Origin of the sequence: Shewanella mytili (assembly GCF_046765975.1) — a bacterium.
Lineage (GTDB): Bacteria > Pseudomonadota > Gammaproteobacteria > Enterobacterales > Shewanellaceae > Shewanella > Shewanella mytili.
On record NZ_JBKOUD010000019.1, the window covers coordinates 1 to 46,594 of the forward strand.

41 protein-coding genes, 1 rRNA gene and 1 pseudogene are annotated in these 46,594 nt (G+C 53.9%); 12 read left to right on the plus strand and 31 right to left on the minus strand.

Features of this window, described 5'->3' with window-relative positions:
- The 3 genes from ACIDEJ_RS14085 to ACIDEJ_RS14095 all read right to left on the minus strand — a co-directional run.
- Positions 1-150 (minus strand): 16S ribosomal RNA (locus ACIDEJ_RS14085); the annotation flags it as partial.
- A gap of 577 nt (positions 151-727) precedes the next feature.
- On the minus strand, positions 728-3,451 hold the full coding sequence (secA, locus tag ACIDEJ_RS14090; RefSeq protein WP_411988705.1) for a preprotein translocase subunit SecA: 2,724 nt from the start codon (positions 3,449-3,451) through the stop codon (positions 728-730).
- 57 nt (positions 3,452-3,508) lie between these two features.
- Positions 3,509-4,408, minus strand: coding sequence for a M23 family metallopeptidase (locus ACIDEJ_RS14095; protein ID WP_411988706.1), 900 nt, complete (start codon positions 4,406-4,408; stop codon positions 3,509-3,511).
- Positions 4,409-4,436: 28 nt separating this feature from the next.
- On the opposite strand from ACIDEJ_RS14095, the gene ACIDEJ_RS14100 reads away from it, so the two are divergent.
- Positions 4,437-4,892: a DUF721 domain-containing protein gene (locus ACIDEJ_RS14100; RefSeq protein WP_411988707.1), complete on the plus strand. Its 456-nt coding sequence runs from the start codon at positions 4,437-4,439 to the stop codon at positions 4,890-4,892.
- On the opposite strand, the gene lpxC is transcribed toward ACIDEJ_RS14100, so the two are convergent.
- The 15 genes from lpxC to mraZ all read right to left on the minus strand — a co-directional run bounded on the left by lpxC (position 4,893) and on the right by mraZ (position 21,813).
- The gene (gene lpxC, locus ACIDEJ_RS14105) at positions 4,893-5,813 is read right to left on the minus strand and encodes a UDP-3-O-acyl-N-acetylglucosamine deacetylase (protein ID WP_411988708.1); all 921 of its coding nucleotides are present in this window, start codon (positions 5,811-5,813) and stop codon (positions 4,893-4,895) included.
- Between the two features lie 175 nt (positions 5,814-5,988).
- On the minus strand, positions 5,989-7,170 hold the full coding sequence (gene ftsZ / locus ACIDEJ_RS14110; protein WP_411988709.1) for a cell division protein FtsZ: 1,182 nt from the start codon (positions 7,168-7,170) through the stop codon (positions 5,989-5,991).
- Positions 7,171-7,204: 34 nt separating this feature from the next.
- A complete protein-coding gene (ftsA, locus tag ACIDEJ_RS14115) occupies positions 7,205-8,440 on the minus strand; it encodes a cell division protein FtsA (protein WP_411988710.1) in 1,236 nt (411 codons plus the stop codon).
- A gap of 3 nt (positions 8,441-8,443) precedes the next feature.
- The gene (locus tag ACIDEJ_RS14120) at positions 8,444-9,208 is read right to left on the minus strand and encodes a cell division protein FtsQ/DivIB (protein ID WP_411988711.1); all 765 of its coding nucleotides are present in this window, start codon (positions 9,206-9,208) and stop codon (positions 8,444-8,446) included.
- A gap of 96 nt (positions 9,209-9,304) precedes the next feature.
- On the minus strand, positions 9,305-10,774 hold the full coding sequence (gene murC / locus ACIDEJ_RS14125; RefSeq protein WP_411988712.1) for a UDP-N-acetylmuramate--L-alanine ligase: 1,470 nt from the start codon (positions 10,772-10,774) through the stop codon (positions 9,305-9,307).
- A gap of 2 nt (positions 10,775-10,776) precedes the next feature.
- The gene (gene murG, locus ACIDEJ_RS14130) at positions 10,777-11,871 is read right to left on the minus strand and encodes an undecaprenyldiphospho-muramoylpentapeptide beta-N-acetylglucosaminyltransferase (RefSeq protein ID WP_411988713.1); all 1,095 of its coding nucleotides are present in this window, start codon (positions 11,869-11,871) and stop codon (positions 10,777-10,779) included.
- Positions 11,871-13,091: a cell division protein FtsW gene (ftsW, locus tag ACIDEJ_RS14135; protein WP_411988714.1), complete on the minus strand. Its 1,221-nt coding sequence runs from the start codon at positions 13,089-13,091 to the stop codon at positions 11,871-11,873. The genes murG and ftsW overlap by 1 nt, the downstream gene beginning before the upstream one ends.
- On the minus strand, positions 13,075-14,400 hold the full coding sequence (gene murD, locus ACIDEJ_RS14140; protein ID WP_411988715.1) for a UDP-N-acetylmuramoyl-L-alanine--D-glutamate ligase: 1,326 nt from the start codon (positions 14,398-14,400) through the stop codon (positions 13,075-13,077). The genes ftsW and murD overlap by 17 nt, the downstream gene beginning before the upstream one ends.
- 4 nt (positions 14,401-14,404) lie before the next feature.
- On the minus strand, positions 14,405-15,487 hold the full coding sequence (mraY, locus tag ACIDEJ_RS14145; protein ID WP_411988716.1) for a phospho-N-acetylmuramoyl-pentapeptide-transferase: 1,083 nt from the start codon (positions 15,485-15,487) through the stop codon (positions 14,405-14,407).
- Entirely contained in the window at positions 15,488-16,864 is a 1,377-nt protein-coding gene (locus ACIDEJ_RS14150) for a UDP-N-acetylmuramoyl-tripeptide--D-alanyl-D-alanine ligase (RefSeq protein ID WP_411988717.1), read from the minus strand. It abuts the gene before it with no gap.
- Positions 16,861-18,330 carry a UDP-N-acetylmuramoyl-L-alanyl-D-glutamate--2,6-diaminopimelate ligase gene (gene murE, locus ACIDEJ_RS14155; RefSeq protein ID WP_411988718.1) on the minus strand — a complete coding sequence of 490 codons (1,470 nt, stop codon included), beginning with the start codon at positions 18,328-18,330 and terminating at the stop codon, positions 16,861-16,863. Before murE ends, ACIDEJ_RS14150 begins: the two co-directional genes overlap by 4 nt.
- Positions 18,330-20,066: a peptidoglycan D,D-transpeptidase FtsI family protein gene (locus ACIDEJ_RS14160; RefSeq protein WP_411988719.1), complete on the minus strand. Its 1,737-nt coding sequence runs from the start codon at positions 20,064-20,066 to the stop codon at positions 18,330-18,332. Before ACIDEJ_RS14160 ends, murE begins: the two co-directional genes overlap by 1 nt.
- The gene (gene ftsL, locus ACIDEJ_RS14165; RefSeq protein WP_411988720.1) at positions 20,063-20,383 is read right to left on the minus strand and encodes a cell division protein FtsL; all 321 of its coding nucleotides are present in this window, start codon (positions 20,381-20,383) and stop codon (positions 20,063-20,065) included. The genes ACIDEJ_RS14160 and ftsL overlap by 4 nt, the downstream gene beginning before the upstream one ends.
- Before the next feature lies 1 nt (position 20,384).
- Positions 20,385-21,326, minus strand: a complete 942-nt coding sequence (gene rsmH / locus ACIDEJ_RS14170) for a 16S rRNA (cytosine(1402)-N(4))-methyltransferase RsmH (protein WP_411988721.1) — start codon at positions 21,324-21,326, stop codon at positions 20,385-20,387.
- Positions 21,327-21,354: 28 nt separating this feature from the next.
- Positions 21,355-21,813, minus strand: a complete 459-nt coding sequence (mraZ, locus tag ACIDEJ_RS14175; RefSeq protein ID WP_411988722.1) for a division/cell wall cluster transcriptional repressor MraZ — start codon at positions 21,811-21,813, stop codon at positions 21,355-21,357.
- Positions 21,814-22,249: 436 nt separating this feature from the next.
- Between mraZ and ACIDEJ_RS14180 the strand changes: the two genes are divergently transcribed.
- Positions 22,250-22,540 (plus strand): hypothetical protein, encoded by a 291-nt coding sequence (locus ACIDEJ_RS14180; RefSeq protein WP_411988723.1) that lies wholly within the window; start codon positions 22,250-22,252, stop codon positions 22,538-22,540.
- A 73-nt stretch (positions 22,541-22,613) separates the two neighbouring features.
- On the opposite strand, the gene ACIDEJ_RS14185 is transcribed toward ACIDEJ_RS14180, so the two are convergent.
- The 5 genes from ACIDEJ_RS14185 to leuA all read right to left on the minus strand — a co-directional run bounded on the left by ACIDEJ_RS14185 (position 22,614) and on the right by leuA (position 29,179).
- Positions 22,614-23,966 carry an outer membrane protein transport protein gene (locus ACIDEJ_RS14185; protein WP_411988724.1) on the minus strand — a complete coding sequence of 451 codons (1,353 nt, stop codon included), beginning with the start codon at positions 23,964-23,966 and terminating at the stop codon, positions 22,614-22,616.
- A gap of 535 nt (positions 23,967-24,501) precedes the next feature.
- Entirely contained in the window at positions 24,502-25,107 is a 606-nt protein-coding gene (gene leuD, locus ACIDEJ_RS14190) for a 3-isopropylmalate dehydratase small subunit (RefSeq protein ID WP_411988725.1), read from the minus strand.
- 1 nt (position 25,108) lies between these two features.
- Entirely contained in the window at positions 25,109-26,518 is a 1,410-nt protein-coding gene (leuC, locus tag ACIDEJ_RS14195) for a 3-isopropylmalate dehydratase large subunit (protein WP_411988726.1), read from the minus strand.
- 1 nt (position 26,519) lies between these two features.
- The gene (gene leuB / locus ACIDEJ_RS14200) at positions 26,520-27,614 is read right to left on the minus strand and encodes a 3-isopropylmalate dehydrogenase (RefSeq protein ID WP_411988727.1); all 1,095 of its coding nucleotides are present in this window, start codon (positions 27,612-27,614) and stop codon (positions 26,520-26,522) included.
- Positions 27,611-29,179: a 2-isopropylmalate synthase gene (gene leuA / locus ACIDEJ_RS14205; protein WP_411988728.1), complete on the minus strand. Its 1,569-nt coding sequence runs from the start codon at positions 29,177-29,179 to the stop codon at positions 27,611-27,613. The genes leuB and leuA overlap by 4 nt, the downstream gene beginning before the upstream one ends.
- A gap of 445 nt (positions 29,180-29,624) precedes the next feature.
- Between leuA and ACIDEJ_RS14210 the strand changes: the two genes are divergently transcribed.
- Positions 29,625-31,394 carry a tetratricopeptide repeat protein gene (locus ACIDEJ_RS14210; RefSeq protein WP_411988729.1) on the plus strand — a complete coding sequence of 590 codons (1,770 nt, stop codon included), beginning with the start codon at positions 29,625-29,627 and terminating at the stop codon, positions 31,392-31,394.
- Here the strand turns inward: ACIDEJ_RS14210 and recQ are convergent.
- Positions 31,376-33,217 carry a DNA helicase RecQ gene (gene recQ / locus ACIDEJ_RS14215; RefSeq protein ID WP_411988745.1) on the minus strand — a complete coding sequence of 614 codons (1,842 nt, stop codon included), beginning with the start codon at positions 33,215-33,217 and terminating at the stop codon, positions 31,376-31,378. The two genes, ACIDEJ_RS14210 and recQ, sit on opposite strands and share 19 nt — an antisense overlap.
- Positions 33,218-33,400: 183 nt before the next feature.
- Here recQ and rarD point away from each other — a divergent pair, with 183 nt between their 5' ends.
- Positions 33,401-34,297, plus strand: coding sequence for an EamA family transporter RarD (rarD, locus tag ACIDEJ_RS14220; protein WP_411988730.1), 897 nt, complete (start codon positions 33,401-33,403; stop codon positions 34,295-34,297).
- Here rarD and ACIDEJ_RS14225 read toward each other — a convergent pair.
- The 5 genes from ACIDEJ_RS14225 to radC form a co-directional block, all read right to left on the minus strand.
- Entirely contained in the window at positions 34,265-34,804 is a 540-nt protein-coding gene (locus ACIDEJ_RS14225; RefSeq protein ID WP_411988731.1) for a PH domain-containing protein, read from the minus strand. The two genes, rarD and ACIDEJ_RS14225, sit on opposite strands and share 33 nt — an antisense overlap.
- 289 nt (positions 34,805-35,093) lie before the next feature.
- Positions 35,094-36,413, minus strand: a complete 1,320-nt coding sequence (gene argA, locus ACIDEJ_RS14230; RefSeq protein WP_411988732.1) for an amino-acid N-acetyltransferase — start codon at positions 36,411-36,413, stop codon at positions 35,094-35,096.
- Positions 36,414-36,693: 280 nt separating this feature from the next.
- The gene (rpmG, locus tag ACIDEJ_RS14235) at positions 36,694-36,867 is read right to left on the minus strand and encodes a 50S ribosomal protein L33 (protein ID WP_411988733.1); all 174 of its coding nucleotides are present in this window, start codon (positions 36,865-36,867) and stop codon (positions 36,694-36,696) included.
- Between the two features lie 6 nt (positions 36,868-36,873).
- Positions 36,874-37,110 carry a 50S ribosomal protein L28 gene (gene rpmB, locus ACIDEJ_RS14240; protein ID WP_411988734.1) on the minus strand — a complete coding sequence of 79 codons (237 nt, stop codon included), beginning with the start codon at positions 37,108-37,110 and terminating at the stop codon, positions 36,874-36,876.
- 122 nt (positions 37,111-37,232) lie between these two features.
- The gene (radC, locus tag ACIDEJ_RS14245; protein ID WP_411988735.1) at positions 37,233-37,910 is read right to left on the minus strand and encodes a RadC family protein; all 678 of its coding nucleotides are present in this window, start codon (positions 37,908-37,910) and stop codon (positions 37,233-37,235) included.
- 138 nt (positions 37,911-38,048) lie between these two features.
- On the opposite strand from radC, the gene coaBC reads away from it, so the two are divergent.
- The 5 genes from coaBC to folE all read left to right on the plus strand — a co-directional run bounded on the left by coaBC (position 38,049) and on the right by folE (position 43,205).
- Positions 38,049-39,254: a bifunctional phosphopantothenoylcysteine decarboxylase/phosphopantothenate--cysteine ligase CoaBC gene (gene coaBC, locus ACIDEJ_RS14250; protein WP_411988736.1), complete on the plus strand. Its 1,206-nt coding sequence runs from the start codon at positions 38,049-38,051 to the stop codon at positions 39,252-39,254.
- A gap of 2 nt (positions 39,255-39,256) precedes the next feature.
- Positions 39,257-39,715 (plus strand): dUTP diphosphatase, encoded by a 459-nt coding sequence (gene dut / locus ACIDEJ_RS14255; protein ID WP_411988737.1) that lies wholly within the window; start codon positions 39,257-39,259, stop codon positions 39,713-39,715.
- Between the two features lie 15 nt (positions 39,716-39,730).
- Positions 39,731-40,321 carry a nucleoid occlusion factor SlmA gene (slmA, locus tag ACIDEJ_RS14260; RefSeq protein WP_411988738.1) on the plus strand — a complete coding sequence of 197 codons (591 nt, stop codon included), beginning with the start codon at positions 39,731-39,733 and terminating at the stop codon, positions 40,319-40,321.
- A gap of 57 nt (positions 40,322-40,378) precedes the next feature.
- A complete protein-coding gene (locus ACIDEJ_RS14265; RefSeq protein ID WP_411988739.1) occupies positions 40,379-42,340 on the plus strand; it encodes an alpha/beta hydrolase family protein in 1,962 nt (653 codons plus the stop codon).
- 214 nt (positions 42,341-42,554) lie between these two features.
- Positions 42,555-43,205: a GTP cyclohydrolase I FolE gene (folE, locus tag ACIDEJ_RS14270; RefSeq protein WP_411988740.1), complete on the plus strand. Its 651-nt coding sequence runs from the start codon at positions 42,555-42,557 to the stop codon at positions 43,203-43,205.
- 78 nt (positions 43,206-43,283) lie between these two features.
- Here folE and pyrE read toward each other — a convergent pair whose 3' ends face one another.
- Both pyrE and rph read right to left on the minus strand, forming a co-directional pair.
- Complete coding sequence (gene pyrE / locus ACIDEJ_RS14275) at positions 43,284-43,925, minus strand: orotate phosphoribosyltransferase (protein ID WP_411988741.1); 642 nt, start codon at positions 43,923-43,925, stop codon at positions 43,284-43,286.
- Positions 43,926-43,979: 54 nt separating this feature from the next.
- Positions 43,980-44,693 (minus strand): ribonuclease PH, encoded by a 714-nt coding sequence (gene rph, locus ACIDEJ_RS14280; protein ID WP_411988742.1) that lies wholly within the window; start codon positions 44,691-44,693, stop codon positions 43,980-43,982.
- Positions 44,694-44,874: 181 nt separating this feature from the next.
- On the opposite strand from rph, the gene ACIDEJ_RS14285 reads away from it, so the two are divergent.
- The 3 genes and pseudogenes from ACIDEJ_RS14285 to ACIDEJ_RS14295 all read left to right on the plus strand — a co-directional run.
- Positions 44,875-45,738, plus strand: coding sequence for a YicC/YloC family endoribonuclease (locus ACIDEJ_RS14285; RefSeq protein WP_411988743.1), 864 nt, complete (start codon positions 44,875-44,877; stop codon positions 45,736-45,738).
- Between the two features lie 183 nt (positions 45,739-45,921).
- Positions 45,922-46,173, plus strand: a complete 252-nt coding sequence (locus ACIDEJ_RS14290) for an Arm DNA-binding domain-containing protein (RefSeq protein WP_411988744.1) — start codon at positions 45,922-45,924, stop codon at positions 46,171-46,173.
- Between the two features lie 57 nt (positions 46,174-46,230).
- Positions 46,231-46,594: pseudogene (locus ACIDEJ_RS14295) on the plus strand (transposase); the annotation flags it as partial.

A 46,594-nucleotide genomic window follows, 5' to 3' on the forward strand; every position in this document is an offset into this window, starting at 1 on the left:
CCCCCTCGAATGGGCAAATTCCCAGGCATTACTCACCCGTCCGCCGCTCGTCATCTTCAAAAGCAAGCTTTTGAAATGTTACCGCTCGACTTGCATGTGTTAGGCCTGCCGCCAGCGTTCAATCTGAGCCATGATCAAACTCTTCAATTGAAAGTTTTTTGCTTCCTAAGAAGCGACTCTATGAATGACTGTTCTTATATAGAACACTCTTCAATGAGATAAATCGTTGTCGATGTATCTTCACTGTGAGTGCCCACACAGATTGCTTGATATTTTGTTAAAGAGCGAACCTTGATGGCATTCTCATGCTTTGCAAGGCGCCGACTTCATCGGCTCAGGGCTGCGTATTCTACACATCCCGTTGTTAGCGTCAAGCCCTTTTTTCAGTTCGTTGCCGCAATTGGTTAATTGCGATGCAGCGTTTGAATACAAAGGCTTTTTGCCCTGTTGTTCCGGTTAACCATCGGCTTTCGCCGCAGCGCTAATCGCGCCGTGTTGCCAGACAACGAGGGCGCATTATAGGGAGCATTTAGGATTGCGCAAGGGCTTTTTTAAGAGAATTACGATCTTTTTGGATCTTCTGCGCTTAGCCACATGTGACCCACTGCATATCCCCAGATTTATCCACAACGGTGGCCATGGTGATGCTATTTTCACCGGGGATTTGGCCAAAAAAAAGAGGTGACATATTGTCACCTCTTTCGCCTTTTATGGGTTACCTGGCCAGTTAGGACAACTTGCCATGGCAGTGTTTGTATTTTTTACCTGAACCACAGGGGCATGGATCATTACGTCCGACTTTTTCGCCATGGCGGATCACCGGGCTCTGGGCCGGTGCAGCTGCAGGCTCATCCTCGGCGGTAAGTGACTCGGACTGGGCATGCTGGTATTGATGACGAACCCGTGCCTGCTCTTCGCGGCGACGCGCTTCCATTTCATCCACATCTTCTTGTGCCTGAACCTGCACTTTGGAAAGGATGCTGATCATGTCGTGCTTGAGCTGCTCGAGCATTTGCTGGAACAGTTCGAAAGATTCACGCTTGTATTCCTGTTTCGGGTTTTTCTGGGCGTAACCGCGCAGGTGAATGCCCTGGCGCAGGTAATCCATGGCGGACAGGTGTTCTTTCCACAAACCATCGAGGGTTTGCAACATGACCGCTTTTTCAAACTGGCGCAGGACTGCGGATCCCACCATCTGCTCTTTGGCGGCATAAGCTTCCTGCCATTTTTCCACGATGCGCTCGCGCAGGGTGGTTTCATGAAGATCATCTTCCTGATCAAGCCAGGTTTGCAATGGCAATTGCAGGGCGAACTCCTGTTCAAGACGCTGTTCAAGCCCCGGCACATCCCACAGTTCTTCCACTGACTGAGGCGGAATGTACTGATCAATGACGCCGTTAATCACATCGGCACAGATGGCCTGGATGGACTCCTGAATGTTTTCCGCATCCATCAGGGCATTGCGCTGGGAATAGATCACCTGGCGCTGGTCGTTGGCCACGTCATCGTATTCCAGCAGTTGCTTACGGATATCGAAGTTACGGGCTTCCACTTTACGCTGGGCGTTTTCAATGGCGCGGGACACCCAAGGGTGTTCGATGGCTTCGCCCTCTTCCATGCCCATTTTTTTCATCATGTTGCCCATGCGCTCGGAAGCGAAGATGCGCATCAGCGTATCTTCCAGCGACAGATAGAAACGTGAGGAACCCGGATCGCCCTGACGGCCTGAACGGCCCCGGAGCTGGTTGTCGATACGGCGGGATTCGTGGCGTTCGGTACCCAGAATGTGCAGGCCACCTGCAGCCACTACGTCGTCATGACGCTGCTGCCAGTCGGCACGAATGCGGGCAATATCCTCTTCACTGGGGTTTTCCAGTGCTTCGATTTCCGATTTCCAGTTGCCGCCCAATACGATGTCGGTACCACGACCGGCCATGTTGGTGGCCACGGTTACCGCGCCGGCGCGTCCGGCCTGAGCCACAATTTCCGCTTCATGTTCGTGGAACTTGGCATTCAGTACCTGATGAGGGATTTTTTCCTGCTGTAGCAGGTGGGACAAAAGCTCTGATTGTTCAATGGAAACCGTCCCCACCAGTACCGGCTGCCCGCGGTCGCGACAACCCTTGATGTCGTTAATGATGGCGGCGTATTTTTCCTGGGCGGTCAGGTAAACCAGATCGGCCATGTCGTTACGGATCATGGGGCGGTTAGTGGGCACTACCACTGTATCCAGGCCGTAAATGTGCTGGAATTCGAAGGCTTCGGTGTCGGCGGTCCCGGTCATCCCGGCCAGTTTTTCATAAAGGCGGAAGTAGTTCTGGAAAGTGATGGAGGCCAGTGTCTGGTTTTCGTTCTGGATCTTGGCACCTTCTTTGGCTTCCACCGCCTGATGCAGGCCTTCTGACCAGCGGCGACCCGGCATGGTACGGCCGGTATGTTCATCCACAATGATCACTTCGCCGTCTTGCACCACGTAGTCCACATCCTTTTCAAACAGGTTGTGGGCCCGCAAGCCGGCATGTACATGGTGCAGCAATGAGATATTGGCGGCGGAGTAAAGGGAGTCGCCTTCGTTCAGCAAGCCGGCCTTTATCAGCAGTTGTTCGATTTTTTCCTGGCCGCGTTCGGTCAGGTTGACCTGTTTGGCTTTTTCATCCACGGAGAAATCACCGGTACCGGTAAATTCATCGGAGTCTTCTTTCTCCTGGCGAATGAGATGGGGAATGAGTTTATCAACCTTGACGTACAGCTCGGAGCTGTCTTCTGCCGCACCGGAGATGATCAGCGGGGTGCGCGCTTCATCAATCAAAATGGAGTCGACTTCGTCAATCAGGGCATAATGCAATGGCCGCTGCACCCGCTCCTGGGGCGAAAAGGCCATGTTGTCACGCAGGTAGTCAAAACCGAATTCGTTATTGGTACCGTAGGTGATGTCGGCGGCATAAGCGGCAACTTTTTCCTGATGGCCCATGCCGGACACGTTGACGCCCACGGTCATGCCGAGGAATTCGAATAACGGGCGGTTGGTTTCCGCATCGCGCCGCGCCAGATAATCGTTGACGGTGATCACGTGCACGCCCTTGCCGGTAAGGGCATTGAGGTAGGCGGGCAACGTGGCGGTCAGGGTTTTACCTTCACCGGTGCGCATTTCGGCAATGCGGTTGCTGTCCAGCACCAAGCCGCCCAGCAGCTGCACATCAAAGTGGCGCATTTCAAAAACACGTTTGGAGGCTTCGCGCACGGTTGCAAAGGCTTCCGGGGTGATTTGCTCCAGCGACTCGCCGTTGGCAAGACGCTCACGGAATTCTGCGGTTTTGGCCTTCAGTTGCTCATCACTGAGCTTTTCATATTCCGCTTCAAGCGCGTTGATTTTTGTAACGACTTTCCCAAGCGCTTTGAGGGTACGTTGGTTACGGCTACCAAATATCTTTGTCAGTAATTTACCTAACATCTGAATCACTTTTTAGTTGTAGGCCAGGTCTCAACTGAGTCTGGCGGCCAATTCCGATTAACCTGCGCGGCGGTAAACAAATTTTTGTGGATCAATTTGCTGACCATTGCGCAGTACTTCGTAGTGTACATGGGGCCCGGTTGAGCGCCCTGTACTTCCCATAACGGCGATTTTATCGCCTTTGGCAACCACATCACCTACAGTTACTGACAAAGCTTCATTATGGCCATAACGGGTGCGATACCCGTTCCCGTGATCAATCTCCACCAGATTGCCATAACCAAACATCTTTCCGGCCCATGTCACCACTCCTGCTGCTGTGGCGATCACATCCGTACCTTCTGCGCCGGCGAAATCGATGCCTTTATGCATCGTTCGACGGCCGGTAAAAGGGTCATTGCGTAAACCGTAGGGCGAGGATAACCAGCCTTTTGCGGCCGGACGCCCTGATACATAACGCTCCTCATTAATATTGAGGTTGGAAGTCACTGTTTCAAGGAGTGACAGCTTAGCGTTATTTTTATCAATGCCTGAAGCCAACCGATCCATATCGGCGATCAGTTGCTCTAACTCGATGGTGGCACCGATATCGCTGCCACCGCCCAGTCCGACTTCGCTATCAAAATCGAACTGTTCTTCTAATTGGTAATTTTGTGCCAGTTGCTGCCCCAGGGCTTCAAGCCGGGTCAGTTTTGCCTGCATGCGGGCGACGTGTGCCACCAGAGTACTGAGTTGGGACTCAGTGGCCTGTTTGAGTTGTTTAACTTGCTTTTGCTGCTGCTCGCGGGCCTGCCGCTCTTGATCCACGCTGGCTTGTTGGGAGGCAAATCGCTGATGATTGTATTGATAGAGCCCTGCGCCTGCAGCAATCAACAGCATAGGCAACAGCAGCCAGTACTTCCCCGGCTGCCAGCGCGTCATGCCATTTCGACCCTGAATAAAAACTGTTACACTCATAGCCTCAGTAAGCCATCTTATTATCGTAATGAAAAAGCGCCCTCAAGACCTCCGTCAGTTAGTGCACCAGTCAGGCCCGTTGCCGGATCTGGCCGAGAGAGCAGAGCTTTTATTGTATCTGGACAAGTACGTTAAACAGCTACTGACCGGTCCGGTACAAAACCAAGTAACCGTGGCCAATTTACGCCAGAATGTACTGGTACTTGAAACACCCACATCCGCCTGGGCTGCCAGAATCAACTTCCAGAAGGGAAAGTTATTGCAGCAACTCCAGTCACAGGCGCTCCCAATGCTTACCGCTATTGAAGTGAAAGTCAACCCAGCACTGATGCCTGCGGCAACAAAACCCAAGGTGACTCACAGGGCACTGAGTGAAACTGCAGCGGCCCATATCAATGCGCTGGCCGAACATACCGAAGGTACACTGGGCCAAAAACTAAAACGGCTGGCTGCATTAGCCAGCCGTCAAGGCACTAAAGAGTAGTTAGGCCATCACCACGCCGGTTGGCATGCTGAAACTCACCGGGGCATCGGCTTCCTTATCAAAGCTGACCACTTCCCAGGCATCTTGCTGTGCCAATAAGGCGCGCACCAGACGGTTATTCAGTGCATGGCCGGTTTTAAAAGCGCGGAACTCACCAATAATGGCATGTCCTGCCATGTAAAGATCCCCAAATGCATCGAGAATCTTGTGCTTAACAAATTCATCCTCATAACGCAGGCCATCGGGGTTGAGGACGCGATATTCATCAAGCACCACGGCATTTTCCATACTTGCCCCCAGGCCAAGGTTATTGGCCCGCAAGTATTCCACATCCCGCATGAACCCGAAGGTTCTGGCGCGACTGATATCCTTGATAAAGGCGGCGGAGGAAAAATCCATGACCATATGTTGCTGACTACGGGCGATTTCGGGATGGGCAAAGTCGATTTCAAAGTCCACTTTAAAACCTTTGTAAGGCCGTAATTCTGCCCATTTATCACCATCTTCCACGCGTACGGCATGTTTGAGCCGAAGGTATTTTTTTGCCGCGGACTGGGCTTTGATCCCTGCGCTTTGCAGCAGGAAAACAAAGGGACTGGCACTGCCGTCCATCACCGGAATTTCCGGTGCATCCACTTCAATAATGGCGTTGTCAATGCCAAGGCAGGACAAAGCGGCAAACAGATGCTCAATCGTGGCAATACGCACCCCGTCATCGTTCACCAGCGCGGTGCACATGGTGGTTTCACGCACCATTTCCGCTTTGGCCGGAATCGTGACATTGGGTTGCAGGTCGGTACGCACCAACAGGATGCCTGTGTTTACCGGCGCGGGTCGCAGCGTCAAAGTAACCTTCTTGCCAGAATGTAATCCGACTCCGGTCGCTTTTACCTTATTTTCAAGAGTTCTTTGAAAAATCATGTTGTTACCCGTCAAAATTGCAACAATTAATGCTAAATATTACCGTCAGAAACCGCACCAGGCCTTGGACTGGTCGGATATCCTAGCATAATCAAGCCATTTCACAAAAAAATACTGCCGTCCTGACAATCATCAGCGTTTGTACACAGATTAATCAGATCCGGCTCACAAACCGTTAATCTGCCTGTTTACGCAAAAACGCCGGAATATCCAGGTAATCCGCATCGTTTTTATGTGTCGGTACCTGCTGTGGTTGTGAAGCTGGTACGGCATTGCCCTTCATCATAGGCGCCGCTGCCATGGACTCCTCTTTCACTACGGTTTCGACACGGGTATCCACAATCGGTTCACTGCGGGTATTTTTGGAAACCAGCTGAATGTCCGGTTTTCTGTCGGCACCGATACCGGTGGCCACCACGGTCACCCGCAGCTCTTCGCTCATTTCCGGATCAATCACCGCACCCACAACCACGGTTGCGGTATCAGAGGCATAGGCCTTCACATGGTTACCCACGGTTTCAAACTCTTCGATGCTCATGTCCATACCGGCGGTGATGTTCACCAGAACCCCGCGGGCACCCGCCAGGTCGATATCTTCCAGTAACGGACTGGCAACAGCGGCTTCGGCAGCTTCTTCAGCACGGTCTTCACCCCGTGCAACGCCGGTGCCCATCATGGCATTACCCATTTCAGACATCACGGTGCGCACATCCGCAAAGTCGACGTTAATCAGGCCGGGACGGGTGATAAGCTCTGCAATCCCCTGTACGGCGCCAAGCAGCACGTTGTTGGCGGCAGCAAAGGCATCCAGCAGGGAAGTACCGCGTCCCAACACTTTCAGCAGTTTTTCATTGGGGATGGTGATTAACGAGTCCACATGTTTTGCCAGTTCGCTAATCCCTTGATCCGCAAAGGCCATGCGCTTTTTGCCTTCGAACGGGAAAGGTTTGGTTACCACGGCAACGGTCAGGATGCCTTCTTCCCGGGCAATCTGTGCCACCACGGGGGCAGCGCCGGTGCCGGTGCCGCCGCCCATGCCGGCCGCGATGAAAATCATGTCGGAACCTTTGATGGCGGCCCGAATGCTTTCCTTGTCTTCTTCTGCCGCGGCACGGCCCACTTCAGGATTAGCGCCTGCGCCCAGCCCTTTGGTGACATCCCGGCCAATCTGAATGGTGGTGCCTGCCGCTGATTTTCGCAGCGCCTGGGCATCGGTGTTGGTTACCATGAACTCAACACCTTCAATATTGTGTTTCACCATGTGCTCGATAGCGTTACCGCCACCACCGCCCACACCGATGACCTTGAGCACTGCATCGCTCAGCGCATCATCTTGAGTATCCATGATCTCAAACATGACTTTATTCTCCATCTACCTGCGTTAATGCGAGTTAAAACTCGCCTTTAAACCAACTCTGGACCCGATTCCACAAGCTGGTTACCCCTGGGCGCTCCGGGCGTTCGAACTGACGTTCAATCACCCGCCGGGCGCCGTAGTGGAGCAACCCGACTCCGGTGGAGTAAATGGGTTGATCCACATATTCGTATAATCCTTTGACCGGCAAGGGTGATGCCACCCGCACCGGCATGCCAAATGTGGCTTCGGCGATATCCACCGCGCCTTCTATGGAGGCAGTACCACCGGTGATCACAATCCCGGCGGCAATCTGATCTTCCAATCCGCTGTCTTTGAGCTGCTTGAACACCAGTTCAAACAGCTCCTGATAACGGGGCTCGACCACTTCGGCCAGTGTATGCCGTGACATGGTGCGTGACGGGCGTCCGCCCACGGACGGCACCTCAATGCTGTCTTCCCGGCTCACCGTGGCACTGCGGGCACTGGCGTATTGCACTTTAATCTGCTCCGCATGGGATAACGGCGTGCGGAAGATTTTGGCAATATCATTGGTCACCTGATTGCCCGCCACCGGGATCACCGCGCAATGGCGCAACGCCCCGTTGGTATACACGGTAATATCCGTGGTGCCGCCGCCAATATCCACCAGACAGACCCCCAGGTCTTTCTCGTCTGCAGTGAGCACCGCATCGGCTGAGGCGATGCCGGAAAACACCAGGTCATCCACTTTCAGGCCGCAGCGCTCAACGCTTTTGGTGATGTTTTTCGCCATATCGTTGGCACAGGTGACAATATGCACCTTGGCTTCCATGCGCATGCCGGACATGCCAATGGGGCTTCTTATCCCCTCTTGCACGTCAATGGCATACTCCTGGGGCAATACGTGTAAAATCCGCCGTTCTGTGGGGATTTTTACCGATCTGGCGGTGTGGATGACGTTTTCCACGTCTTCCTGTGTCACTTCTTCGTCGTTAATTGACACCATGCCGTTTTCGTTCTGGCAGGCAATGTGTTTGCCGGAAATGCTCAGGTATACCGACGATACCTGGCAGTCGGCCATCAGCTCTGCCTGATCCAGCGCCCGCTGCACACTGCGGACAATGGAGTCCAGATCGTTAACGCCGCCTTTGTCCATGCCACGGGAAGGATGATTGCCAAGGCCGACAATGCTGATCTCGCCATCCGGCAACACTTCGCCAATAATCACCGCGACTTTGGCAGTCCCGATATCTAACCCGACGATCAAATTTCTCTCTAGGTTCTTGGTCATCAATCACCGACTCTCTTGTTGTGGCTCTTGCCAACCCACCGCCAGACCGGTGTCGTAACGTAAATCCACTCTGGCGATGCTCTTGTCCTGCTTCAACAATTGCGGATATACGTTAATGAACCGTTGTATCCGCGATATTTTATCTTCCCGCCCCAATGCCAGTACGATGTCATTGCCCAATACGGCTTCCCAGGCAAGGCGGGGGGTCAAACTCAATTTTTTCAGGCTGAAACTGTTAATCCGTAGCAGCTCATCCATCTGCCTGAAGGCGGTCAGCACTTCGCCTCCGCGCGCTGGCGGCCCTGATAACCAGGGCAGATGCTCCAGTCCCGGTTTGGGCGGCGCACTGAACACCTCGCCATGTTCATTCAGCCAAGCATCCTGATTCCAGTGCGCGGCCGGCACCTGCTCTTGCAGGTAAACCTTGAGTTTTGCCGGCCAGTCGCGACGTACCGACACCCGATACACCCATGGCAGCTGCTCCAGCGCCTGTTGCACCTGGGTAACATCGGCGCTGAAAAAACTGCGTTGCATCAAATCCCGCAGCGCGCTGCGAATTTCAGCATCACTGGTATATTGCCGACTGCCCTTGATAGCCACGGCCTCAATCGGCAACGCCTCGGCATCATTCAGCAGGATATTCAATTTCCAGCCCGCTACGGCAAAGCCAATCACCACCAGCAGTAAAAACACCACGCCGCTGTACAGATACCAGTTCACCTGTGTCAGCCGGGTTTTGCCATTCTGCCATTTTTGCTTCAGTGTCATTGGCTTATTCCGTGTCACCTGGGCACAAAGGCGGCCATTATATCGGCTCGATCCCCGTGGTCAAAAAAGGCCGCTGTTACCCGAACGCTTTGCCTCTCAGGCAACATTGTCGTCGGCATTTTCTTTGGAAAATCCCAAACAGTTGCCGGCCAGTTCCCGGGAAACGGCACCAATATTGCCTGCCCCCTGGGTCAGCAGCAGATCGCCGTCTTTCAGTACCGACGGCAAAATGTCGGACAACTGCTCCGGAGTGGCCACATATATGGGGTCCACCTGCCCTCTGAGCCGAATGCTGCGGCACAAGGCTTTACTGTCAACGCCCGCAATGGGGCTTTCCCCTGCGGAGTAGACCTCAAGCATCAATAAACAGTCCACCTGCGATAACACATCCACAAAATCTTCATAAAGATCCCGGGTACGGGTGTATCGGTGGGGCTGGAAAATCATCACCAGCCGTTCATCCGGCCAACCGGCCCGGGCCGCACGAATGGTGGCGGCCACTTCGCTGGGATGGTGCCCGTAATCATCCACCAGCATGATGGTGCCATTGGGGGTCTGGTAATCCCCCAAATGCTGGAAGCGGCGGCCAATTCCCTGAAACTCTGCCAGTGCTTTAATGATGGCCTCATCTTCAATGTCATCTTCGGTGGCCACCGAAATTGCCGCCAGGGCATTCAATACGTTGTGCTTGCCCGGCAGGTTCAGCAGCAAGGGCAAATCATCCTTGCCTTTGCGCCGCACGGTGAAATGACACTGGCCACCCTGCTGGCTGAAATCCAGCGCTTGCACATCTGCGGTGCCGTTAAAGCCGTAAGTCACCAGATGGCGGCCGATGCGCGGCTGTATGTCGCAAACGGTGGCATCATCGGTGCACAATACGGCCACACCGTAAAACGGCAGGTTGTGGAGAAAGTCCACAAACGTGCTTTTCAGTTTTTCAAAATCCCCGCCGTAGGTGTCCATATGATCGGCTTCAATGTTGGTGACCACTGACACCATGGGTTGCAGATGCAAAAACGAGGCATCGCTTTCGTCAGCTTCGGCAATCAGGTAACGGCTGTGCCCCAGACGGGCATTGGTGCCGGCACTGTTAAGCAGCCCCCCAATCACAAAAGTGGGGTCGCGATCTGCCTGGGCATAAATGCTGGCTATCAAACTGGTCGTGGTGGTTTTGCCATGAGTACCGGCAATGGCCACGCCATGGCGATAGCGCATCAATTCCGCCAGCATTTCAGCCCGGCGCACCACCGGCGTGCGGTTGGCTTTGGCCGCCAGCAATTCCGGGTTGTCAGGATGAATGGCGCTGGATACCACCACCACGTCCACATTGGTCACGGCTTCTGCGGTGTGGCCTATCACCACTCGCGCCCCCAAGGCTGACAAGCGGTCCGTGACCCCGTTACGGGCAATATCCGAGCCACTGACCTGATACCCTTCATTAAGCAATACTTCGGCAATACCGCCCATGCCGGCGCCGCCGATCCCCACAAAGTGGATGCGCCGAACCCGACGCATTTCAGGAATCGAGGCTTTTACCTGTTCGTATTTCACAGCATCTGTTGTCATCTTTATCCTTTCTCAGCCAGAGTACGGCACTCGGTTGCCACTTTGGTGGTGGCATCCAGTACGGCAACGGTTCTGGCCTGTTGGCCCATTTGCACCAATTGTGTTCGGTCTTGCGCCAATGCCTGCACCGCGGCAGACAGGCTGCTTACATTCAGTTGTAGCTGCGGCAACAGCTTGGCGGCGCCTGCGTCCACCAGTACCCGGGCATTACGGGTTTGGTGATCATCCACCGCATGGGGTAGCGGCACGAAAATGGCGGGCAAACCGACGGTGGCCAGCTCCGATACCGTGAGCGCCCCGGCGCGGCAAATCACCAAATCCGCCCAGCGGTAAGCCGCTTCCATGTCATCAATGAAATCGGTCACTTTTACCCGATCATCCTGCCCCCAGTGCTGGTACTGGGCCTGCACGGCGGCCTGATTGCCTTTCCCGGCCTGATGCCAGACCGTGACCGATAATGACTGACTGATCCGGGCCACGGTTTCGGGCAGCATCTCGTTAAACACCTTGGCACCCAGACTGCCGCCCACCACCAGGATTTTTACCGCATCGTTACTGACCGCTTTGGGGCTTTCTCCCAGTGCGACCAATTCGGCGCGAACGGGATTGCCCACCACTTGGGCCGGCACGTCAGTAAAGGTGTTATCAAAGGCACACAGCACTTTGGCGGCGATTTTGGATAACAGCCTGTTGGTCATGCCAGGCACGGCATTTTGTTCATGCAACACCAGCGGGATCCCCGCCAGTTTGGCAGCCACACCGCCCGGACCGCTGGCGTAACCGCCCATGCCCAGCACCACGTCCGGGCGAAACTCGCGAATGACCCGCAGCGCCTGCCAGATGGCATGCAGCACCTTGAAGGGTGCACCGAGCTTACGCAGCAAGCCGTTACCCCGCACCCCTTTGATATTGATGAAGCTGATATCAAAGCCATGCTGTGGCACCAACCGGGCTTCCATGCGCTCGGCAGTGCCCAGCCAGCGGATCTGCCAGCCCTGCTGCGCCAACTGCCGGGCCACGGCCAGCGCCGGAAACACGTGTCCGCCAGTGCCGCCTGCCATCACCAGCAGGCGTTTACCCTGTGCAGCTGCCGCCATTATTTCATTCTCCCCTGTACTGCCTGGATCTTGCTCAAACGCCGTTCATAATCGATACGCAACAGCACCATTGCCGCGGCGGTCATGACCCATAAACTGCTGCCGCCATAGCTGATAAACGGCAATGTCAGCCCTTTGGTGGGCAACATGCCAATGCTGGCGCCCACGTTAACCACGGTCTGAAAACAGATCCAGATGCCGATGGCGTAGGCCAGATACCCTTCGAAGGTGTGTTCACTGGCCAAGCATTGGTGCCCCAAGCGCAGCGCCCGTAATGAGACAAACGACAACACTACCAGCACCACAACAATGCCGACAAAACCCAACTCTTCACCGATGATGGCAAAGATGAAATCCGTATGGGCCTCGGGCAGGTATTCCAATTTCTGGATACTGTTGCCCAGCCCCTGACCGAACCAGTCACCACGGCCATAGGCCATTAACGATTGGGTCAGCTGATAACCACTGCCAAAAGGGTCCTGCCACGGATCCAGAAACGAGGTCACCCGCCGCATCCGGTAAGGCTCTAACAGCACCAGCGACACAAACGCGAGCATCCCCGCCAAAATCAGCGCGAAAAAGTCCAGCAAGCGGGCGCCAGCAAGAAACAGCAACCCCACGGTGATCACAAACAGCACCACCACGGTACCCAAATCGGGCTGCATCAGAATGAGCACCGCATATACGGCCAGCACCGCTATGGGCTTGTAAAATCCCTTGGCATTTTCCCGCACCTCCTGATGGCGCCGCACCAGATAGCCGGCCAAATACACGGAAAACACGAACTTGGCCACTTCCGCCACCTGTATGCGGATAGGCCCCAGTGTTAGCCAGCGGGTGGCACCGTTTACGGAGGTGCCCACCAGCAATACGGCTATCAGCATGAAAAACACCAGCAGCAGCATTAACGGACTGAGCTGTTGCCAGCGCTGCATGTCGATTTGCAACACCACGGCGGAAATCAGCACACAGCCCAACAGGTAGCCCACATGGCGCTCCACAAAATGGAACGGATCGCCGGTGAGGCTCTGCGCTTCAGGCATGGAAGCCGACATCACCATCACAAAACCGAACCCCATTAACGACAATATGGCCAATAGCAGCGGCTGGTCATACAACGGCATGGCCTGATTGCTGCGCTCGGCAAACCAGTTTGACCAGGGCCACTTGATGGCGCCGGCAAACAGGTTTAATTGTCGTTGGTCAGTCTTGCTGCTCATCCAGCGTCTCCACCAGATGACGGAAATCATCGCCCCTGGCCATAAAGTTGCTGTACATATCCAAACTGGCACACGCGGGCGACAGTAATACAATGTCACCCGAGTTGGCGATTTCATGGGCTTTGGCCACGGCTTCCGCCATGGTATTCACCTTGATGGCGCCCTCTTTTTGGGCCGCAATCTTGTCGCCATCACGCCCCAGAGTTATCAGGGTGCTGACGTCTTTCAAGGCAGCTGCCATGGTGCTGAAATCAGCCCCTTTGCCATCACCGCCGGCAATCAGGATGATGTCGCCAAGATAGTCGCTAAAGCCCTGCAAGGCGGCCAACGTGGCACCCACATTGGTGGCTTTGGAATCATTGACCCAGGTTACGCCATCTTTTACCGCCACCCGCTCGCAACGGTGAGCCAGCCCCTTGAACTCACGGGCCACCGTGGCCATGGCGGTTTTGTCAACGCCGGCGGCATCGGCCAAGGCCATAGCGGCCAGTATGTTGGACTGGTTATGGGTGCCAAGCAGCGCGACATCCAGTACATTCATGATCTCGCTGCTGCCGTGCACGATTTTGCCGTCGGTAATGCCCCATTCGTCACTTTCCGGATTTCCCAGGCCAAAACTGTTGTTGTTCATGGGATTCAACGGTTGGGTGAGCGCATCATCACGATTGAAAATCGCCAGACGGCTTTGCTCGAACAAGCGCAGTTTGGCACGGCGATAAGCCTCAATGTCACTGTAGCGATCCATGTGGTCTTCGCTGATATTGAGGCAGGTGGCCGCCAGGCAGTCGAGACTGTGGGTGGTTTCCAACTGGAAACTGGACAACTCCAGCACATAGAAGCTGGCAGGTTGCTGCAGCAATTCCAGTGCCGGCACCCCGATATTGCCGCCCACGGCTACCGGTAAGCCGGCGGCTTTGAGCATTTCGCCCACCAGCGTGGTGACCGTGGATTTACCGTTGGAGCCGGTAATGGCCAACACGCAGGGCGACCGCTCGGCAATGGCGCGGGCAAACAGCTCCACGTCCCCAATCACCTCAATGCCCATGTCCAGGGCAACCCTCACCTCCGGCGTATCCAGCGGCACGCCGGGGCTGATGATGATCTGTTTGGCCTGTACCAGCGCCCGGCAGTCAAAACCGCCAAAGTGATATTCCAGCTGTGGATACATGGCCTGGATTTCATCACCGCAAGGCGGATTGCGGCGGCTGTCCATCACCATGGGCAAAATGCCTTGGGAGATCAAATAACGCACCACGGATTTTCCGGTGGCACCCAATCCCAGCACAATATGTGAATAACGCCCGTTCATATCCCTACCTCAGCTTCAGGGTCGCCAGACCCAGCAGCACCAGAAACAGCGAAATAATCCAAAAACGCACAATGACCCGTGGTTCCGGCCAGCCTTTCAATTCGTAATGGTGGTGGATGGGCGCCATGCGGAAAATCCGCTGCCCGCGCAATTTGTAAGAGCCCACCTGCAAAATCACCGAGACGGTTTCCATCACGAACACGCCGCCCATAATCACCAGCATGATTTCCTGGCGCACCAGTACCGCCATGGCACCCAGCGCCGCCCCCAGTGACAGGGAACCCACATCCCCCATGAAAACCTGTGCCGGATAGGTGTTGAACCATAAAAAACCCAGCCCGGCGCCCACAATGGCGGTACACACAATCACCAGTTCACTGGCATCAGGCAAGTGGGGGATATGCAGGTAAGAAGCAAACTGCACATGCCCGGACAGATACGCCACCAAGGCAAAAGCTGCGGCCACCATCACCGTGGGGGTGATGGCCAAGCCATCCAGCCCGTCAGTGAGGTTCACCGCATTGCTCGAGCCCACAATGGTGAAATAAGCCAGCACCATGAAAAACAGTCCCAGTTGCGGCATCACCTCTTTGAAAAACGGCACCACAAACTGGGTATCACCAGGCACGGCGGCGGAAAAATACAAATACACCGCCACCACCAGCGCCGCTACCGACTGCCAGAAATATTTCCAGCGGGCCGCCAGCCCTTTGGGGTCTTTGCGGATCACCTTGCGGTAATCATCCATAAAGCCGATAAGCCCGAAAGCGGCCAGCACAAACAGCATGACCCAGACGTAACGGTTATCCAGATCGCCCCACAGCAGCACGCTGATGAAAATGCCCGCCAAAATCAGCAAACCGCCCATGGTTGGGGTGCCCCGTTTGCTGAAATGGGATTCAGGGCCGTCGTTACGCACCACCTGGCCAATCTGCATCAGTTGCAATTTGCGGATAAGCTTGGGGCCAAACCACAGCGAAAAACTCAATGCCGTCAACAGCCCTAAAATGGCCCTGAAGGTGACATACGAAAACACGTTAAACCCGGTGTAAAACTGGGTCAGATACTCCGCCAGATAAACCAGCATTTATACTAACTCCCCGCGCCCAAAGGCTACTACAAGGGCTTGCGCCACCCGCTCCATGCGCGCGCTTCGCGAACCCTTAACCAACACGGTGACCTTCCCTGACAACCGGTTGAGATGTGCAATTAATGCGTCCACCAGTGGACTTATTTCCTGATAATGTTCCGTGGCAAAAGCGCGACTGGTGTGTTGGCTCAATTCACCGCAGCAAAACAGTGCGTCTATTCCCGCTTCGCGGGCGCAGTGCCCCAACTGCTGGTGCAAAAGCGCAGCATTGTCGCCCAATTCACCCAAATCGCCCAGTACCAAAACTCGATTTCCATCAATTTCTTTCAGCCAGTTGATGGCGGCTTTAACGGAATTGGGATTGGCGTTATAGCTGTCGTCCACCAGCGTAAAGCGCCCCAATGGCGTAGGCTGCATCCGTCCCTTGACCGGTTCCATGGTGGCCAGCGCCCGGGCGATGTCGGCCAGCGCCAACCCCAATCCCAGACACACCGCTGTTGCCGCCAGTGCGTTATACACCTGATGGCGGCCGGCCAAGGGTAACATTACTGGCTGAACCTCAGCTTGCCAGTGCAGCTCAAATCCATAATGGCCGCTGCCATCATGGTGCAGGTTCATCGCCTTTAGCGGCGCTTCGCCCTCAATGGCAAACGCCAGTTGCCGGTGTGCGGATGCGGCTTGCCGCATCACGTTGGCGTAAGCGTCATCACCATTAATCACGGCAATGCCCTGGGGCTTAAGATGATTGAAAATCTCTGATTTGGCCGCTGCCACACCGGCTTCGGAACCGAATCCCGCCAGGTGGGCACTGCCCACATTGTTGACCAGTGCCACATCCGGTTGCACGATGGCCGAGGTGTAATCAATCTCACCGGGGTGGTTGGCTCCCAGCTCAAACACGGCAAACTGGTGGTGGGGCTCAAGCCGTAGGGCGGTCAGCGGTACGCCGATGTCGTTATTAAAATTGCCGGCGGTATAAAGCACTGCGGCCTGCTGCGACAAAATGGTGGCCACCATCTCTTTGACGCTGGTTTTACCGTTGGAGCCGGTTAACGCCACACAGCGGGGATTAACCCGTTGCCGCACCAGCGCCGCCAACTGCCCCAACGCCTTGTGGGTATCAGTCACCAAGATTTGCGGTAATGCCAGCGGTAACCGGCAGTTCACCAATAAGGCGGTAGCGCCTTTAGCCACCGCGGTTTGGGCATAATCGTGACCATCGAACGTCTCGCCCTTGAGGGCAATGAACAAACTGCCGGCCTCAATCTCCCGACTGTCGGTGCTGACATGCCTGACCTGCAGCGCGGCGTGCTCGCCAGGCAATAATTGCCCCTGCACCGCAGTGGTTATCTCGGCCAATGTCAGCGGGATCATTGCTGCGCCCCGCTCAGTTCCCGGGCCAACGCCCGTTCATCATAGTGATGTTTCACGCCTGCAATTTCCTGATATGTTTCATGTCCTTTCCCTGCCAGTACAATTAAGTCACCCGCCTTGGCCTGGGCGACTACATCGCGAATGGCACGGATGCGATCCACCTGTACCAGCGCCTGCTGCGGATGCTGCAAACCGGCCAGAATGTCATTAATAATCTGCTGCGGGTCCTCACTGCGGATGTTGTCACTGGTTACCATCACCCGGTCTGCCAAACGCTCGGCAATTGCCCCCATTTCCGGGCGTTTGCCTGTATCGCGATCGCCACCGCAACCAAACACGCACCACAACTGCCCGGTGCAATGATGGCGTGCGGCCCGCAATGCCTGTTCAAGACCATCCGGAGTATGGGCATAATCCACCACCAGAGCGTAACCACCAGCGGCGGCGGCAAAACACTCCATACGCCCCGGCACGGGCCGCAGCTTGGGTGCTAGCGCCAGCAGTGCCGGCAGCGGATAGCCAAGCGCATAAAGGGCTGACAACGCTGCCATCAGGTTTGACAGATTGAATTCGCCCAACAGCGGCGTTTGCAATTGGCCTTCACCCTCCGGCCAGCGAACCCGGGCACTGATCCCAGCGTGATGATAATCTGCCGCCTGCGCCACTAACGCGGCACGGGGATCATCATGCAAACTGAAACCCAGCAGATGGGCGGCAGCCAGATCATCAAACCAGTGCGAGCCGGTGGCATCATCCAGATTGATGACGGCTTTTTTCACGGACGGGAAACGCAACAACCGCTTTTTGGCAGCGGCGTAGGCTTCCATGGTCTTGTGGAAATCCAGGTGATCACGGCTGAGGTTGGTAAATACCGCCACTTCAAAGGGCACCGCATCCACTCGTCCTTGCACCAGCCCGTGGCTGGAAACTTCCATGGCGCATACCTCCACCCCGGTGCGGCTCATCTGCTTGAACTGGGCCATCAGGGTAATCGCATCGGCAGTGGTGTTACCGGTTTCCTGCAAATGGCCCGGACGGCCATTTCCCAAGGTGCCCATCACCCCTGCCTGCTGGCCATAGAGTTCCACCCATTGGGCAATCAGTTGGGTCACGGAGGTTTTGCCGTTGGTACCGGTAACCCCCACGATTCTGGGCTTGCCGGCAGGCAGCTCATAATATTGGGCAGCCAGTGCCGACACTTGGCGGTTAAGACGGAAAAATTCAATCACCAGTCCGTCATCCCGGTGTACGGCGCCATGGTCATCCGGATTGTCGGTGTGTTTCAGCACTGCCGCGGCGCCATTTGCCAAGGCGGCGGCAATATAGGTGCGCCCATCGGTTTTAAAACCGGGGATGGCGACAAACAGCCCGCCGTCAACCACTTTGCGGCTATCCAGTGTGGGGGCGTTAACCTCCTCGCTGCCGGCATAATGAAACCACGGGGCCAAAAGATCTTTCAGTAGCATTACTCTTTCCTCCCCGGCGTGCCTGCCAGCCGCACTTGCTCTTTGTGGGTCACCGGCGCCACATTGAGCATTTGTAATGCTCCTGACATCACCTTGCTGAACACCGGGCCGGACACATCACCACCGTAGTAATGATCGCCTTTGGGCTCATTCACTACCACCACCATGGCCAAGCGTGGGTTATTGGCTGGTGCCACACCGGCAAACAGCGCCACATAATCATCCCCGTAACCACCGGCCACCGCCTTACGGCTGGTACCGGACTTACCGGCAACCGGATAGCCGTCAATATGGGCCTTGGTGCCAGTACCACCGGCTTCGGTAACCCCCACCAGCATGTTCAGCACCTCTCTGGCGGAGCTTTCTGACAACACCCGTACCCCTTCTGGGGACTGTTTCAATTTGAGTACTGATGCCGGGCGCAAAATCCCGCCGCTGCCCAGGGTGGCATACATCCGTGCCAGTTGCAGCGGCGTTACGGTAAGGCCATAGCCAAAGGCCAGCGTGGCCCGTTCAAAATCGGACCAGCGGCGCCGGTCGGGAATAAGGCCGGTGGTTTCACCGGTCAGGTTCACGCCGGTGTAGTTGCCAAGCCCCAAGGACTGATAAGTGCCCAGCAATTGCTGAATGGGCATCTCCAGCGCCAGCTTGCTGATCCCCACGTTGCTGGATTTGATCAATATGGTGGCCAGTGAAATATCCCCGAGATTATGACCATCGCGCACTTGGCGCCCGCCAATCCGCATCCAGCCCGGCGAGGTATCCACCAGGTCTCCGGGTTTCACCACCCCCGCTTCCAGCGCAGCGGCCATCACGAAAGGTTTCACGGTGGAGCCGGGCTCATAGGCATCGGTTACCGCCCGGTTGCGCATGCGGTAACTTTCCAGTTCGTCCCGGGCATTGGGGTTGTAAGAGGGGGTATTGGCCATGGCCAAGATTTCACCGGTATGCACATCAATCATCACCAGTGAAGCCGAGGTGGCCTGGTACATCTCGGTGGCCCGTTTCAATTCGCGGTAAGCCAGCTGTTGAATGCGTTGATCAAGACTCAGCACCAAATCATTGGAGCGTTCACCCTGCTGGATGATCCCCAGCCGCTCCACTACCTGCCCGTCACGGGATTTACGCACCTGCTCTTTGGACGGGGTGCCGGTCAGCCAGTTGTTATACGTGTTTTCAAGGCCTTCAATGCCCACATCGTCAATATTGGTAATGCCAACCAACTGGGCGGTGATTTCACCGGCGGGGTAATAACGGCGGGATTCCGACTTGAGGTAAATGCCGGGAAGTTTCAACTGCTTGATATAATCTGCCACCGCCGGGGTGACCTGCCGTTGAATATAGGTAAAACGGCGCTTGGGATTGGATTTCACCCGCTGCAACAACTGGCTTTCAGGCTGATGCAACACATCTGCCAGTGCCTGCCAGCGGCGCATGTCGGCAAAGCCATTTTCATCGTGTACCACTTTAGGGTCGGCATAAACGGCTTTCACCGGCACGCTCACGGCCAGCATTTCGCCGTTGCGATCGGTAATAAGTCCGCGCTGCACCTCTGATGAGGTGGTGCGTAACGTGCGCATGTCACTCTCATGGCGCAGCATTTCAGGCTGCATCACCTGAATGTACGCGGCGCGGGCCATCAAAGAGAAAAACATCAGGCACACCACCACCACCACCGCCTTGAGTCGCCAGTGTATGGGTTGGGGTTTAGTGATCCTTTTGGCCTGTTTTCTCATGGCAGTCTCACTATGATCTCTTGGTTGGTTAATGGCCTTGCCATATCCAGTTCCTTGGTGGCAATGCGGGTGATACGGCTGTGCTCCGCCAGTGACTGCTCTTCCAGCAGCAGATTGCGCCATTCAATATCAAGGCGATCCCTATCCTGTTGCAACTTGCTCAGCTGGCTGGTTTGGTGACGGCTGATGTGGCTGGTGTATACCACCGCCACCGCATTGGCGAGTACCAGACCCGCCACCAGCAATAGCCATTTGTGATGCAGGATATCCTGCATCACAATCCGCGCTAAGTTAGGCTGTTGCTTAGCCGTAACCATGTTAGTTATCCAAACGTTCGGCCACCCGCAGCACGGAACTGCGTGCCCGGGAGTTTTCATCAATTTCATGTTCGCCAGGCTTTATCGCCTTGCCGATGGTTTGCAACTTACGCCCCTGCTGCAATTGCGCTTCCGTCACCGGCAACCCGTAAGGAACTTGTGCGGCCTGGCTGTAACGGCGCATGAAACGCTTCACTAGACGATCTTCAAGGGAGTGGAAGCTGATGACCGACAGCCGCCCGGCGGGAGCCAGCACGGCCAATGCACCATCCAGCGCCTGTTGAATTTGATCCAGCTCGCTGTTGACATAAATGCGGATGGCCTGAAACACCCGGGTAGCCGGGTGCTTGTTGCGTTCGCGATGCTTGGTGATGCGCTCAATCAGTGATGCCAGATCCTTAGTGCGCAAAAAAGGGGTTTTGTCCCGATCCGCGGCAATACAGCGGGCAATGTGGCGGGAGTTTTTCTCTTCACCGTAGGTTTTGAATACCCAGGCCATATCTTCCACATCCGCCCGGGCAAGCCACTGTGCGGCAGTTTCGCCCTTGCTGTTATCCATGCGCATATCCAGCGGGCCATCACGCAGAAAACTGAAGCCCCGCTCGGCGTCATCCAGTTGGGGGGAAGAAACCCCCAAATCCAGCAACACGCCATCAATTTTGCCCGTCAGCCCCAGTTCATCCATGTAACGCGCCAGCTCGCCAAAACCGCCGTGAATAATGGAAAAACGGGCATCATCCGCCAGCGCCTCGGCCGCAGCGATGGCCTGGGGATCCCGATCGATGGCAATCAGACGGCCGCCAGTCCCCAGTCGTTTGAGGATCTGCCGTGAATGGCCACCACGGCCAAAAGTGCCGTCAACATAAATGCCGTCGGGGCGAATGTTCAGGCCGTCGATTGCCTCTTGCAGCAAAACCGACTGGTGCGCATAATTCTGACTCATCAATCTCTTCTTTTGTTATTCAGTGGCTTCAGAGTGAAAAATCCGCCAACCGCTCACTGGCGCCCAGTCCATCGTTACGGAGCAAATCCAGGCTGTCAGTCAACTGCTGCTGCCAAACCTGTTCATCCCACAGCTCAAATTTATTTAATTGCCCCACCAGCATGGCTTTTTTATCCAGCGACGCATATTGTCGCAATGGCGGCGTTAGCAAAAAGCGGCCATTACCATCCAACTGGCACTCTTGGGCATACCCCAATAACAGGCGTTTGAGCGCCCGCTCCTGGGGTTGGGTATCTGACAATTGCAATAATTTTTCCAGCACGGTTTCCCATTGCCGGGCGGGATAGATGAGCAGGCAGTTAGACTGAAAATCCACCGTGACCACCAGCTTTCCCGCATCTTCGGCGCACAAGGCTTCGCGGTATCGCGTTGGCATGGCGATCCGCCCCTTGGCGTCCAGATTCAGTGCGCTAGCTCCGGAAAACATTTGTCAGACCCTTACCGATCCTTTTTGATCCACAAATACCCACAAATTCCCACGAATGCTAAGTGTAGGGATAGACAATAAAGCTTGTCAAGGGATGGGATCCCGTTTAAATCCAGTCACCAAGCGGGTTAGCAGCGAGTTTTGGCCATTTGCCAAATTGGCTATCAATGTGGTTTTTTGTGGGAAATAACGACTATTTTGTTGCTTTTTAACGTGATAGAGGGCTTTGTTGAGGCCATTGCAGGGCAGGATGTGGCAAAGTCTGCCGTGATTGGGGGGATTTTTGCCAAAAATCCACTTGGGGATAAAAGCCATCTTTTGCAAAAATTGCACAAATATTACACATGTGCCTAAATTTTCATCACGTTTGGCCGATAATCATATTAGACGGGTTATGTTTAAGCGATTTTTTCATTGAGATGTTCGGGGAACCGCGATGGGATTAGACAGTATCTATGCCATGACAGCGCCAACAGCAAAAGCCACTTATGAGCCTCAGCAAGGGGTCAAGCAGATTAATGGCGCCACCCCGGTGGCGGCGTATGACCAAAACAATCCGCAATTTCAGCAACCCGTCACCAATGAGCGTCGGGTACGCCGCGACCGCCGGCAAAAACAGCGTCCCTTTGCCAAAGAGCGCCGCAAGGCGATGCGCCGCCAAGCACCGGCCTCAGCCAGTACAGCCGTTGAGGAAGGCAAGGGAACCTACATTGACATTGACGTATAGCCTCACAGACAAGGCGATGCGCCCGTTACACAAAAGCCCTGCGATTGCAGGGCTTTTGACATTTGCCTGTGGATTAAATCTTGTAAGACAGTTGCAAACCCGCCAGCCATACATGTCCGGTGGACTTGCCATCAAACGTGACCTGCGCCATATCCATCATGTTCATGCTTTCGTTGATGGGCGCGGCACCATGGGTGCGCAGGTAGCTAATCCCCAAATCCACGTTCAGTGATTTAGTGGGCGCATAACCCACCCCAACGCTCACCCAGTGACGGTCGCTATCAGGAATGGTAATGGTGCGGTATTCATCACTCACGGCGGTTTTATCCAGTGCCACACCGGCACGCAGCAACCAGCTTTCGTTAAGACGATACATGGTGCCCAAGGCAAAGCGCCAGTTGTCCTTGAAGTGCTCTTCTTTTACCAAGTCGCTGCTGATGTCACCCAAAGGTTTTTGCTCCCCGGGGAAATAGGCCACCAGTTTTTCAAACACGCTCCAGTCGGTCCAGTTGATGCTGGCCTGCATGGACCAGTTGTCGGTTAGCTGATGGAAAGAGGACAACTCGGCAAATGCTGGCAGCTCCAGCGGCAGGTACCCTTCCACTTTATTGGCACCGCCGGTGTACACCAAACCGCTGGCATGGCCGTCAAGTTCCAAATCAACCTTGCTGTGGTAAGACAAGGCGATGCGATGCTCAGGCGTTAACTGCCAGCTGGCACCGGCCTGCCAACCATAGCCGTAATCATCGCCTTTCATGTATTTCAGCTCAGTGTCGGCAGGCGGTAATGCCGCCGCGACTGTAGCGGGGATGCCAGGCACGGCACGTACCGCATCAATCCACCCTGGGACAGAAGCGCCAATTTCCCCTTCGCCATACACCAGGCGCAGGCCGCCACCCACGCTAAAGCGATCATCGATGCGGTAGGCAATATTGGGGTTGAGTTCAACGGTGGTAACCGCGGTTTTGTTACCGAAAATGGCGGCGGCAGCGGTGCCGTCCAGTTCGGTGGAAAGCCCGTAGTTGGCGTTGACGGCCAAGCCCCAGGTCCAGCGATCGTTCAACTGGCTGGAATAATAAAAATTGGGTACCAGTGCATTGTTGGCCACATCCAGCACATCGGCGTTAACCGTCACGGCCTGTGGTAATAAGGGAGAAGCCAATGTGACGTTACCGGGAGTATTGACAGAAGGCATCACGTAGATGGCCCCCACGGACATCTGCCGCCCTTCAAGATACGTCAGCATCGCCGGGTTACGCGCCTGAACGGAGGCGTTTTCTGCAGATGCACCTTCACCGGCAAAAGCCCGACCCAAGCCGGTGGCAGAAGATTCAGCTAATTGGAAACCTGCTGCATAAACTTGCGTGTTAGCCGCGATCCCCAAAATCGCCATGGATAATGCTACAGCAATCTGTTGTTTCTTCATTGTTATTCTCTTCTAGTAGTTGAGTACAATTGTTGAAATACTTCTAATGGAAGTGGCGCAGAAGTTTACCGCTGCAGGACATCTTTGCAAGCTTCACAAAAAATTCAGACTTTTATCCTGTGGATGGCCACAAGACAGCCATATTCTTGTATGAAACATCTGTTTCAAACAAAATAAACGGTACGTTTCAGCTGAATATGTCGACGGACGGGTGCAGGGGATAACCCTACTTGTTTATTAACTTTATGATTATTAATAACTTTATTAAGCAAAAAAACCTAAACAAGCGTTCTCTATTTGAAACGGAATGATACAGGATAAATCACTGCCCAGATGCAGGATTTCGCTGAAAGCCATCAGCAGTAATGCAATAACACTTTGAAAAATAAATAATAATATTATTTATATCAGTTTTCCTAACAGTAGTTCATCATACAAGAGGGTGTTGGTGGGAGAGATGCATCCTCCCATCCGTACATATGTTCACCGAAAAAAAAAGAGCCCGCAGGCTCTTTTGATGATCAGCAAAACATCTTTATGCCCGCCAGTCAGGCATTTGCGCTTCATAATCGGAAATCTGGGCACTGTAAGCCAGTGTCAAACCGATGGCATCCAGACCATTCAGCAATTTGTGGCGGGCAGAAGGCGCCAGGGTAAAAGCAAAGCGTTTACCGCTGGGCGAAATCACTGCCAGCGCTTCCAAATCCACGGTCACTTCAGCGCCCGCCGTCGCCGCCACTTCCACAAACAACTGCTCCACTTCTGCCGGTGCCAATTTTACCGGCAATAAGCCGTTATTAATGGCATTGCCATAAAAGATATCGGCAAAGCTGGGGGCAATGATGGCGCGCAAACCGTAATCAGCCAAAGCCCAAGGGGCATGCTCGCGACTGGAGCCGCACCCGAAGTTTTCCCGGGCCAGTAAAATGGATGCCCCCTGATAACGCGCCTGATTCATCACGAAATCCGCATTGGCTTGGGTGCCAGCATCATCCAGATAACGCCAGTCGTGAAACAGGTGCACCCCAAAGCCGTCTTTGGTGACTTTGGACAAAAATTGCTTGGGAATGATCTGGTCGGTATCCACATTGGCGTTATCCAGTGGCACGGCAATCCCGGTATGAACAGTAAAAGCCTGCATCTTAGTTCTCCTCGGCAGTCTGGCGGATGTCAACAAAATGACCGGCAATCGCTGCCGCGGCGGCCATGGCAGGGCTCACCAGATGGGTGCGGCTGCCGCGCCCCTGACGGCCTTCAAAGTTGCGGTTACTGGTGGAGGCACAGCGATCTCCCGGTGCCAAACGATCATCATTCATGGCCAAGCACATGGAGCAGCCTGGCAAACGCCATTCAAAACCGGCAGCCATAAAGAGCTTGTCCAGCCCCTCGGCTTCTGCCTGGGCTTTTACCTGACCGGAGCCTGGCACCACAATGGCATTCACACTGGCAGCCACTTTGCGCCCGCGAATTTGCGCGGCGGCGCTGCGCAAGTCCTCGATGCGGGAGTTGGTGCAAGAGCCGATGAACACCTTGTTTATGGCCACGTCAGTCATGTGCGTGCCGGGTGTCAAGTCCACGTATTGCAGGGCCTTTTCCATGCTGCCGCGCACAACGGGATCGGTTTCATCCATGGGGTTGGGCACGGGCTCATCAATGGCCACCACCTGCCCGGGATTGGTGCCCCAGGTCAGCTGCGGGGCAATTTCTGCAGCGTGCAACATGACGGTTTTGTCAAAAGTGGCATCGGCATCCGTGCGCAGTTGTTGCCAGGCGGCAACGGCATGCTCCCATGCCGCACCTTTAGGGGCAAATTCCCGCCCTTGCAGGTAATCGAACGTGGTTTGATCCGGTGCCACCATGCCGGCTTTGGCGCCCATTTCAATGGCCATGTTGCACAACGTCATCCGCCCTTCCATTGACAACGCCTCAATGGCATCGCCGCAAAATTCCACCACATATCCGGTGCCGCCATCCATGCCGATTTTGCCGATAATGGCCAGTACGATGTCTTTGGCGGTAATGCCTTCGCCCACGTGCCCGCACACTTCGATTTTCATGGTCTTGGCGGGTAACTGGCGCAATGTCTGTGTAGCCAGCACATGTTCCACTTCCGAGGTGCCGATACCAAACGCCAGCGCCCCGAAGGCGCCATGAGTGGCGGTATGTGAATCGCCACACACAATCACGGTGCCCGGCAGGGTGATCCCGAGCTCTGGCCCCATCACATGCACAATGCCCTGCCGCGGGTTATGGATGTCATACAAGCGCACCCCAAACGCCTGGCAGTTCTGTTGCAGGGTTTCCACCTGGGTGCGGGCCATGGGGCTCAACGCCTCCAGGCTGGCACTGCGGGTTGAAGTGTTGTGATCCATGGTGGCAAAGGTTTTTTCCGGTGCCCGCAAACTGCGCCCGGCCATTTTCAGGCCGCTAAACGCTTGGGGGGATGTCACCTCGTGTACCAGATGCCGGTCCACATAAATGATGGGAGCTTCCCCTTCCGGGGTGGCCACAACATGGGCATCCCACACTTTTTCGTATAATGTTTTTCCCATGTTACACACCCTCTTCAATGGCGCGGGCGATGAAATCACCCATCTGTTTGGTTGTTTTGGCCTGTTCCCGCTGCGATGCCGGTAACAGCTCGCCGGTCAGGAAGCCTTCGGCCAATGCTTTACCCACTGCCCGCTCGATGGCACAGGCCGCCTCTTCCTGTTTCAGGGAGTAACGCAGCATCAGCGCTGCCGAGAGGATTTGCGCGACCGGATTGGCAATGCCTTTGCCGGCAATATCCGGCGCACTGCCACCAGCGGGCTCGTATAAGCCGAAACCGCTGCCGTTGATGGAGGCGGAGGACAGCAGCCCCATGGAGCCGGTCAGCATGGCAATTTCATCCGACAGAATGTCACCAAACAGGTTGGAGCACAGCACCACGTCAAAATCGAATGGACGGCGCAGCAACTGCATGGTGGCGTTATCAATGTACATGTGCTCCAGCGTCACATCGGGATAATCCGCGGCCACCTCTTCCACCACTTCACGCCATAATACCGAACATGCCAATACATTGGCCTTGTCGATGGAGGTCACTTTTTTACGGCGCAGTCTGGCGGTTTCAAAGGCGATTTTGGCAATGCGGCGAATTTCCCGGCGGCTGTAACGCATGGTGTCAAACGCTTCTTCGGTTTCACCTTCCCCCTGACGCCCCTTGGGCTTGCCAAAATAGATGCCGCCGGTCAGTTCACGGACACACACCACGTCAAAACCTTGGGCAGAGATGTCCGCCCGCAGGGGAGACAAGGCTTCCAGCCCGTCATGCAATTTGGCCGGGCGCAGGTTACAAAAGAGTTCAAAGTGCCCCCGCAGCGGCAGTAAGGCGCCCCGCTCCGGCTGGCTGTCTGGTGGCAAATGCTGCCATTTGGGGCCGCCTACCGAGCCGAACAGGATGGCATCGGCCTGCTCACACCCCTGCAGCGTTGCTGCCGGCAACGGGCAACCGTGGTTGTCAATGGCGGCGCCACCCACATCGTATTCTGCATATTCCATGGTCAAACCAAAGCGCTGCTCTACCGCCGCCAACACTTTACGGGCTTCGACCATCACTTCCGGGCCAATGCCATCACCCGCCAATACCGCAATTTTGTAACTCATACGCCACCCAATTCCTTCTTTTCCAATATCTTCTGTTTCTGATCCGCTACCTGATCGGCACGGTGGATAAGGTTCATTACATACACCAGTGCCGATGCGGAGGCTTCAACCACATCGGTGGCCAGCCCCACGCCATGAAAATTCTGCCCGCAATACCGGGCGGTGATATCCACCTGCCCCAGCGCATCCTGCCCTTCACCTTTGGCACTCAATTGGTAACTGTTCAGGTTCACTTCCGTGCCGCTGGCCTTGGCAATGGCACGGTAGGCCGCATCCACTGGCCCATTGCCGCTGGCAGTGGCATTGACCACATCACCGCCAATAACCAGTTGCACGGTAGCCGAGGCTTCACCCTGAATGGAGTCGGATGCAATGGCCAGCTGTTCCATCCGGTAATAGGCATCCCCTTCCATTTTGCCTTCCATGAAAACCAAAGCTTCCAGGTCGTAGTCGAATACCTGCCCTTTTTTATCCGCCAGTTTCAGGAAGTTGTCATACAGGGTATCCAGGGAGTAGTCGTTATCCCCGTAGCCCATCTCCTGCATCCGGTGTTTAATCACATGGCGCCCGGAGCGGGAGGTCATGTTCAGGTTGTTGCGATTCAGGCCAATGCTCTCCGGCGTCATGATTTCATAGGTATTTTTGGCTTTCAGCATGCCATCCTGATGAATACCGGAAGAGTGGGTAAAGGCATTGGTGCCCACAATCGCCTTGTTGGGCTGCACCGGCATGTTGCAGATTTGGCTTACCAGTGCTGAGGTGCGGTATATCTCTTTGGCGTTGATATTGGTGTGCAGCCCCAGCAAATCCTTACGGGTGGCCAGGATCATCGCCACTTCTTCCAGTGAGCAGTTACCGGCACGTTCGCCGATACCGTTCATGGTGCACTCTATCTGACGTGCCCCTTGCTGCACGGCAGTAATGGAGTTGGCCACGGACAGCCCCAAATCATCATGGCAATGCACCGAGATAACCGCCTGGTCGATATTCGGCACCCTATTAAACAGGGTTTGAATGATGCCACCGAATTCGTTGGGAATGGTGTAACCCACCGTATCCGGGATGTTGATGGTGCGAGCACCTGCCGCAATTGCCGCTTCTACCATGCGGCACAAATTGTCGATGGGTGTGCGCCCGGCATCCTCACAGGAAAACTCCACGTCATCAGTAAAGCGGCGGGCATATTTGACGGCGCCTACCGCCATCTCCAGCACTTGGTCAAAAGAGCGCTTGAGCTTGCTTTGCACGTGAATGTTAGATGTGGAAATGAAGGTATGAATGCGGAACTGCTCCGCTACCGACAATGCCTGAGCGGCGGCATCAATATCTTTTTCCAGGGCACGGGACAGCGCACATACCCGGCTGTTTTTCACCGTGCGGGCAATGGTCTGCACTGATTCGAAATCGCCGGGAGATGACACCGGGAAGCCCACTTCCATAATGTCTACCCCCAAACGTTCCAGCGCCAAGGCTATCTGCAATTTGTCCTTCACAGATAAACTGGCAGCCAACGCCTGCTCTCCATCGCGTAATGTGGTATCAAAAATAAATACTTGATCAGACATCTGGTTCCTCCATCGGGTAGATACCATTGAGATTTTTACCATTCTGAAAACAAAAAACCCCGCGTGATTGGCGCGGGGTTTTGAGTTTCCTGTTTACTATCGGACAGACAGCATCAACTCCTCCGCGCAGCGCTTGCGAGAGTAAGGAGGAGGAGAGAAAGTGCTTTGCTGTAAATATTCATGCCGATACTAATAAAAATTCAGTTGTTATGTATCAATATACAAATTTAACGAGCCCCAATAATTAACCAGCAGTCACGCCGCTGTCAACACCTTTTTTACCTCTTGGCTACAGATTGGTAATGTTAAATAAACCCTGGATGATGCTAATGATATGATCTGGAGATGTCATGGCCGCTTTTTCTGTGCAACATCCTCATACAAACACGTTATAATCCCCACAGATTTTTCAGTGCCTGAGCCACCGAAACAAGACGGAGAGTAAATGGACTTACGTATGATAGTGTTGAGTCTGCTGTTATTGGTCATGCCGGTTATCGCCGCAGACAATAACAAGTCGGATGCAGATTTAGATGCGTTAGTTACATTGGTGTATCAATCCCCCATTCATGCCCAGCAACAACTGAACTTGCTGGCACAGCGCCCTCTCTCCGACAAACAGCAGTTAAGGCTGCAATTGTTAAAATGTCACTTGTTATTACAACTGGGGGATCACGAGGCCGCCATCGCATTGGCCCAGCAAGCACAAAAAAACGCCCTGGCCCTAAAACAAACCATGGCCATTCCCTATTTCCAGCAATGTCAGGCAGATGGCTACGGTTATACCGACAATTTAGCCGCTGCGTTTCCGCTCCTCGATGCGGCAATCAGTGATGCCAAAAAACATTATCAGCCCCAGGCAATGGTCAGTGCCCTGCGGCTTAAAGGACAATTTGAACTGGGAATAGGCAACTATACTTCTGCCATTGAAAGTCTACGGCTCGCCTTGGATGTATACCCGGAAATCCGTCAACAACAAGAGCATTGGGTATGGCCGCCATTAGCCTATCTTTATGCCGATATGGCCAGTGTCATGTACGCCACTGGGGATTTACCTCAAGCGGATCATTACCTGACATTGGCGCTTAAAGAACCCGACACCGAGCATAAAATTCTGCAATCGGTTCTGGTGATGAAAACCCTGGTGGCGCTGGATTCCGGTGATAAAGACACAGCCGTCTCTATGTTAAAAAACGTGGAGGCACTATTGCCTGAGATTGGCTCGCCCCAAGAATATGCCGTGAGTCAAATTCAAATTGCTGCGATTGAATTCAAATTGGGAAATGCAGAAAAAGCCGAGCGCATCCTCAATGCCGCCACCACCATCCTGATAGATCATGGCAATTTTTACCAATTGCTCAGGGTAAAACGCATCATGGCACAGATACTGATGGCCCAATCGCGCACCGATGAAGCCCTTAAATATCTGCAGTCATCCGCCGATATTGCTGCCAGGTTAGCGCAGTATGACGATTTGGCCAGAGCCTATTCCCTTAAAGCCAAAATTTATGCCGAAACGGACAATTACCCCCTGGCCTACCAGAGTTTGCAACTGGCTGGTGATGCTGAGCACCAAGCCCAAGAAAAACTCAACAACACCCAATTCATGCGTTATAAAGCCAAGTTGGCGCTACAGGAGCAGCAGCAAAGTCAGGCACAGCAACAAATCCGTGCCACAACCGTCAGCCAGCAACAACGCCTGGAATGGCTTTACGGGATTATCGCCGGCCTGTTACTGATTATTTTCGCGCTGTTCGTGTGGTTAATCGGCAAGAGCCGTGGCTGGCATCTGGTGGTCAGCCCCAATCAAAATGGTGACGAGCTGCAGGCGGAATACATGCTCCACAACGCCAAAAAATCCGGACAGCCATTCAGCGCCTTATTACTGGATATCCGCCATGTACGGCAGGTGGACTTGCCGCTGCTGCAACAGGATCTCGCTCAAAAATTACGGGAACAGGACAGGCTGTTACAATATTCGCCAGAAGAGTTGTTGCTGCTGTTGCCCTATACCTCGGCCAGCGGCGCTGAGCGGGTGCTAACCCAGTTGCAGCCCGCATTGCAGCATTGGCATGGCGCTAAAGTGCATGTGGGTATCGCGTCTTTGACTCAACCGGACACATTGCAATCCCTGCTGAAACGCGCCAGGGTCAACCAATTGAATCGCAGCCGTGAAGAGTTGGCGGAAGAGACCGCTCACTCGCCGGTGAGATAAGCGGCAATTTCATCTAAAAACTGATCGCCAAAACGGGCCAATTTACGCTCGCCCACCCCGTTTACCGCCAGTAACTCTCCGGCACTGGTGGGCAGCATGGCCGCCATCTCGGCCAGAGAAGCATCATTGAAAACCAGATAGGGTGGCACGTCCAACGCTTCAGCCACCGTACGGCGCAACGCTTTAAGGCGGGCAAATAACTGGCGGTCGTAGTTCATCGGCGCCTTATGCCCATGTCGACGATGGCGAGTTGGCAGTGTCAAGCGCGGTTCGGCCAGCATCAGTGCCACCTCTCCCCGCAATACCGGACGGGCGGCATTGTTAAGAGTCAGGCAGGAGCCCCGGGTAATATCCTGGTGAATCAGCCCCAAGTGGATTAACTGGCGAATAACACTAATCCAGTATTCATGGGGCTTATCCTTGCCGATGCCCCAGGTGGACAATTTATTGTGTCCGCGCTCCACAACCGTGGCGGCATTTGAACCGCGCAGGACATCAATCAGGTGATTAATGCCAAAGCGCTGTTTGAGCCGATAGATGCAAGACAGCACTTTTTGCGCATCTTCCGTGCCGTTATAACGCTTGGGGGGATCCAGGCAAATATCACAGTTGCCACACGGCTCATCGGCGACTTCACCAAAATAGTGCAGCAGCACTTGGCGACGGCAGGTCTGGGCTTCTGCAAAGGCCGCCATGGTATTGAGCTTATGCAGTTCCACATCCTGTTGCTGGCCCGGGGAGCCCTGTTCTATCAAATGGCGTACCCGGCCAATATCACCCGGCTCAAACAGCAATAAGGCTTCCGCTTCCAGGCCGTCTCGGCCAGCCCGACCGGTTTCCTGGTAATAGGACTCGATGCTTTTGGGCAAATCATAGTGCACCACATAACGCACATTGGACTTGTTGATGCCCATTCCGAACGCCACCGTGGCCACCACAATATCCAACTGATCTTTAAGAAAGCGCTCCTGAACACTGCTGCGCTCTTCCTGGGTCATGCCCGCATGATAGCCCTCGGCAGAAAAACCTTGTTGCCGCAGGCGCTCGGCCACTTCATCCACTCGGCGACGACTTGCGCAATACACAATGCCGGAAGCACCGTGCTGCGCACTGACAAATTGCTTGAGCTGGTTGGTTGCATTGAGTTTTTCAGCCACGGTATAGCGAATGTTCGGCCGGTCAAAGCTGGACAGCAGCACATAGGGCTGGATCTGCAGGCGCTGGCAAATATCCAGCCGGGTGGCATCATCCGCCGTGGCGGTAAGCGCCATTATCGGCACTTGGGGGAAAGTGTGTTTCAGCACGCCCAACTGGGCATATTCCGGCCGGAAATCATGTCCCCATTGGCTGATGCAGTGGGCTTCATCAATGGCAAACATGGAGACCGACAAATACTGCAAACGCTCCAGAAACTCCGGTTGCAATAGCCGCTCGGGCGAAATATACAGCAGGCGGATTTCCCCTTGATGCAGTTGCCGCAAATGTTGCAGCTGCTGCTCTCGGGGCAAGGATGAATTTAAATACGCCGCATTGACGCCAGATTGCAAAAGGCTGTCCACCTGATCTTTCATCAGTGAAATCAGGGGCGACACCACCACCGTGAGCCCCGGCATCACCAGCGCCGGTAACTGATAGCATAAACTCTTACCGCCACCAGTGGGCATGACCACCAGGCAGTCCTGTCCTGCCAGGATCTGCTCCATGACTTCCCGTTGTCCGGCGCGAAATTCCTGATAGCCAAACACTTGGCGCAACGTCAGTGTTAACGGTGCCAACAGATTCGGGGCGTGCGCGCTGACAGGGGAGTTAACTGCGTATTCCATCATTGATTAATATGCCTCTCATGGGCGCATTTTAGCGGACTCAATGGGCCTGGCACCAGCCAAACACCATTTTTTATGCACACGAAGATTTATCCGCGCCATGGCTGGCAATATCCATGCTTGCTTATTTAGTCCCATGCCACCTACAATCCAGTCTCTTTATGGCGGCTTTACTCTCACATCATGGCTGAATCTGAATACCAAAAAGGCATTATTCTCGCGCTTTGTGCCTACATCTTCTGGGGGTTTGCCCCGCTGTATTTCAAACTGCTGCACATGGTGTCCCCCATCGAAATCCTTGTCCACCGCATTCTGTGGTCATTTGTGCTAATGGGCATATTGCTGTCTTTCAATAACGGTTTCGGCCGCCTGCGGGCCTTGCTGCGCCAACCCAGGCAGTTACTGGTGTTGCTTGTCACCTCCTTGTTGATTGCCGGCAACTGGCTGCTGTTCATCTGGGCCGTCAATAACGACCACATGCTGGATGCCAGCCTTGGCTATTTTATTAATCCGTTGTTCAATGTGATGTTGGGCATGCTGTTCCTCTCGGAAAAACTCAATGGTCGGCAGTGGTTAGCGGTGCTACTGGCCACAGCAGGCGTTGCCATTCAGCTGTTTTCGTTTGGCTCCATCCCGCTGGTATCCCTGGGACTGGCGGCAAGTTTTGGCATTTATGCGTTACTGCGAAAGAAAGTCAATGTGGATGCCGCCACAGGATTGCTGATGGAAACCGCCGTACTCGTACCCCCCGCTTTGTTGTTTGTGATGTTGGGTGATGCGCCAACCACCAGCCACATGCTGGATAACAGCTGGCAATTAAACCTGCTATTGGTGGCCGCCGGTGTTATCACCACCATTCCGCTGCTGTGTTTTGCCGGCGCCGCCATTCGCATTCCCTTAAGCACATTGGGATTTTTCCAGTATATTGGCCCCAGCATCATGTTCATCATGGCCATTGGCTACTTTCATGAACACTTTGACATGGAAAAAAGCATCACCTTCGGCTTTATCTGGGCGGCGCTGATGATTTTCACGGCGGATATGGCATTAGGGCGCAGGCGCCGAAAAGCGCGCCTGTAGCATTTGCAGTACGGCCTGTGGCTCTGCGGGCGCCAGTAACAGGTCATAGCCTAAATCCGTGGGGATCCACAGCATGTCACCGACGCCTGAGACAGCCACAAAAGCCTTGGTCCCCGCATCCAGCCGAAACCATCCCAAGTGGTAGCCCGGCATGCCCACGCCATTGGTCCGCAAAGACAGCGACGGGCGCGCCTCATCAGCCCCATTGATCACCTTTGCCTGCGATACCTGCAAATGGGTCAACGCAATGCTTTGGCTGTATAAAGGCACGCGAATATCCAGTGTTTTGGCCGACAGCGTCAACCCGGCGGCATTCGCCTGCCAGTACAGCCATCCGGTAAATCCCATAATGGCAAGCAGTATGGTGGCAGGTACGGCTCTGATTGTGCCCGGCTTCGGCTTCAGCAATAGATACAACAACAATCCCCCCAGCACACCAAACAAAACCAAGAAACTGATATGCGCGGTTTTCCCTAGTGGGGCAAGAGCAAACAAGTGGCTGTCCATAACATCTCCCTGTCTCACAATACCGAGATCCAATTGTTGTCGGCAAGACATATTATGTCAAACAGAATTTGCCACATGAAGGTGCCACGCCACGGATAGCACGTTGCAAGACAGGACTAAAAAATGAGGGGAGATTCACCAACGGTGCAGATGCGGCTACGGCCATGTCCGGCATCCTTGCCGCCTAAGCCCAGGCGGCAGAGCAAACCGCATTTCATGAACATAAACAAAGCGTGATGCGCGGATTTGCCACCACCAACCGTGAGATGACAAATCCGATTCCCTGCGACTACAGCTTCAAACGCAGGATTTTAGAACGGCGCTGGTAGTTATACAGCTGCTTTTTCTTTTGTGGCAGTGCATCCACCTCCACCATGTCAAAACCATGTTCCAAAAACCAGTGAATGCTGCGGGTGGTGAGGGCAAACAGATGGGCATACCCTCGCACCTTGGCCTGGTTAATGATGTTTTTCAGCAGCAAACTGCCCCGATCCGCATCCCGATATGAGGGATGCACCACCAAACAGGCAAACTCACCGGCATTGTCTTCCTCAAAGGGATAAAGTGCGGCACAACCAATCACCAAGCCATCACGTTCAATCACCATGAATTGTTCAATTTCCCGCTCCAACTGCTCACGGGAGCGCCGCACCAGCACGCCTTGTTCTTCCAACGGCCGGATCAGGTTAAGAATGCCACCGATATCGGTAATGGATGCCCGGCGCAGTCTTTCAGCACTTTCGGTGACTATCTGGGTACCAATGCCTTCCCGGGTAAAAAGCTCTTGCAGCAACGCACCGTCTTCCTGGTAACTCACCAGATGGCAGCGCGGCACACCGGCGCGACTGGCATCAATACTGGCTTTCAAAAAGGCCAGGGTGCCCCTGTCCACATCGGCCTGCTCCACCAGCTTGGAGAGTATTTTCTGGGCGTCATTGGGCATCAGCTCCGCCATTACATCCCCCAGCTCATCTTCAATGCCATGGCGGGAAGAAAAACCGATGATCTTGTCGGCCTTGAGCTTTATCGCCACCTGTGTGGCCACCTCTTCAGCAGTCAAGTTAAAACTTTCGCCGGTCACAGAGGCCACAATCGGCCCCATCAGCACAATGCCACCGGTATCCAGCATATGCTTCAAGCCTTGGGTATCGATGCGGCGCACTTTGCCTGACAGGCAAAAATCCACGCCGTTATCCACGCCCAGCGGCTGGGCAATCACGAAATTACCGCTGACCACGTTGATTTGGGCGCCCTGCATGGGAGTATTGGAAAGGCTCATGGACAGCCTGGCGGTAATATCAAACTGCAAGGAGCCCGCCACCTGCTTGATGATCTTCAGGGTATTCTCGTCGGTAATGCGCACGCCGTTGTGATAGGCAGGCTCAATCCCCTGCTGTGCCAGCGCCGCATCAATCTGGGGGCGGGCGCCATAAACCAGCACCACTTTAATTCCCAGACTGTGCAACAAGGACACATCATTGATGATGGAGCGGAACATGCCATGGGCAACAGCTTCCCCTCCCAGCATGACAACAAACGTTTTGCCTCGGTGAGCATTAACATAGGGAGCGGAATGACGAAAGGAGTCAACCAATTCAGTGGTACGCACCTTTATTTGGCCTCTTACTAAATGAATAACAGCGCCAAAAACGCGCGCTGACAGGATACATTGCCTATCATGCTAATGCATTTAAATTCACTTTTAAAGCATTTGTTTTCATTGCGGGTGTTTTATGCCCTTTGTTATACAGCGAAGATATGACAATCCCCTGACAAACATGCGCCGGGAAAATCAAGTGGTGAAATATTGCTCTGAAATGGGCCCGGATAACAAAAAAGCCCTTTAACCGAAGTTAAAGGGCTTTCCAACGCATTACAGAAAAAAGCAATTATTTGATTTTGCTTTCTTTGTAGATAACGTGCTGACGGATAACGGGATCAAATTTTTTGATCTCCATTTTCTCTGGCATGTTGCGCTTGTTTTTATCGGTAGTGTAGAAGTGACCGGTCTTAGCGCTGGATACCAGTTTGATCTTTTCGCGGTTGCCTTTAGCTTTAGCCATTTTCTATTACACCTTTTCGCCACGGGCACGAAGTTCAGCAACAACTGCTTCGATACCTTTCTTGTCGATAATGCGCATACCTTTAGTAGAAACGCGCAATTGAACAAAACGCTTTTCGTCTTCCAACCAGAAACGGTGGTTCTGCAGATTAGGCAAAAAACGACGACGAGTTGCGTTTTTAGCGTGAGAACGGCTGTTACCAACCATCGGACGCTTGCCAGTAACTTGGCATACTCTAGACATGTCAATCTTCTCCAAAAACAATTTCTAACGCTCGAGCATTCATGTACCCCGTATGGCCGTCGCCCGAGGCACAAAGAGGGCGCATGTTATACAAGATAATTGAATAAAGATCAAGCCAATGATCACCCCAACCAGCCCCGCTCTGCGAAAGAAACTATCTCACAATCGCCCACAACCATATGATCCAGCAAGGGAACATCAATAGTTGTCAGCGCATTTTTCAATCGCTCGGTAATTCGCCTATCCGCCAGACTGGGCTCTGCCACCCCGGACGGATGATTATGGCAAACAATGACCGCTGCAGCCTGTTTTTCCAACACCAGACGCACAACTTCACGCGGATAGACAGAAGCCGCATCCAGTGTTCCCCGAAACAGTTCAACGAACTGGATCACCCTGTGCTGGCTGTCCAGCAGTAATACGGCAAACACTTCGTAGGCTCGGTCTGTCAATTGTCTCATTAAATAGTCACGAGTTAAATCAGGATTTGCCAAAACTGTCCCTTTCAGGAGTTTTTCCCGGGAAATTCTGCGGGAAATTTCAGCAGCCGCCTGTAATTGGGCGAATTTCACCGGTCCCACACCGGGTAAACGACAAACCTGTTGCGCTGGGGCTGCCAGCAATTGCCGTAATGAACCGAAAGCCAGCAGCATTTCCCGGCCGATATCCACGGCACTTTGCCCCGGCAAGCCACTGCGCAGTAACACAGCCAGCAATTCGGCATCACTAAGGCCTGCCGCGCCGTGTTGCAGCATTTTTTCCCGTGGGCCTTCGCCGTCAGGCCAGTCACTTATCGCCATTGCAACTCCTTTTGCCAACGCAAATCCTGTCTTTATCGTGAGATAAGTATGGCGTAACTTTTCCCGAGCGTGGCTACGACAGACCGTACGCTTTATGGTATGTTTAGCGCCAATAACTCCATCAAGCTGGATCTTCCTATGGGTCTGATGCACAAAAAAATCCTGTTGGGTATCGGCGGCGGTATTGCTGCCTATAAATGCGCTGATCTGGTGCGACGACTGAAAGAACGGGGCGCAGAAGTCAGAGTGGTGATGAGCGCCAGCGCCACCGAGTTTATTACGCCACTCACCCTGCAAGCGGTATCGGGTCATCCGGTAGCCACCGAGATGCTCAATCCTGCGGCTGAAGCCGGCATGAGCCACATTGAACTGGCCCGCTGGGCGGAGTTGTTCATTGTGGCACCGGCAACCGCTAATTTGCTGGCACGCTTTCGTGCCGGTATGGCCGATGAACTGATTACCACCATTGCGCTGGCCACATCCGCGCCGGTGGCCATGTGCCCGGCCATGAACCAACAGATGTACCAACATGCGGCAACACAAGACAACCTGACCATGCTGCAAAGCCGTGGCGTTACCCTTTGGGGACCGGGCATCGGCAGCCAGGCCTGCGGCGAAATTGGCCCTGGCCGCATGCTGGAGCCCCTGGAAATTGCCGAACTGGCCAGCCGCTTTTTGCAGGCTGACGCCACCCCTGCCCCCCTCTTACAAGGGCAGCAACTGCTGATCACTGCCGGCCCCACCCGGGAAAAAATCGACCCGGTGCGTTATATCTCCAACCATAGCTCTGGCAAAATGGGCTTTGCGCTGGCAAGTGCCGCCGCCGCCATGGGCGCCAGGGTCACACTGGTCAGTGGCCCGGTGAATCTGCCCACGCCCAAGGGCGTGCAGCGCATTGATGTGGAGTCTGCCCAGCAGATGCTCTCTGCCGTTACCGCCCATCTGCCCAAACAGGACATTTTCATTGGCTGCGCAGCCGTGGCCGACTATCGGATGGCAGAACCCGCTGACAGCAAAATCAAGAAAAACCACGACACCATGCAACTGCAACTGGTGAAAAACCCGGATATTCTGGCTACGGTAGCGGCACAGGAAAACCGCCCGTTCACCGTGGGATTTGCCGCGGAAACCGATCATCTGGAGCAATACGCCCGCGACAAACTGCAGCGCAAACGTATAGACATGATTGCCGCCAATGACATTTCCATTCCCAATCAAGGCTTTAATGCCGAGCGCAACGCGCTAAAAGTATTTACAAAAGATGACTGTCACGAATTGCCCTCCACCGATAAACTGAGCCTGGCAATCCAACTTTTGCAACTAATCGCCAATTACAAAAAATAACCATGAAAACACCAATTGAACTTAAAATTCTTGATGGCCGCATCGGCAGTGACTTTCCCCTGCCGGCATATGCAACCATCGGCAGCGCCGGTATGGATCTGCGCGCCATGCTTAACGCCCCGCTTACCGTGATGCCGGGGCAAACCGTGCTTATTCCTACCGGAATTGCCATCCATGTGGCCGACCCCGCCTTGGCCGCCGTTATCCTGCCACGCTCCGGGATGGGCCATAAACACGGCATTGTGCTGGGTAACCTTGTGGGACTGATTGATTCGGACTATCAGGGGCCGCTGATGGTCTCTTGCTGGAACCGCAGCGACACGCCGTTTACCATCGAAATCGGCGACAGGCTGGCCCAGCTGGTGTTTGTTCCCGTGGTACAGGCGCAGTTTACCGTGGTGGATGAATTTGCCGCCTCTGATCGTGGTGAAGGCGGTTTCGGGCACTCCGGTACCAAATAAGTTCCGGAGCAGTCAATGACCACAGGAAAAATCAATCGCCGGGAGCAAATCCTGCAATGCCTTGCGCAAATGCTGGAAACCCATCCCGGTCAGCGTATCACTACGGCCAAATTAGCCTCTGAAGTGGGTGTTTCAGAAGCGGCGCTTTATCGCCACTTTCCCAGTAAAGCCCGCATGTTTGAGGGCCTCATTGAGTTCATTGAGGAGTCTTTGCTATCCCGCGCCAATCTGATCATGACCGAAGAAAAAGACACCATGCGCCGCTGCCAATTAATGCTGCAACTGCTGCTGGTGTTTGCCGAGCGTAATCCCGGCATCTCCCGCTTGCTCAACGGCGATGCCTTACTGGGCGAACATGAACGCCTGCGGGAAAGGGTCAACCAGATTTTTGCCAAATTCGAAACCAACCTCAAGCAGATTTTGCGGGAAAAATCCCTGCGGGAAGGGCAGAAATTTCATATTGATGAAGGTGTACTGGCCAACATGTTATTAGCCCTGGCTGAAGGGCATATCACCCAGTTTGTGCGTAGTGAATTCCAGCAAAAACCCACACAACACTTTGCAACACAGTGGCAATTCATCCAAAAGCAGCTGCTGCAAAGTTAGTCCGTAATGACAATGTAATGACCAGGGGCGCACGCTTGAGCCCCACAAGGATGTTGTATGAGCATAGCAATGCGGTGGGCCCTGATGGGGCTCATGTTATTCAGTTCAGTATCTTTCGCCCAAAACCCCTCTGATGCCGCCAAGCTGTTCAGCAAAGGCGCTGAGTTCTCCCAGGTAAAACTTTCTCCGGGTGGTGACTACCTTGCGGTAAAAATGAAACATGAAGGCAAACAGCGTTTGCTGATGTTCAGCACCGATAACATGGCGTTAATCCATTCGGTCTATTTTGCCGGCAATGCCCAGGTGGGGGATTATGCCTGGGTCAATGATGAGCGGGTGGTTGTCAGTAAAGAATATCTCCGGGGATGGGATGCCCAGCCCCAATATTACGGCGAGCTGATGGCCGTTAATGCCGACGGTAAAAAATCCGCTTACCTGTTCGGTTATGCCTCGGCGGTGCAACAGGTGGGCTCCCACTTGAAAAAGAATACGGCCATACGCGCCACCGCCTACATTCTTGACCCGCTCCCGGACGATGAACGCCACATGCTGGTAAGCGCCAAGCCCTGGGGCAATCACAACCGCCTGTCACCGGATATTCTCCAAGAGGTTTACCGTGTGGATGTGTACCGGGGCATTCGCCAAAAGGAGATGACAGCGCCGATAGGCAATGCCCGTTTCCTGGTTGATAACAGCGGCGATGTGCGCATTGCCGTTGGTGAAAACAGTCAGGATGAAACCCAGGTGTTTTATCGTCAGGATGGCGACTGGATCAACAGCAAAGCGCTGCAACTACACAAATTCCATCCCGTGTCGTTTGCCGGCAATAATCACAGCCTTTACGCACTCGCCAACAGCAACGGCGAACCGGATGCGGTGTACCGCGTGGATTTAAAGACTGGCGAGCAGCAAAAAATTGTCGACCATCCCCGGGTTGATCCCGCCGCATTCTGGATTAATCCACAAAAACGCCAGTTGTACGCGGTGGAATTTGAAGACGGTTATCCATCCTATACGTTCATCAACCCCGATGATCAGCGCAGCCATCACCTGAAACAACTGCTGCATAGCCTGCCTGGCTATCAGGTACGAATTGTCAGTGAAGATCGCCACGGTGAAAAACTGGTGGTTTTGGCTTTCAATGACAGGGATCCCGGCACCTATTACCTCTATACCCCCAAGCAGCAAAAATTGCGGCGGCTGTTAAATGTGATGCCAAACATTAATCCTGCCCACATGGCAGAAGTCAGGCCCCTTGACATCAAAGCCCGGGATGGCCTGATGCTGCAGGCATTTCTCACCCTGCCCAATGCCCCGGCCAAACAGCCCCTGCCGCTGATTGTAAATCCCCATGGTGGCCCTCATTTCGTACGTGACAGCTGGGGATTCGTGCCGCAGAACCAGTTCCTTGCCGTGCACGGATATGCGGTGCTGCAAGTCAATTACCGGGGCTCTGGCGGTTACGGTGATAATTTCCAGACTGCGGGTTACCAAAAGTGGGGCAGCGATATTCAACACGATATCATTGATGCCACTCGCCACCTGATTGACCAGGGCATTGCCGACAAACAAAAGATTTGCATTGTCGGCAGCAGTTTTGGCGGCTACAGCGCGCTGCAAAGCGCCGAGCTGGCACCCGATTTATTTAAATGCGCCGTGGGCATTGCCGGTGTTTATGATCTGCCCTTGCTGTTTGAGGAGGGGGATGTGCAGCAATCCGCATCCGGCACCGGTTATTTAAACCAGGTATTGGGTAACGATGAGCACACATTGCAGCGCATGTCACCGGCCCGCCATGTGGATAAACTCAAAGCCGCCTTGCTGCTTGTCCACGGCGGCAATGATGAAAGAGCGCCCATTGCCCAACTGGAAACACTGGAAAGCGCCCTGCAGCAACAGCAGTACCCTTACCAGAAAATGGTGATTGATGATGAGGGCCACGGATTTTTCAACGATGCGCACCGGGCCGCATTTTATCAGCAGTTGCTGGACTTCCTTAACCGCCACCTGCAGCCCTGATGGCTAACGTGGCCGTCTGTATGCACTGGCGGCCACTTGCTGTGTCACCGGCGTTTTTTGTGAAAACACCGTCACTGGCAAATTTTCCGGCAAGTGTTGTATGAAATTAAGGCGAATAGCGGTATGCTCCGCATCCCGATATAATGTGAGTTTTATCACAATCGCCGTGGTGTGCAGAAGGTGTACCGGCAGTATCTGCACAGGAGGAATATAAATGGCGTTATCTGACGCAGCCAAGACTGTTCAGGCAGCTCTCATGGAAAAGGGCTTAGAAACCCCCATGGTACCCAACCACCTGAGCAATGAAGAACGAAAACATGCAATTGAAGGGCACATGCGGGATATTCTGCAACTGATGTCATTGGATTTGACCGATGACAGCCTGGCCGATACCCCCAAACGCATTGCCAAAATGTATGTGGATGAGATTTTCTCCGGGCTGGATTACCAGAATTTTCCCAAAATCACCCTCATTGACAACAAAATGGGTTTTGATGAAATGGTACGGGTACAGGACATCAGCCTCACCAGCACCTGCGAGCATCATCTGGTGACCATTGATGGCACCGCCACCATCGCCTACCTGCCCCGGAAGAAAATCATCGGTCTGTCAAAAATCAACCGCATCGTGCGTTTCTTTGCCCAGCGCCCCCAGGTGCAGGAGCGGCTGACACAGCAAATTCTGGTGGCGCTGCAAACCTTGCTGGAAAGCAAAGATGTGGCGGTAAAAATCAGCGCGGTACATTACTGCGTGAAAGCCCGTGGGGTGATGGACTCCACCAGCTCAACCACCACCACAGCCCTTGGCGGCATTTTCAAATCCAATCCGGCAACCCGGGCTGAATTCCTGCATCCATTACGCTAACAGCCTGCCGCTTGCCATCAAAAAAGCCTGGGCGATCGTCCCAGGCTTTTGCTACAAACGCATGTCACAACAATACCATTAGATACCGTACTGTTCGCGATAAGCGGTAACCGCGGCCAATTCCTGCTCCATGCCCGGTTTTTCAGACAAATAAGCAATCAAGTCCGCCAGCTTGATAATGGCCACTATCTGGCAGGCAAAATCCCGCTCAACTTCCTGAATGGCAGACAGTTCGCCACGGCCTTTTTCCTGTCGGTCCAGTGCAATCAACACGCCAGCCAAAGAAGCGCCATTCGCTTGGATAATCTCCATGGACTCGCGAATGGCCGTACCCGCAGTAATCACGTCATCCACCAGCATCACTTTGCCTTTGAGCTCGCTGCCCACCAGGTTGCCGCCTTCACCGTGATCTTTCTTTTCCTTGCGGTTAAAGCAGTAAGGGACGTCTTGCTGATGATGCTCCGCCAGCGCTACTGCGGTGGTGGTGGCAATGGGGATGCCTTTATAGGCCGGGCCAAACAACAAATCGTAGTCAATACCCGCATCCACCAACGCCGCAGCGTAAAAACGCCCAAGCCGCGCCAGATCGCCACCGGTATTAAACAGGCCCGCATTGAAAAAATAAGGGCTCTTGCGGCCGGATTTCAGGGTAAATTCACCAAAGCGCAGCACATTACGCTGCAGGGCAAACTCAATAAACTCACGCTGGTAAGCTTTCACATCAGCTCCTGTTATTAGATGTTGTTGCGTATTTTGGGAGATAAAATCAATCTGTTAGCTCAGAGCGGCTTTTTGCACATCAAAAATTTCCCGAATGCCGTGCTTGGCCAGTTCCAGCAAGCTTTCCAGCTCGTCATGACTAAATGGCTCACCTTCTGCGGTGCCCTGAACTTCCACGATTTTGCTGGTTTCAGTCATCACCACGTTCATATCGGTTTCGGCAGCGCTATCTTCTACGTATTCCAAGTCACACACGGGTTCGCCGTCAAAAATCCCCACGCTCACCGCCGCCACCAAAAACTTCAACGGGTTGGTTTTGATGATGCCTTTACTGCGTGCCCAGTTAAGGGCATCCACCAATGCGACACAGCCACCGGTAATGGCCGCAGTGCGGGTGCCGCCATCGGCCTGGATCACGTCACAATCAATCACGATGGTGTTCTCGCCCAGCAATTTCATGTCCACGGCAGCACGTAAAGAACGGCCAATCAGACGTTGAATTTCCTGAGTCCGCCCAGATTGCTTGCCTCTGGCTGCTTCACGATCCATGCGGCTATGGGTTGAGCGCGGCAACATGCCATATTCAGCCGTAATCCAGCCCTGCCCCTGCCCTTTTAAAAAGCGCGGAACCCCCTCTTCAAAACTCGCGGTACACAATACTTTGGTATTACCAAACTCCACTAACACTGAACCTTCAGCGTGAACCGTGTATTGGCGGGTGATGGTAACCGGGCGAATTTGAGCCGGCGTTCTGCTGCTGGGACGCATAACAACTTCCTGAATCTGATATCTGCTAATAAATGTGGCGCCTATTATAGAACCTGACACCAGCGAGTGCTATGCCACATTGATGACACAGGCGTGATTCCCCGCCCGCTCCCTTTCACCCAAGGTGACAGATGACTATAATCAAGGCTTTATCATCACAACTGAGTTACGGGATATCTTCATGATCCACAGTATGACCGCCTATGCCCGCGTTGAGCATAAAGCCACCTGGGGCAATGCGTCCTGGGAAATCCGTTCCGTCAACCAACGTTATTTGGAAACCTACCTGCGCCTGCCGGAACAATTACGCAGCCTTGAACCCATCCTGCGGGAAAAATTACGCAAACGCCTGCACCGGGGCAAAGTGGAAGTTAACCTGCGCTACGAATTAAAAGGGGACCAGGATAATCAGCTAAGCCTCAACGAAAACCTGGCCAGACAACTGCTTAAAGCTGCCCAATGGGTAAAGGATGAAGCCAGCGAAGGCCGTTTGGAACTCCTGGATATTTTGCGCTGGCCAGGCGTGATGTCTGCCCAGGAGCAGGATATGGATGCCATCGGCAACGAACTGCTGGCTGCCTTTGACAGCGCCATCGACCAGTTTATTGAAGCCAGAGCCCGCGAAGGCGAAGCCATCAACGCCATGTTACAAAGCCGGCTTGAAGGCGTAGAGCAGCAAATTGCCATTGTACGGGAACAAATGCCCAAAATTATTGAATGGCAACGGGAAAAACTCACCAACCGCTTGGCTGAAGTCAAGGGGGAACTGGATCCGGTACGCATGGAACAGGAAATGGTGCTCATTGCCCAAAAACTGGATGTGGCCGAAGAAATGGATCGCCTGGAAGCCCATGTAAAAGAAGCTCGCCGCATCCTCAAAAAGGGAGGCGCAGAAGGACGCCGTCTGGACTTCATGATGCAGGAATTCAACCGTGAGTCCAACACCCTAGCATCCAAATCCATCAGTACCGAAACCACCTCTGCCGCCGTGGAATTGAAGGTGCTTATTGAACAAATGAGAGAGCAGATCCAGAATATTGAATAAGGTATTTTGAGTCTCTTTGAGCTTACTTAATCTTACCAAGCCCCTGTAAATAGGGGCTTTTTGTTTTCAGAAGATTTCAGGTCTTTGCCTCTGTTTTCAACCAACTGGTGAGTTTAGTGGTGAGTAGGATTGATCTAGTATGCCCTTAAATGGTGAGTAACTTTCCATGACAAGGAGAACACTATGGGCAAGCTCAATGCACGTAAAGTCGCCGCTTTAGCCAAAGATGAACCACGCAAAACCGCAGATGGTAATGGCTTGTACTTCGTTGTACCCGCATCTGGAGAACCGTTTTGGATCTTGCGATTTTCAATCAACGGCAGTCGTCCAGAAATGACACTTGGGTCCTTCCCAGAGCTATCCCTTGCAGATGCACGCGATGCGGCCTTCCAACAACGTAAGCTCATCCAACAAGGCATTGTAGTGGCATACTGAATTTGGCCATCTAATTAGAGCTGCTATGATGACGGCATTAGAAAGTTAGGTGACAAAATGACAAAGAAACAAGGCCCGAATTTCAGCTCTGAATTCAGACTGGAAACAGCACAACTGGTTGTTGACCAAGGTTATACGAATAGAGAAGCGGCCGAAGCCATGGGAGTTGGTTATTCAACTCTGGGCAAATGGGTTAAACAATTGCGAGAAGAACGTGCGGGGAAAACCCCGCAGGCAGCGCCTATGACGCCCGAGCAACGTGAAATTCGTGAATTGAAGAAGCAAATTGAAAGCCTTGAATTAGAGAAGGAAATCTTAAAAAAGGCTTCTGCTCTGTTGATGTCGGACTCCATGAAATACTCTCGTTAATCGAGAAGCTGAATCAGAGCAATAAGCGCCGTTATTCGGTAAATCATCTGTG

Bases quoted from the DNA above. Each gene is read 5' to 3' on its own strand.
- secA (WP_411988705.1), bottom strand. From the start codon at position 3,451: ATGTTAGGTAAATTACTGACAAAGATATTTGGTAGCCGTAACCAACGT.
- ACIDEJ_RS14095 (WP_411988706.1), bottom strand. From the start codon at position 4,408: ATGAGTGTAACAGTTTTTATTCAGGGTCGAAATGGCATGACGCGCTGG.
- ACIDEJ_RS14100 (WP_411988707.1), top strand. From the start codon at position 4,437: ATGAAAAAGCGCCCTCAAGACCTCCGTCAGTTAGTGCACCAGTCAGGC.
- lpxC (WP_411988708.1), bottom strand. From the start codon at position 5,813: ATGATTTTTCAAAGAACTCTTGAAAATAAGGTAAAAGCGACCGGAGTC.
- ftsZ (WP_411988709.1), bottom strand. From the start codon at position 7,170: ATGTTTGAGATCATGGATACTCAAGATGATGCGCTGAGCGATGCAGTG.
- ftsA (WP_411988710.1), bottom strand. From the start codon at position 8,440: ATGACCAAGAACCTAGAGAGAAATTTGATCGTCGGGTTAGATATCGGG.
- ACIDEJ_RS14120 (WP_411988711.1), bottom strand. From the start codon at position 9,208: ATGACACTGAAGCAAAAATGGCAGAATGGCAAAACCCGGCTGACACAG.
- murC (WP_411988712.1), bottom strand. From the start codon at position 10,774: ATGACAACAGATGCTGTGAAATACGAACAGGTAAAAGCCTCGATTCCT.
- murG (WP_411988713.1), bottom strand. From the start codon at position 11,871: ATGGCGGCAGCTGCACAGGGTAAACGCCTGCTGGTGATGGCAGGCGGC.
- ftsW (WP_411988714.1), bottom strand. From the start codon at position 13,091: ATGAGCAGCAAGACTGACCAACGACAATTAAACCTGTTTGCCGGCGCC.
- murD (WP_411988715.1), bottom strand. From the start codon at position 14,400: ATGAACGGGCGTTATTCACATATTGTGCTGGGATTGGGTGCCACCGGA.
- mraY (WP_411988716.1), bottom strand. From the start codon at position 15,487: ATGCTGGTTTATCTGGCGGAGTATCTGACCCAGTTTTACACCGGGTTT.
- ACIDEJ_RS14150 (WP_411988717.1), bottom strand. From the start codon at position 16,864: ATGATCCCGCTGACATTGGCCGAGATAACCACTGCGGTGCAGGGGCAA.
- murE (WP_411988718.1), bottom strand. From the start codon at position 18,330: ATGCTACTGAAAGATCTTTTGGCCCCGTGGTTTCATTATGCCGGCAGC.
- ACIDEJ_RS14160 (WP_411988719.1), bottom strand. From the start codon at position 20,066: ATGAGAAAACAGGCCAAAAGGATCACTAAACCCCAACCCATACACTGG.
- ftsL (WP_411988720.1), bottom strand. From the start codon at position 20,383: ATGGTTACGGCTAAGCAACAGCCTAACTTAGCGCGGATTGTGATGCAG.
- rsmH (WP_411988721.1), bottom strand. From the start codon at position 21,326: ATGAGTCAGAATTATGCGCACCAGTCGGTTTTGCTGCAAGAGGCAATC.
- mraZ (WP_411988722.1), bottom strand. From the start codon at position 21,813: ATGTTTTCCGGAGCTAGCGCACTGAATCTGGACGCCAAGGGGCGGATC.
- ACIDEJ_RS14180 (WP_411988723.1), top strand. From the start codon at position 22,250: ATGGGATTAGACAGTATCTATGCCATGACAGCGCCAACAGCAAAAGCC.
- ACIDEJ_RS14185 (WP_411988724.1), bottom strand. From the start codon at position 23,966: ATGAAGAAACAACAGATTGCTGTAGCATTATCCATGGCGATTTTGGGG.
- leuD (WP_411988725.1), bottom strand. From the start codon at position 25,107: ATGCAGGCTTTTACTGTTCATACCGGGATTGCCGTGCCACTGGATAAC.
- leuC (WP_411988726.1), bottom strand. From the start codon at position 26,518: ATGGGAAAAACATTATACGAAAAAGTGTGGGATGCCCATGTTGTGGCC.
- leuB (WP_411988727.1), bottom strand. From the start codon at position 27,614: ATGAGTTACAAAATTGCGGTATTGGCGGGTGATGGCATTGGCCCGGAA.
- leuA (WP_411988728.1), bottom strand. From the start codon at position 29,179: ATGTCTGATCAAGTATTTATTTTTGATACCACATTACGCGATGGAGAG.
- ACIDEJ_RS14210 (WP_411988729.1), top strand. From the start codon at position 29,625: ATGGACTTACGTATGATAGTGTTGAGTCTGCTGTTATTGGTCATGCCG.
- recQ (WP_411988745.1), bottom strand. From the start codon at position 33,217: ATGGAATACGCAGTTAACTCCCCTGTCAGCGCGCACGCCCCGAATCTG.
- rarD (WP_411988730.1), top strand. From the start codon at position 33,401: ATGGCTGAATCTGAATACCAAAAAGGCATTATTCTCGCGCTTTGTGCC.
- ACIDEJ_RS14225 (WP_411988731.1), bottom strand. From the start codon at position 34,804: ATGGACAGCCACTTGTTTGCTCTTGCCCCACTAGGGAAAACCGCGCAT.
- rpmG (WP_411988733.1), bottom strand. From the start codon at position 36,867: ATGGCTAAAGCTAAAGGCAACCGCGAAAAGATCAAACTGGTATCCAGC.
- rpmB (WP_411988734.1), bottom strand. From the start codon at position 37,110: ATGTCTAGAGTATGCCAAGTTACTGGCAAGCGTCCGATGGTTGGTAAC.
- radC (WP_411988735.1), bottom strand. From the start codon at position 37,910: ATGGCGATAAGTGACTGGCCTGACGGCGAAGGCCCACGGGAAAAAATG.
- coaBC (WP_411988736.1), top strand. From the start codon at position 38,049: ATGGGTCTGATGCACAAAAAAATCCTGTTGGGTATCGGCGGCGGTATT.
- dut (WP_411988737.1), top strand. From the start codon at position 39,257: ATGAAAACACCAATTGAACTTAAAATTCTTGATGGCCGCATCGGCAGT.
- slmA (WP_411988738.1), top strand. From the start codon at position 39,731: ATGACCACAGGAAAAATCAATCGCCGGGAGCAAATCCTGCAATGCCTT.
- ACIDEJ_RS14265 (WP_411988739.1), top strand. From the start codon at position 40,379: ATGAGCATAGCAATGCGGTGGGCCCTGATGGGGCTCATGTTATTCAGT.
- folE (WP_411988740.1), top strand. From the start codon at position 42,555: ATGGCGTTATCTGACGCAGCCAAGACTGTTCAGGCAGCTCTCATGGAA.
- rph (WP_411988742.1), bottom strand. From the start codon at position 44,693: ATGCGTCCCAGCAGCAGAACGCCGGCTCAAATTCGCCCGGTTACCATC.
- ACIDEJ_RS14285 (WP_411988743.1), top strand. From the start codon at position 44,875: ATGATCCACAGTATGACCGCCTATGCCCGCGTTGAGCATAAAGCCACC.
- ACIDEJ_RS14290 (WP_411988744.1), top strand. From the start codon at position 45,922: ATGGGCAAGCTCAATGCACGTAAAGTCGCCGCTTTAGCCAAAGATGAA.